The sequence below is a fragment of the Bifidobacterium catulorum genome (assembly GCF_003129925.1).
Taxonomy (GTDB): Bacteria; Actinomycetota; Actinomycetes; order Actinomycetales; family Bifidobacteriaceae; genus Galliscardovia; species Galliscardovia catulorum.
The window spans coordinates 1-56,296 of record NZ_QFFN01000014.1; the positions used below are offsets into that span (position 1 = coordinate 1).

Annotated in this window: 50 protein-coding genes, 1 tRNA gene and 1 riboswitch; of the genes, 36 read left to right on the forward strand and 15 right to left on the reverse strand. The window is 63.9% G+C overall.

All coding sequences use genetic code 11. The annotated features are described in order from the left end of the window. Positions 1–100: 100 nt before the first annotated feature. Entirely contained in the window at positions 101–682 is a 582-nt protein-coding gene (locus DF200_RS06030; RefSeq protein ID WP_241520163.1) for a vitamin K epoxide reductase family protein, read from the reverse strand. Positions 683–964: 282 nt separating this feature from the next. On the opposite strand from DF200_RS06030, the gene DF200_RS06035 reads away from it, so the two are divergent. Then, positions 965–1,837 carry a PHP domain-containing protein gene (locus tag DF200_RS06035; protein ID WP_109137389.1) on the forward strand — a complete coding sequence of 291 codons (873 nt, stop codon included), beginning with the start codon at positions 965–967 and terminating at the stop codon, positions 1,835–1,837. 100 nt (positions 1,838–1,937) lie between these two features. Here the strand turns inward: DF200_RS06035 and DF200_RS06040 are convergent, their stop codons facing one another. Beyond that, positions 1,938–2,165, reverse strand: coding sequence for a DUF3107 domain-containing protein (locus DF200_RS06040; protein ID WP_109137390.1), 228 nt, complete (start codon positions 2,163–2,165; stop codon positions 1,938–1,940). A 54-nt stretch (positions 2,166–2,219) separates the two neighbouring features. Next, positions 2,220–3,704 (reverse strand): phosphotransferase, encoded by a 1,485-nt coding sequence (locus tag DF200_RS06045; RefSeq protein WP_146192028.1) that lies wholly within the window; start codon positions 3,702–3,704, stop codon positions 2,220–2,222. 13 nt (positions 3,705–3,717) lie between these two features. Between DF200_RS06045 and DF200_RS06050 the strand changes: the two genes are divergently transcribed. After that, complete coding sequence (locus tag DF200_RS06050) at positions 3,718–5,262, forward strand: ATP-dependent helicase (RefSeq protein WP_109137392.1); 1,545 nt, start codon at positions 3,718–3,720, stop codon at positions 5,260–5,262. 26 nt (positions 5,263–5,288) lie between these two features. Here DF200_RS06050 and DF200_RS06055 read toward each other — a convergent pair whose 3' ends face one another. Beyond that, positions 5,289–6,794 carry a zinc-dependent metalloprotease gene (locus tag DF200_RS06055; protein WP_109137393.1) on the reverse strand — a complete coding sequence of 502 codons (1,506 nt, stop codon included), beginning with the start codon at positions 6,792–6,794 and terminating at the stop codon, positions 5,289–5,291. 106 nt (positions 6,795–6,900) lie between these two features. Here DF200_RS06055 and DF200_RS06060 point away from each other — a divergent pair, with 106 nt between their 5' ends. Next, the gene (locus DF200_RS06060; protein WP_439098319.1) at positions 6,901–7,776 is read left to right on the forward strand and encodes a YlbL family protein; all 876 of its coding nucleotides are present in this window, start codon (positions 6,901–6,903) and stop codon (positions 7,774–7,776) included. A gap of 86 nt (positions 7,777–7,862) precedes the next feature. Beyond that, positions 7,863–8,279, forward strand: coding sequence for a DUF3052 domain-containing protein (locus DF200_RS06065; RefSeq protein ID WP_241520159.1), 417 nt, complete (start codon positions 7,863–7,865; stop codon positions 8,277–8,279). Between the two features lie 135 nt (positions 8,280–8,414). On the opposite strand, the gene DF200_RS06070 is transcribed toward DF200_RS06065, so the two are convergent. Beyond that, positions 8,415–8,488 (reverse strand) — tRNA-Val (locus DF200_RS06070). Between the two features lie 164 nt (positions 8,489–8,652). Here DF200_RS06070 and DF200_RS06075 point away from each other — a divergent pair. From DF200_RS06075 to DF200_RS06115, 10 genes are all read left to right on the forward strand, one after another. Further along, positions 8,653–10,302, forward strand: a complete 1,650-nt coding sequence (locus DF200_RS06075; RefSeq protein WP_109137396.1) for a DivIVA domain-containing protein — start codon at positions 8,653–8,655, stop codon at positions 10,300–10,302. Positions 10,303–10,382: 80 nt separating this feature from the next. Beyond that, positions 10,383–11,579 carry a 1-deoxy-D-xylulose-5-phosphate reductoisomerase gene (dxr, locus tag DF200_RS06080; protein ID WP_109137428.1) on the forward strand — a complete coding sequence of 399 codons (1,197 nt, stop codon included), beginning with the start codon at positions 10,383–10,385 and terminating at the stop codon, positions 11,577–11,579. Between the two features lie 14 nt (positions 11,580–11,593). Further along, positions 11,594–12,814 carry a flavodoxin-dependent (E)-4-hydroxy-3-methylbut-2-enyl-diphosphate synthase gene (gene ispG / locus DF200_RS06085; RefSeq protein WP_109137429.1) on the forward strand — a complete coding sequence of 407 codons (1,221 nt, stop codon included), beginning with the start codon at positions 11,594–11,596 and terminating at the stop codon, positions 12,812–12,814. Positions 12,815–12,935: 121 nt separating this feature from the next. Next, a complete protein-coding gene (locus DF200_RS10680; RefSeq protein WP_146192029.1) occupies positions 12,936–13,172 on the forward strand; it encodes a hypothetical protein in 237 nt (78 codons plus the stop codon). An 822-nt stretch (positions 13,173–13,994) separates the two neighbouring features. After that, the gene (locus tag DF200_RS10685; protein ID WP_146192030.1) at positions 13,995–14,255 is read left to right on the forward strand and encodes a hypothetical protein; all 261 of its coding nucleotides are present in this window, start codon (positions 13,995–13,997) and stop codon (positions 14,253–14,255) included. Between the two features lie 14 nt (positions 14,256–14,269). Beyond that, a complete protein-coding gene (locus DF200_RS10690; RefSeq protein ID WP_146192031.1) occupies positions 14,270–14,884 on the forward strand; it encodes a YbjQ family protein in 615 nt (204 codons plus the stop codon). A gap of 23 nt (positions 14,885–14,907) precedes the next feature. Continuing rightward, on the forward strand, positions 14,908–16,077 hold the full coding sequence (locus DF200_RS06100) for an SPFH domain-containing protein (RefSeq protein ID WP_109137398.1): 1,170 nt from the start codon (positions 14,908–14,910) through the stop codon (positions 16,075–16,077). Positions 16,078–16,110: 33 nt separating this feature from the next. Continuing rightward, positions 16,111–17,841, forward strand: coding sequence for an alpha/beta hydrolase family protein (locus DF200_RS06105; RefSeq protein ID WP_109137399.1), 1,731 nt, complete (start codon positions 16,111–16,113; stop codon positions 17,839–17,841). Positions 17,842–17,884: 43 nt separating this feature from the next. Then, positions 17,885–18,691 (forward strand): DNA repair protein RecO, encoded by an 807-nt coding sequence (recO, locus tag DF200_RS06110; protein ID WP_109137400.1) that lies wholly within the window; start codon positions 17,885–17,887, stop codon positions 18,689–18,691. A gap of 2 nt (positions 18,692–18,693) precedes the next feature. Then, positions 18,694–19,485, forward strand: a complete 792-nt coding sequence (locus DF200_RS06115) for an isoprenyl transferase (RefSeq protein ID WP_109137401.1) — start codon at positions 18,694–18,696, stop codon at positions 19,483–19,485. A 125-nt stretch (positions 19,486–19,610) separates the two neighbouring features. On the opposite strand, the gene DF200_RS06120 is transcribed toward DF200_RS06115, so the two are convergent. From DF200_RS06120 to DF200_RS06130, 3 genes are all read right to left on the reverse strand, one after another. Beyond that, the gene (locus tag DF200_RS06120; RefSeq protein WP_109137402.1) at positions 19,611–20,567 is read right to left on the reverse strand and encodes a YwqG family protein; all 957 of its coding nucleotides are present in this window, start codon (positions 20,565–20,567) and stop codon (positions 19,611–19,613) included. 198 nt (positions 20,568–20,765) lie between these two features. Continuing rightward, entirely contained in the window at positions 20,766–21,755 is a 990-nt protein-coding gene (locus DF200_RS06125) for a CTP synthase (protein ID WP_241520160.1), read from the reverse strand. Positions 21,756–22,010: 255 nt separating this feature from the next. Beyond that, positions 22,011–23,537 carry a hypothetical protein gene (locus tag DF200_RS06130; RefSeq protein WP_109137403.1) on the reverse strand — a complete coding sequence of 509 codons (1,527 nt, stop codon included), beginning with the start codon at positions 23,535–23,537 and terminating at the stop codon, positions 22,011–22,013. A 312-nt stretch (positions 23,538–23,849) separates the two neighbouring features. Here DF200_RS06130 and DF200_RS06135 point away from each other — a divergent pair, with 312 nt between their 5' ends. The 3 genes from DF200_RS06135 (at position 23,850) to DF200_RS06145 (ending at position 25,956) form a co-directional block, all read left to right on the forward strand. Then, on the forward strand, positions 23,850–24,260 hold the full coding sequence (locus DF200_RS06135) for a GntR family transcriptional regulator (protein WP_109137404.1): 411 nt from the start codon (positions 23,850–23,852) through the stop codon (positions 24,258–24,260). Between the two features lie 65 nt (positions 24,261–24,325). Next, complete coding sequence (locus DF200_RS06140; protein WP_109137431.1) at positions 24,326–25,246, forward strand: ABC transporter ATP-binding protein; 921 nt, start codon at positions 24,326–24,328, stop codon at positions 25,244–25,246. Next, complete coding sequence (locus DF200_RS06145) at positions 25,243–25,956, forward strand: ABC-2 transporter permease (protein WP_109137405.1); 714 nt, start codon at positions 25,243–25,245, stop codon at positions 25,954–25,956. The genes DF200_RS06140 and DF200_RS06145 overlap by 4 nt, the downstream gene beginning before the upstream one ends. A gap of 111 nt (positions 25,957–26,067) precedes the next feature. Here the strand turns inward: DF200_RS06145 and DF200_RS06150 are convergent, their stop codons facing one another. The 5 genes from DF200_RS06150 to thiM all read right to left on the reverse strand — a co-directional run bounded on the left by DF200_RS06150 (position 26,068) and on the right by thiM (position 32,604). After that, on the reverse strand, positions 26,068–27,642 hold the full coding sequence (locus DF200_RS06150) for a glycoside hydrolase family 32 protein (RefSeq protein WP_109137406.1): 1,575 nt from the start codon (positions 27,640–27,642) through the stop codon (positions 26,068–26,070). 125 nt (positions 27,643–27,767) lie between these two features. After that, complete coding sequence (locus DF200_RS06155) at positions 27,768–29,111, reverse strand: MFS transporter (protein ID WP_109137407.1); 1,344 nt, start codon at positions 29,109–29,111, stop codon at positions 27,768–27,770. 424 nt (positions 29,112–29,535) lie between these two features. Then, complete coding sequence (locus DF200_RS06160; protein WP_109137408.1) at positions 29,536–30,582, reverse strand: LacI family DNA-binding transcriptional regulator; 1,047 nt, start codon at positions 30,580–30,582, stop codon at positions 29,536–29,538. A gap of 40 nt (positions 30,583–30,622) precedes the next feature. After that, positions 30,623–31,720: an MTH1187 family thiamine-binding protein gene (locus tag DF200_RS06165; protein WP_109137409.1), complete on the reverse strand. Its 1,098-nt coding sequence runs from the start codon at positions 31,718–31,720 to the stop codon at positions 30,623–30,625. Further along, positions 31,717–32,604 (reverse strand): hydroxyethylthiazole kinase, encoded by an 888-nt coding sequence (gene thiM, locus DF200_RS06170; RefSeq protein WP_109137432.1) that lies wholly within the window; start codon positions 32,602–32,604, stop codon positions 31,717–31,719. Before thiM ends, DF200_RS06165 begins: the two co-directional genes overlap by 4 nt. Next, a riboswitch (TPP riboswitch) is annotated at positions 32,596–32,707 on the reverse strand. Its footprint overlaps the gene before it by 9 nt. Positions 32,708–32,842: 135 nt before the next feature. On the opposite strand from thiM, the gene DF200_RS06175 reads away from it, so the two are divergent. From DF200_RS06175 to DF200_RS06210, 8 genes are all read left to right on the forward strand, one after another. After that, positions 32,843–34,318, forward strand: a complete 1,476-nt coding sequence (locus DF200_RS06175; protein ID WP_109137410.1) for a glycine--tRNA ligase — start codon at positions 32,843–32,845, stop codon at positions 34,316–34,318. Between the two features lie 125 nt (positions 34,319–34,443). Further along, complete coding sequence (gene dusB, locus DF200_RS06180) at positions 34,444–35,604, forward strand: tRNA dihydrouridine synthase DusB (RefSeq protein WP_109137411.1); 1,161 nt, start codon at positions 34,444–34,446, stop codon at positions 35,602–35,604. A gap of 98 nt (positions 35,605–35,702) precedes the next feature. Beyond that, positions 35,703–36,938, forward strand: coding sequence for a cell division protein FtsZ (ftsZ, locus tag DF200_RS06185; protein ID WP_109137412.1), 1,236 nt, complete (start codon positions 35,703–35,705; stop codon positions 36,936–36,938). A 19-nt stretch (positions 36,939–36,957) separates the two neighbouring features. Next, positions 36,958–37,428 carry a cell division protein SepF gene (locus DF200_RS06190; protein ID WP_109137413.1) on the forward strand — a complete coding sequence of 157 codons (471 nt, stop codon included), beginning with the start codon at positions 36,958–36,960 and terminating at the stop codon, positions 37,426–37,428. A 72-nt stretch (positions 37,429–37,500) separates the two neighbouring features. Then, on the forward strand, positions 37,501–37,785 hold the full coding sequence (locus DF200_RS06195; RefSeq protein ID WP_109137414.1) for a YggT family protein: 285 nt from the start codon (positions 37,501–37,503) through the stop codon (positions 37,783–37,785). 124 nt (positions 37,786–37,909) lie between these two features. Beyond that, on the forward strand, positions 37,910–39,202 hold the full coding sequence (locus DF200_RS06200; RefSeq protein ID WP_109137415.1) for a DivIVA domain-containing protein: 1,293 nt from the start codon (positions 37,910–37,912) through the stop codon (positions 39,200–39,202). 16 nt (positions 39,203–39,218) lie between these two features. After that, the gene (locus DF200_RS06205) at positions 39,219–39,758 is read left to right on the forward strand and encodes a signal peptidase II (protein WP_109137416.1); all 540 of its coding nucleotides are present in this window, start codon (positions 39,219–39,221) and stop codon (positions 39,756–39,758) included. Continuing rightward, entirely contained in the window at positions 39,758–40,690 is a 933-nt protein-coding gene (locus tag DF200_RS06210) for an RluA family pseudouridine synthase (protein ID WP_109137417.1), read from the forward strand. The genes DF200_RS06205 and DF200_RS06210 overlap by 1 nt, the downstream gene beginning before the upstream one ends. A 75-nt stretch (positions 40,691–40,765) precedes the next feature. On the opposite strand, the gene DF200_RS06215 is transcribed toward DF200_RS06210, so the two are convergent. Further along, positions 40,766–41,191, reverse strand: coding sequence for a hypothetical protein (locus DF200_RS06215; RefSeq protein ID WP_109137418.1), 426 nt, complete (start codon positions 41,189–41,191; stop codon positions 40,766–40,768). A 147-nt stretch (positions 41,192–41,338) separates the two neighbouring features. Here DF200_RS06215 and dnaE point away from each other — a divergent pair, with 147 nt between their 5' ends. The 10 genes from dnaE (at position 41,339) to priA (ending at position 53,067) form a co-directional block, all read left to right on the forward strand. Beyond that, a complete protein-coding gene (gene dnaE / locus DF200_RS06220; RefSeq protein WP_170112488.1) occupies positions 41,339–44,917 on the forward strand; it encodes a DNA polymerase III subunit alpha in 3,579 nt (1,192 codons plus the stop codon). Between the two features lie 96 nt (positions 44,918–45,013). Then, positions 45,014–45,844: an AzlC family ABC transporter permease gene (locus DF200_RS06225; RefSeq protein WP_241520161.1), complete on the forward strand. Its 831-nt coding sequence runs from the start codon at positions 45,014–45,016 to the stop codon at positions 45,842–45,844. Next, a complete protein-coding gene (locus DF200_RS06230; protein WP_109137420.1) occupies positions 45,841–46,176 on the forward strand; it encodes a branched-chain amino acid transporter permease in 336 nt (111 codons plus the stop codon). The genes DF200_RS06225 and DF200_RS06230 overlap by 4 nt, the downstream gene beginning before the upstream one ends. Positions 46,177–46,373: 197 nt before the next feature. Beyond that, positions 46,374–47,678 (forward strand): SAM-dependent methyltransferase, encoded by a 1,305-nt coding sequence (locus tag DF200_RS06235; protein ID WP_109137421.1) that lies wholly within the window; start codon positions 46,374–46,376, stop codon positions 47,676–47,678. A gap of 123 nt (positions 47,679–47,801) precedes the next feature. Continuing rightward, on the forward strand, positions 47,802–49,196 hold the full coding sequence (hisD, locus tag DF200_RS06240) for a histidinol dehydrogenase (RefSeq protein ID WP_170112489.1): 1,395 nt from the start codon (positions 47,802–47,804) through the stop codon (positions 49,194–49,196). Next, on the forward strand, positions 49,193–50,365 hold the full coding sequence (locus DF200_RS06245) for a histidinol-phosphate transaminase (protein ID WP_109137423.1): 1,173 nt from the start codon (positions 49,193–49,195) through the stop codon (positions 50,363–50,365). Before hisD ends, DF200_RS06245 begins: the two co-directional genes overlap by 4 nt. A 15-nt stretch (positions 50,366–50,380) precedes the next feature. Then, the gene (hisB, locus tag DF200_RS06250) at positions 50,381–50,983 is read left to right on the forward strand and encodes an imidazoleglycerol-phosphate dehydratase HisB (RefSeq protein ID WP_109137424.1); all 603 of its coding nucleotides are present in this window, start codon (positions 50,381–50,383) and stop codon (positions 50,981–50,983) included. Then, positions 50,980–51,600, forward strand: coding sequence for a hypothetical protein (locus DF200_RS06255; protein ID WP_109137425.1), 621 nt, complete (start codon positions 50,980–50,982; stop codon positions 51,598–51,600). The genes hisB and DF200_RS06255 overlap by 4 nt, the downstream gene beginning before the upstream one ends. Positions 51,601–51,666: 66 nt before the next feature. After that, a complete protein-coding gene (hisH, locus tag DF200_RS06260; RefSeq protein WP_109137426.1) occupies positions 51,667–52,308 on the forward strand; it encodes an imidazole glycerol phosphate synthase subunit HisH in 642 nt (213 codons plus the stop codon). Between the two features lie 21 nt (positions 52,309–52,329). Continuing rightward, complete coding sequence (gene priA / locus DF200_RS06265) at positions 52,330–53,067, forward strand: bifunctional 1-(5-phosphoribosyl)-5-((5-phosphoribosylamino)methylideneamino)imidazole-4-carboxamide isomerase/phosphoribosylanthranilate isomerase PriA (protein ID WP_241520162.1); 738 nt, start codon at positions 52,330–52,332, stop codon at positions 53,065–53,067. On the opposite strand, the gene DF200_RS06270 is transcribed toward priA, so the two are convergent. Continuing rightward, positions 53,036–54,490 (reverse strand): DUF2252 domain-containing protein, encoded by a 1,455-nt coding sequence (locus tag DF200_RS06270; RefSeq protein WP_193903134.1) that lies wholly within the window; start codon positions 54,488–54,490, stop codon positions 53,036–53,038. The genes priA and DF200_RS06270 overlap by 32 nt on opposite strands. Before the next feature lie 184 nt (positions 54,491–54,674). Here DF200_RS06270 and glnA point away from each other — a divergent pair, with 184 nt between their 5' ends. Further along, on the forward strand, positions 54,675–56,012 hold the full coding sequence (gene glnA / locus DF200_RS06275) for a type I glutamate--ammonia ligase (RefSeq protein ID WP_109137427.1): 1,338 nt from the start codon (positions 54,675–54,677) through the stop codon (positions 56,010–56,012). Positions 56,013–56,296: the final 284 nt, after the last annotated feature.

Here is a 56,296-nt window from a genome sequence, read left to right on the forward strand (position 1 = left end):
CCCCCGGGCGGGGGGGCCCCCCCGGGCGGGGGGCCGGGGCCGGGGCCCGGGAGGGCACGCCGTCGGCCGGAACCGGTGTCCGGCCGGCAATCGTCCGTGCCTACAGCAGCGACGCGCCCTCGTTGAGCATGATGATGGTAACGAGGGCGAGCACCCATACGACGTCGATCATCAGGTCGATGTTGAGACGATAATAGGTGTCCAGCCCGCGGCGCAGGCCTCCGAAACGGCCGTCGTGACGCGGCAGGCCCTGCACCTGCACGCTCGCGTGCGTCAACGCCATGAACTGGATGGTCGTGGCGAACATCAGCACCAGGCACCATGGGCACAGCGCATGGATGACGAACACCGACTGCGTGAACAGCCAATAGGCGTAGGCGAGCGCCGCAAGACCCCCCAGCCAGGTGCATGCGGCGAACCAGCGGGGCACGCGCACGCGGGCGAGTCCGATGACGGCCACGGTGATGAACACCGCCTCGGCGGCGATGCCGAAGAACGCGTTCGGATAGCTCAGGTCCCCGATGTGTATGATCTCCGCCTGCCAGCTTTGCGCCACCGTGGAGCAGGAGACCACGGAGTTGACGTCGCAGTCGAGCTTGACGTCGGGATTCCGCGCCAGATGCAGCGTTTCGGCGGAGAGCACGAACGACACCATCAGCGCCACCGCCGAGGCCGCCAGCATGACGAGGTATGTCCATGCGGCGCCGTGCCGCCATCCGCGCGGCGCGTCCCCGCGGCCTGCGGTCTTGGTCGCGTCAGCGTCGTATGAGGCCACGTTGTCGAAATCGTCGTTGTCGAAATCGTTGTCGAAATTGCCGTTGGCATTGCCGTGTCGGTTGGCGTTGTCGTGTCGGTCCACCATCGTCCCCCCGATGTCCATCGTTTTCCCGCCGTGCCATGACGCGGACTGCGTCATCGTCACATCCGGCGTGTACTTATGACGGCAACAGCTTACGATAGTGATATGACTGCACGAAACGAACACACCATCGGATGGGACCTGCATTGCCACAGCGCATACTCCGACGGCACCGAATCGCCGGAGGGGCTGGTTCTTGAGGCGTGCCGGCGGGGCCTGTCCGGCGTGGGCATCACCGACCATGACACGTGGGCGGGATGGGGCGAGGCCGAGGAGGCCAGTCGGCGCCATGGCATGCCGCTGATGCGCGGCACCGAGATCACGGCGGACATGGACGGCATCTGCGTGCACATGCTCGGACTGCTGTATTCGCCGGACGACGACGTTCTGCGCGACCTGTTCGAGACCACGCGGATCAACCGCACGAAACGCATGAAGAAGATGGTGGAGAACCTGTCCGCCGATTTCCCCATCACCTGGGATGATGTGATCGCGCAGGTGAAGGAGGGGGAGTCGACGACCATCGGCAGGCCGCATATCGCCGACGCCATGGTGGCGCTGGGGTTCTTCCCGGACCGTTCCGCCGCATTCGCCGGCACCATCAACAAGAACGGCCCGTATTATGTGCCGATAGTCTCGCCGGACGCCCGTACGGTGGTCAGGGCGGTCAAGCATGCGGGCGGCGTCGCCATCGTCGCGCATCCGGCGGCGACGTCGCGCAACAACCACATCCTCACCGATGAGCATATCGCCGATCTCGCACAGGCCGGACTGGACGGCCTGGAGGTGTTCCACAGGGATAATTCCCCCGAACAGAGGAAGCGTCTTCTCGGACTGGCGGAGGACCTGCATCTGCTGACGACGGGAGGCTCCGACTGGCATGGCGCGGGCAAGCCGAACGTGATGGGGGAGCACGTCACCGACGACGCCACCGTCGAGGAGATCGTGCGTCGCGGCGCGATCGGGATCATACGGTAGCGATACCGCGGACGGCGATGCCGTCGAGCAACGGAAAACGGCTTCCCGCCGCATGGGAGGGAAGCCGTTATGCATGTCGCCGTACGGGACGGGCGATGACCTAGCCGAGGGCGCCGAAACCGACCGGATGCGAAGTCTCGGAGCCGACGATGGCATATCCGATGGCCTTGCCCGGGATGACGATGCGGCGGCCCTTGACGTCGGTCAGGTCCACCACCGTCCCCTGGCCCACGGCCTCGCTGATGGCGGCGCTGACTTCGTCCGCGGACTTGTCGGTGGCGAAGCTCACCGGGCGTGTGACGTTCTGAATGCCGATTTCGACGTCCATGGTTCCTCCTTGGCCGTTTGGCCGGTTGCTGGTTATCAACACTATCACCGGATTCTAGCGATTGCCGGCGGATTCGGGCGGAACGTCCGCAGGCTCTTCGCTGTCGGCGTCAACGTCGTCCGGCGAGCGTCCGGCGTCGTCGCCGGCCGTGTCCGCGTCCGAGTCGACCAGCGACACATAGCCGGTCGGATGGTCGCCCACATGGTTGTCGTCGGTCATGGGGGAGGGCGTGACGTTGCCGTCGTCGTCGAAATCCGCCTCGGTCAGCCTCGGCATGGCGATGGTACGCGTGCCGTCGGTCTTCACGTCGGCCGGCGTCACCACGTCGGTCTTGGACTCCGGCGCCTGCGGGTGCGCATCGGTCGGCTCGTCCAATACGGGACGTTGGCGCTTGGTCTTCGGCGGGAACGACGTCTGTGTGGCGTCGCGTGCGGGGGCGTCGTCTCGTGGGGAGGACGGCGGTTCGACGTTCCGGTCCTTGTTCCGGTCCTTGTTCCGGTCGGCGGGGGAGTCGTTCTCCAGCAGGGTCCCCACGGTGATCGTGGACGGATGGCGGCCGGGCTGCTCCGCGCCGTCTCGCGTCGTGAGCCTTGAGGCCCGTACGGAAAGCTGATGGGCGAGCCGTTCCACCTGCGCCTTGAATTCGATGATCTTGTCGTTGTCGGCGCGGTCGAGCGCGCGGATGAAGTCGCCCACCTGCTCCATCTGCAGCCACAGGCTGGCGCGCAGCATGATGAGGTCGTCCAGACGGGAGCCGATCAGCCGCGCGTAGGCGGACAGCACGTTGTTGCGGCGTTTGGAGTCGAGCCTGTCGAATATCCACGCCAGGTCGCGCGCCGGATCGTTGACCTGCATGTTGCTCCAATGGTAGATGGCGTTGAGGCCGGTGCTGGAGAACAGCATGTCCCCGTCGTCGAACCCGCCATGCACGGGGCAGGTGTGGAACGACCACAGTCCCTCGGTGGCCACGATGCGGTCCCAGCTCGACGTGATCTCGTCGGGGACGTGGCCCGCCTCCTTCAGCCGGGCTATCCACGAGACCAGCTGGTTGCGGATCTGCATGGACGAGAACGATGGGTACCGCTCCTTCTCCAGGAACGCCGGGCGCAGACGGTGGATGGCGCCGATGGCGGTGCCCACGGAGACGCACTGGCTTTCCGTCAGCTGGTCGAGCGGCGTGGCGAAGCCGTCGTTGTGCACGGAGACGAGCACGGCGGTGGATCCGGTGGGGCCGTTGGCATGTTCCCCGGACTGGAACGCGACGGTGCGCTCCAGTGCGAATCCCAGTCCAGCTGGCTCCTTGGCGCGCAGCAGCGCTGCCGATGAGTTCGCGCGGGTCAGCAGCCGCTTCCTTCCCGCGGCCGTGTCGGATACGCTGACGTCGAACTCCCTTCCCGCGGTGTCGGTGACCACGGCGGTGTCGATGCCGTCGTCCCCGGAAAGCGGGTATTGCTCGGATTCGCGCGTGCTGGCCACGGAGAGATTCGGCATGGCGGCGGACGCAAGGGCCGCCAGGGTAAATACTGAACGTTCACTCACGTGTTCCACTCTAATGCAAGTCGGGTCCCGAATCGTTCAGGAAACCTGCGAGAATGGGTGTGTGAATGCAAAAGGCGAGGAAATTCTCCAAGGGCTCGACGAGGCGCAGACCAGGGCCGCCCGGGCGGTCGACGGGCCAGTGCGCATCATGGCCGGTGCCGGGGCCGGCAAGACCCGAACCATCACCCGGCGCATAGCCTACGCCTGCGCCACCGGGGCATGGAATCCCATGGGCAGCCTGGCCGTCACCTTCTCGGTGAAGGCCGCCGCCGAGATGCGCTCCAGGCTGGCCGCGCTCGGTGTGCCGCAGGTGAAGGCGGCCACATTCCACTCCGCAGCGCTCAAACAGCTGCGGCGCGTATGGCCCGAGCTGAGCGAGGCGTACTTCCCGGGCATCATCGAGGACCCGCGGCAGTCCGTCTCCGCCGCCTATACGCGGGTGACGGGCAATGCGGACGCCGATCCGATGGCCATCCGCGCGCTGTCGGCGGAGATCAACTGGACGAAGGTGTCGCTCATCGCCCCCGAGGACTACGAACGCGTATGCGCCGCCACGCACCGCATCCCGCCGGCGGAGCTGGACGCCGGCCGCATGGCGGACGTCATCATGGCGTACGAGCAGGCGAAGACGGGCCGCAACCGCATCGACTTCAACGACATCCTGCTCATGGCCTGCCATGTGCTCGAACACTTCGAGGAGCAGGCCGCGTCGATCCGCTCCCGTGTACGTTGGGTCACCGTCGACGAATACCAGGACGTGTCCCCGCTGCAGCACCGGCTGCTGCGGCTGTGGATGGGGGACCGCGACTCCCTGTGCGTCGTGGGGGACCCGGCGCAGACCATCTATTCGTTCGCCGGCGCCACCAGCCATTATCTGCTGGGCTTCGCCGACGAGTTCCGTTCGCTGAACGCCGACGTCAGGCTGGAGACCGACTACCGTTCCACGCCGCAGATCGTGCGGTACGCCAACCGCGTGCTCTCCGCCGCGCCATGCGCCGGCGACTATCTCGATCTTCGTTCGGGACGCGAGTCCGGCCGGAGGATGATGTGCTCCTCCTACGACACCGACGAGAAGGAGGCGCAGGGGGTGGCACGGAAGATCGCTTCACTGGTGGCCCGTGGCGTCGATCCCGACGACATCGCCGTGCTCATGCGCATCAACGCGCAGGGGGCGATGGTGCGCGCGGCGCTGTCGCGATTGCGGATCCGCTCGCGCATACGTTCCGAATACGGTCAGAGCGGGGCTGCGCTCATCGACTCGTCCGCCGCGGCGGCGCGGGCGGCGGCCGCGGACCTCGCAGCCGGCCCCGCCGGGGCCGTCAGCATCTCCACCATCCATGCTGCCAAGGGTCTGGAATGGCGGCATGTGTTCATCATCGGGTGTTCGGAGGGGCTGATGCCGTTCGGATCGCCCGCACCCGGGGACCTTCTGGAGGAGGAGCGTCGGCTCATGTATGTGGCCGTCACGCGGGGAGAGGATACCGTGGACCTCTCCTTCGCCACGGCCAAGGACGGCGCGAGTATGCAGCGGCGCACGCCCAGCCGGTTCCTCGGATAGAGCGGGACGGGGCGCACCGGTCGGCGTCAGCCGTTGCCGTTGCCGTCGGTACCGTTGCCGCCGTCGTTGCCGGATTCGGAGCCGTCGTCGCCCGCGCTCCCGTCCCCGTTCTCGTCCAGCAGTTTGCTGAGCTCCGCGTCCCAGTCCACCGAGGTGGCGGGGCGGCCTTCATCGGCGGCCGTGGAATCCGGCGCGTCGCCTGTCCCGTCCGGCTTCTGGTCGGCGAACGTCGGCAGCAGGTCGGGATGCCCCCATCGGCCGTCACGTCCCTCGGCGCCTTCGGCCGCCGTGACGGCCTCCCACAGCCCCGCGGCCTCGCGCAGGCGCTTCGGCCGGAGCCTGAGGCCGAGGAGCGATTCGAACGTCAGCTCCGCCGGGCCGCCGACTGCGCGCTCGCGGCGCATCATCTCGCGCAGCTGCTCGATGTGCGGCAGATGCGCCATGCCGGCGCGCCACACCACGCAGTCGACCCAGCCCTCGACCAGCGCGAGCAGCGTTTCGAGGCTGCCGAGCGCCTCCTTCTGCTCGGGGGAATCCCCGATGCCCACCTTCGACAGGTTCACCGCGCCGGCGATGGATTCCGGGTTCATGGCCTCGGCCTCGCGCAGCTGCTCCTCCATGGCGTCGAGATCGATGGAGATGCCTCGCGCGTACTTGCCGATCAGCGCCTCGAACCGCGGCATCAGCCACGGCACGGAGGCGTAGAGCCGGGCGTGCGACACCTCGTGCAGGGCGAGGAAGCCCATCACCTCGGACCGGTCGATCTCCAACTCCTTGGCGTAGGCGTCGATGTTCTCGGGGATCAGCGCGCCGGCCGGGTTCTTCAGCAGTGCGATGCCCTGGTCGAAGCTGCCATGCACCTCGCTGGAGAGGTTGCCCGCCGCGTTGCCCAGCTGCATGGCGAACGAGGTGTTGCCCAGCAGCTTCATCAGCGTGGACGGGTTCTTGAGGTCGTCGGGGATCGGAATCGGCACGGGGCCGGCGAAGATGCCGGACACCTCGCCGTCGAGCGCGCCGCCGAGACGCTCCGAGAACACCGAGGCGAGCGCGTCGTTCATCGATTCCGCGACCGGCGCGGCGAACGAGGCCCACGAGGGCAGCGTTCGCTCCACCCATTCGGCGCGGGTGAGCACGTCGGCCTGCCCCTTGACCGGATCGAACTCGGTCACGGTGTCGAGCCACAGGTTGGCCTCGCTCAGCGACTGGCGTGCGGCGGCGCCGTCCTCGGCGCTGACCATCGAGGCGGAGCCGGCCTCCCTCGTCTTGTTCAGGGCGATGGACTGGGCGAGTCTGACGTTGATCGGCCCCTCCTCCATCGTGCGGTGCACGTCGCCGGCGGTGTTCAGCCCGCCCGCCGTCAGCGCCTCCGCCAGAGAACGGACCTCCGAAGGCCTGGGCAGCCCTTCGACCCCCTGGCTCATGATCTGCTCGCGAATCGATTCGGGCAGCGCGGAAAACTGCTTCCACGCCATCTCCCCCTGAACCGGGCCGAAGGAGTCGATAAGCCACTGATGCAGTTCGTTGTCTTCCATACCTTCACCATCTGTTGCCGACGCACGGGCGCCGCTACGGTTGTTATCGTTGACTCCAATAATAAAAGAAGTCCTTTCCATCCATACTATGAGGGGTATGCCCATCATGCATCTCAAACGCGTCAAGTTCGCCGTCAGCGCCATGCCGTCGCGGGTCATACGGTATTTCCGCGTCCGAGGCCTCCGATACAGCCTGGGCCTCGTCGGCGCCGTGCTGTGCGTGGTCATGCTGTGCATGCCCAGCGGATACGTCACCGAGGGGCCCGGCCCCACCCGGGACGTGCTCGGCACGGTGGACGTCGGTGACTCCGGTGACTCCGGCGACGCCAGGCCGATGATCGTGGTCAAGGGCGCGAAGACCCATGACGACACCGGCCGTCTGCTGCTGACCACGGTGAACAGCTACGGCATCGACTGGCCTCCGACCAACGCGGAGGCGCTGCTGGCCTGGGCGAACCCCCATGCCGGCGTGCTGCCGCGCGAGGCGGTGATCCCGCCGGGGCAGAGCGGCGAGGACTACACGCGCACGGCGAAGAAGGAGATGACCGGCGCGCAGGACGCCGCGTCCACGCAGGCGCTGAGGTTCCTCGCATCCCGGGGGATGGACACGTCCGGCGTGACGGTGTCGATGAACGTCGACGAGATCGGCGGGCCGTCGGCCGGCATGATGTATGCGCTGGGCGCCATCGACAAGCTCACCGAGGCGGATGAGACCGGCGGCAGGACCATAGCCGGCACCGGCACCATCGACAAGGACGGCAAGGTGGGCGCCATCGGCGGCATCCGCCTCAAGATGATCGGCGCCCGGCGCGACGGCGCCACATGGTTCCTCGCCCCCAAGGACAACTGCGGCGAGGTCGTAGGCCATGTGCCCGACGGATTGCGCGACGTGAGCGTATCGAACCTGTCGGAAGCGTACGATGCATTGGTCGCCATCGGCCAGGGCAGGGGGGACTCCCTGCCGCATTGCGCCGCCGAATAGCGGGCCGATGAGGCGGAACGACCACTATTCGCACATTCGTGGTTTCGATGCCGTTGTTGTTCCGCAAGTGTTGCTATGCTGAATCCGTGGTTGAAACTACTAGGCATACGGCTGACGTTTTTGGGTTCCATTCCGGCGATATCATCCAGGAGTGGCTATGGGACGACGACGTGGATGATTCCATCCGCGAGGGCATCGAGACCATCACCGGCGAGGACCTCGTCGACGAGGATTATGATTCCGACGTCGACGGCGTGATCCTGTGGTGGCGTGATGGCGACGACGAGGATGCGTTGTCGGACACGATCATGGATGCCGCCACCGTGCTGAACGAGGGGAGCCCGTTCTGGGTGGTCACCCCGAAGCCTGGACGCAAGGGCGCCGCCGGCGCCACGACCATCGAGAACGCGGCGAAGACGTCCGGCATGAACGCCGCGACCCCGCAGACGGTGAACGCCGACTGGAACGCGGTGCGTCTGCGCGCGTTCGGAAAAGGAAGATGATGATGCGGGGCCGGTGATGGCCCCTTCCATTCATGAATCGTCGATTAGGGCAGAAAAACGACGGTTTTCGGCCGGTATCGGCACATTCGTGAATTGAACAAGGCCGTTGGATCGTTTCCAACGGCCTTTCTATCGTGGGTGATAAGGGACTCGAACCCCTGACATCCACCGTGTAAAGGTGGCGCTCTAACCAACTGAGCTAATCACCCGCAATCGTCTAGGATAACGCATACCACCCGGTATGTGCTTCCGCGTGTCGTGTCTTTTGCCGGTTTTTTCGTGTCCGTCCGGTTCCGATACGATATTTGACCGCGCAATCACGTAAGGTGGCTGTAGTCGAAAGAAATCCATCGCAGCCGAGGAGGTCGGTTTTATGGCGCATCAGCGTGAGACAGGGCGCAACGGTGCTTCGATTGCCAAGGCGGGAAAACGCAAGTGGGGCTATGACGTCAGTCAGGTCGACTCCTTCCTCGAACGAGCCCACACCCTGTACGAGGACGCCGAACCGAAGATGACCCAGGAGGACATCCAGAACGTCTCGTTCGCCTTGGAGAAGAACGGATATGTGATTTCGCAGGTCGACGCCGCGCTCAACCGGCTGGAGAAGGCCGTGGTCGACAAGCAGACCCAATGGGACGTGGCCTCGTTCGGCCGCGTGGCATGGCGCGCGACCACCGAGCAGCTCGCCCACAGCCTGTATCCGCGATCGGAGCGTCCCGAGAAGGACCGGTTCTCCCCGGGGGAGGAGAAGAAGCCGTCGTATGACCGCAGGCAGGTCGACCGTCTGGTGACGCAGATCGTGGGCAAGATCCGTCGCGAGCTCGGCGAATCCGATCAGGACGCGGACGCCGCCGCAGACGCCGAACTGACGTCGATGCGCGTCTCCAACATCATCTTCACCCAACGCACCGGACGGCACGGATACAGCGAACGGCAGGTGGACGCCTATCTCAACCGCGCGGTGCAGGTGCTGTCGCGCCTCGAATCGTTCGCGCGCCTTGAAGGGTCGCTGTCCAGCGTGGAGGAGGGGGACGTGAAGCCGTCCCGGTCAGCCGTGCAGTCCACGCCCGCTCCGCTGAGCCAACGCCCCACTGAGATGCTGTTCAACGCCGTGCCCCAGCCGAAGAACGAGGCCAAGACCGAGGCGCTGGAAGGATACGGATACGCTCCGGGTAAAGAGGACACGTCGAAGACGGGCGCCGGAAACGGGAAGGAAACCCCGTCATTCCACGATCTGCGCAAGGCGGAGAACGAGATATTCAACGCCGGCGGCGACGGACTGCCCTTCGCCCAATCGCCGGCTGCGGCGGTCAGCGGATCGCTGGCGGGCCTGGTGAACGCGACCACCGCCGGAAACAGCCATCCCGAACCGGCTGCTGACAAGCCGGCCACTGACAAGCTGGCCACTGACAAACCGGTTGCCGATATCGGGCAGAAGCCCCGGCGCTCGCGGCCTGCGACGACGCCGGAACCATCCCCGTTGGAGGAGACCGCCGCATACACGCCGGACGACCTGCCGGCACCCCCGTCTCCGGACGCCGGATCCTCCCACCGGTTCGACTTCGCGGCCCCGGCCACGCCGAAGACGGAATCCCCGGCCCCCGCCCCGGAACTTTCGACGCAGGAGCCCTCGCCGGCACTTGGGGCGACGGAGGCGTACTCCTTCGACTTCGACGCGTTCGACAACGGCGGCGAAAGCAATGGCAACGGCGTCGCCATCGACAAGGCGGACGGACCGGATGCGCCGGCGTCCGCTTCATCGCCGTACCTGGCCTCGTCCTACGAGTCGTCGTACGCCCCCACGTATTCCGCCCCCGCGCCGGGTGAGGCCGGCTCCGCGAAACCCGCCGAATCCCAGAAATCGGACGGTGGCACGGACCATGACGGCCGGACATCGACGGCCGAAGCCGACGACTACCTGTCGTCGCTGCTCGACACCAGCTCCATACCGGCCGTGGACTTCCACATCCCCAGTCTGACGTTCCCCACGAGCAACATCGAGAACGACGAGAAGAAATCCTGAACGACGGATACCCCGATCCAGAAGAAACAGGTGAACATCAAGTGAGTCAATCACCGAACGACAACCCCACGGACGCCTATCTGGACGACGTCTCCTGGCATCGTAGCGTCATCGTGCTCGGATCCACCGGATCCATAGGCACCCAGGGGCTCGACGTCATCGCACGGCACCCCGACCGGTTCGAGGTCACGGCGCTCGCCGCGGGAGGCTCGCATATCGCCCTCCTCGCCGAACAGGCCGCCAGGTTCCACGCCCGCCATGTGGCCGTGTTCCGCGAGTCCGCGGCCGACGAACTGCGTGACGCGCTCGCCGCGCTCGGCGTCTCCGACATCGACGTGGCCGCAGGTCCGCAGGCCGTCATCGACGTCGCGTCGCTCGGCGCGGACGTCGTACTCAACGGCATCACCGGCTCCATCGGCCTCGAACCCTCCATCGCCGCGCTCAGGGCGGGCTCCCAGCTCGCGCTCGCCAACAAGGAGTCCGTGGTGGCCGGAGGGCATCTGCTCTTCGACTCGCAGGTGCGCGCAGGGCAGATCAACCCCGTGGACTCCGAGCATTCGGCCATCTGGCAGTCGCTCAGGTCCGGCACCCACAACGAGGTCGAACGGCTCGTCGTCACCGCGTCGGGCGGCCCGTTCCGCGGCCGCACACGCGCCGAACTGACCCACGTGACGCCGCGGGAGGCGCTCCACCATCCCACATGGAACATGGGGCCCGTCGTCACCATCAACTCCTCGACCCTCATGAACAAGGGGCTGGAGGTCATCGAGGCCAGCCGCCTGTTCGACATCCCGCCGCAGCGCATCGCCGTCACCGTGCATCCGCAGTCGATCGTCCACTCCATGGTCGAGTTCCGTGACGGCGCCACCATTTGCCAGGCCTCGCCGCCCGACATGCGCCTGCCCATCGCCCTGGGGCTCTCCGCACCGGACCGGCTGCCGAACATCGCCCGGCCATGCGACTGGACCACCGCCACGCAGTGGACGTTCGAACCGCTTGACGACGAGGCGTTCCCCGCAGTCGAACTCGCGCGCCATTGCCTCGCCGCATCCGAAAAACACACGGCCGTGCTCAACGCCGCCAACGAGCAGGCCGTGCACGCGTTCCTCGACGGCCGGCTGCCGTATCTGGGCATCACCGACACCGTGCGCGAGACGCTCGACGAGCTCGACGCCGAACTGCGCGGCGCGCCCCTGTTCGAATCCGTGGAGGAAATGAGCCGACTCGAACAAACTGCGCGCCGGCTGGCCGACGATTTGATAGACAGGCAATCGTGACTGATTCCAACACCATGATCCCGACCGCATCCGACGCCTCTTTCCGCAAGACGGGAGCGCCCTCCATCGGGGAATCCCCGCTGCATGCGCGGCGCAGGTCCCGTCGCATCATGGTCGGGCCCGTACCGGTCGGCGGAGGCGCGCCCGTCAGCGTGCAGTCGATGACCAACACGCTCACCGCGGACGTGCCGGCCACGCTCCAGCAGATCGCCGAGCTGACCGCGGCCGGCTGCGACATCGTGCGCGTGGCCGTGCCCAGCCAGGACGACGCCGACGCCCTGCCCGAGATTTGCCGCAAGTCGCCGATCCCCGTCATCGCCGACATCCATTTCCAGTCGAAGTATGTGTTCCAGGCCATCGACGCCGGATGCGCGGCCGTGCGCGTGAACCCCGGCAATATCCGCAAGTTCGACCAGGTCGGTCCCGACATCTGCAAGGCCGCCACCGACGCCGGCATCAGCCTGCGCATCGGCGTCAACGCCGGCTCCCTCGACAAGACGCTATACGCCAAGTACGGCGGACCCACGCCCGAGGCGCTCGTCGCCTCCGCGCTCAAGGAGGCCCACATGTTCGAGGATGTGGGCTTCCATGACTTCAAGATCTCGGTCAAGCACCATGACGTCGTCACCATGGTGCAGACCTACCGTCTGCTCGCCTCCAAGGGCGACTGGCCGCTGCATCTGGGCGTCACCGAGGCCGGTCCGCAATGGCAGGGCACCATCAAGTCGTGCCTCGCGTTCGGCGCGCTGCTGGCCGAAGGCATCGGCGACACGATCCGCGTGTCCCTGTCCGCGCCGCCGGTCGAGGAGGTGAAGGTCGGCTGCAAGCTGCTCGAATACCTGGGGTTGCGCGCACGGAAGTTCGACATCATCTCCTGCCCGAGCTGCGGCCGCGCGCAGGTGGACGTCATCCAGCTCGCCAACGCGGTGACCGACGGTCTCAAAGGCATCACCGCCCCCATCCGCGTGGCCGTCATGGGCTGCATCGTCAACGGCCCGGGCGAGGCCAGGGAGGCCGACCTCGGCGTCGCCTCCGGCAACGGCAAGGGACAGATCTTCATCAAGGGCAAGGTCATCAAGACGGTTCCCGAGGACCAGATCGTCGATACCCTGCTCGGCGAGGCGCACGCGATCGCCGAACGCATGAAGGATGAGGCCGAGGCGAACGGCACCACGCTCGACGCCGCCCCCGTCGTCATCCCCATCACCCCCGACATCAGACGCCACACCTCCTGACGGGAGGCGATTGGAGTTGGGGCATTGTCTATTCGCAGGGCAATCGACAATGTCGTCAATCGTTGAGAAGCGCATACAATGGCTGTATCGTTCCATCCAGGGAGATTGAACGGAGGTCGTTATGTCTACTATGACATTGAGCATTCCCGATGTGGATACGGCGAGATATGTGGATGCCGTGGATGCCGCGCACGCTGCGGGTATTGACTTCGATGAATATCTGCGCCATGCGATTAATATGTTTGCTCGGCGCGATGATATCCGAGGTCGTATGCCTCATGCGCTGTCGACCGATAGAGTATTGCGCACTGACGCTGATTTCGATGCGTTTGAACATGAAATGCTGGGCGATGATTGACATCGTGTATTTCGATTTGGCGCGATTCGATCTCAAAAGACTCAGCAGATACCGTCGTGATTTTGCAGCTGAGGTATTGCGTATCGTCCGCGAGGAGCTACGTGTCGATGGATGCGTCTCCGTTGCCTATGATCCATAGGTATTGGGCGATCCGGACGGGCATTACTCCGGTTATATGGAACTCCATGCGTTCGATGATGTGCTTGTATTGTATTATCCACCGTCCCCGACGGATTTGTCAGGATTCAGCGGGTCTGTACACATACCGAACTGCATGCCGGTGCCTTCAGGACGGAGTGGCCGCGTTCCTGGTGCACGCCTCGTTGCTATGATATCCGCTGATGAGTGATCGGCCGTCAGATGTGTCTCATCGGCGTATGACCGGCATCGGCAAGAAAGATACGATACCGCGGGCTTTTGTCCTCAATGAATGAGAGTGAATGACTTCGCAAGAGTCACAGCGTTTTTTTCTGGAATTCCCGTGTGCAATAGATATGCCCATGACCTCACCGCAGCTCCTATTAAATGCGAAGGAGAATATGGCGCAAACATCAGATTACTTCACTTCTGAATTTGTGAAAAAGAAGATTAGATAAGCGAGATAGTTTAGTTATCGAATTCAGCTTTGCATTAAGAACAAAAGCCAAGCGAGAATCTAATTCCACTGCATTCTATCAGCAGATGTGCTCTGTGGGTGATATCATGTAATTCACTGATTCAGCGAAGGTATGCACGATGCAGTGTGATATAGCAAGGCAGGGGGGAGACCACTATGTTTGATGAATCTAGGATTGCGGCATCCTTGTCTCCAAGGAGAAGGTGATGTTAGACCAGATTGTTTGTTCGCATTGTGGCAGCAGTGAGTTTATTGACAGAGGAGATATGCAAATATGTGCATATTGCAGGTCTCTCTTTAGAAGAAAAGCTCCGTATAACGAAGAATCAGGTGCAACTATAGATGTTATGGAAGATGTGAAGCTTCTTCTGGAGAAATGTCGAAAAGACCCGAGTCGTGCATCGAGATATGCAGGGCTGGTGCTTGACATCGATCCCACAAATCAAGATGCTTTGCAATATCTCTAAGGAAGGGATGCGTTATGAAAGTAGCGCGTATTGCTTCATCGAATAACTTCGATGAAGTTGAATTCATTCAATTTCTTAAAGAAAACCAGTATCCGGTGAAATCAACTATTTTGGGAAGTGATTTGGAAGATTCAGCCGTTAATGGTGCGATTACCGCCTACAAAGCTAGGCTATCCGAAATTGAGTTGAAAAAAGAACAAGATAGACGGAAAGAAGAAGAAAAACGCGCCGAAATACGAAAAGAAGAAGGGGCGCGAAGAGCTGCGATGTCGCAGATTCTTATCACTTCGGGATTCAATTTTGACGGTTATTCTATTAAGAAATATTCTGGATATATATCCGGCGATGACGTATTACAGATAGATCGAGGTCGAGAAGGAATTTTTTCTAATCCCACCGCTGTTGGTCCTGCCATGAGTAAAGCGCTTGTTAGTCTACGTCGTAATGCTCTTGCTGAGCTTAAGGAAGCTGCTCTCGACTTAGGCTGTAATGCTGTTATCGGTGTTGATTTCGATTACATGACTTTGGCTCCAGAGACAGTGAACATGAATGGAGGAACTCTATATCTTCCGTATGTGTTTTGTGTCACTGCTAATGGTAACGCTGTTGTGATAGAAAAAAAGGCATAGACAACAATCATCAGGGGGGAGTTATGGGTTTCGTCAAGGCGTTTTCAGGCGCTTCCGGAGGGACTCTTGCTGATCAATGGATTGATTTTTATACGATTCCAGATGGGTTGCCCGCGACTGTTGGCGTGTGTAAGGCGACACAAAGTGCGAATAGTATTTCGAGAAGTTCTAATCGATCTGCAAGTGACTGCTTGATAACGAATGGTTCTCGCATTGTTGTTCCAGAAGGCTATGCTCTTGTGACTTTCGAAGACGGCAAGGTTACAGGCTTCATTTCAGAGCCTGGAGGTTACACATGGCATTCAGATAACATTAATTCAAAGAGCATCTTTGCAGGAGACTCCTTACGAGACGCAATCATAACGCAAACTATCAAACGTTTTGCATTCGGGGGTACGCCGGGTTCTTCCCAGATTGCTGTATATGTTAATCAGAAAGAGATTCCCAATCTTCGTTTTGGCACACCAAATGAAATATACTGGGACGATGCTTTTCTCAATACACAAGTTGGAGCATCAGTGCGCGGCGTATATACGTTAAAGATTATTAATCCTGTTCTCTTTCTTAAACAGTTCGTCCCTGCTGATTATTATTCGTTCAACAGCTACTTAAAAGTGTTTGATTTGTCTGATTTTGAGAATGATTCAGCGACACAGCTATTTAAAGAAGTAGTTGCCTCTCTCGCACCAGCATTTAGCGCATTCGCGAGGAAAAATGGTGGATCGGTTAGGATGTCCGATTTGCAATCAGATTCAGCGAAGTTTGCCGATACTTTTTCGCAGGCAATTGAGAATAACTATTCTTGGGGTGCCGGCCGAGGAATTAACCTTGTCAAGGCTTCTATTACGGCTATTGATTATGATTCGAAAACGAAGGAGCTTATTGAGACGGTACAACGCGCAGATGCGCTTATAGGAGCACGGGGGGTTTCGAATCTTCAGGCGTCATTTGCTGAGGGGGTTCAGTCTGCAGGATCTAATCCAGATAGCGGCGCATTGGGAATTGCTTTCATGAATATGGCTATGGGTGGCATTGGCGGCATGACGGTCGGTGCAAAAGCCACTACTGAGGCGCATAAGGAAGAGAATACTGATCCATACGAAAAACTTGAACGACTTAAAGAACTGATGGATAAAGGTGTTATTAGCCAAGAAGAGTTTGATTCAGTCAAACGGAAGACTCTCGGCCTTTGAATAGAGTAGACCCCAGGGGCGGCGGCGTATAGAATGTCCTGCGTGTTCGAACGCCGCAAACCCCAGGATCCCACGGAATGGACGTGGTCGAAGAAGATGCTCGTGAGCATCCCCATCTTCATCATTCTGATGGGCATACTCACGTCGGTCTCGCACATCACCACCGTGGAATGGAAGAACGAGCCGACCGACCGCAGCGTCGAGACGCTGGCGGCAAGCACGGCCGTCACCTTCCGCAACACCACCGGCGGGACGTTGCCCAAACGGGGCGACCATGACGTCCAGACGCGAAGCGAGTGGATCGACCTCGTCCGCCCGTCGACGGGCGAACGGCAGCGGGCGCACGTGCTCATCCGCTCGCCGAAGACCACGGCCGCCGAACACAGTCTGCCCGCCGTCGTGTTCATGCACGGTGCCGGATACGGCACCGCCGACAACTCCTTCGGCGACGTGGCCGAGGACCTGAGCTCCGCAGGATTCGTCACCGCCACCGTCGACAAGCCGGTATGGTCCACGAACGACATCACCCGCGACTATCCGGCCTCGGCCCACGCATACGGGCAGGTCGTGGACTATCTGCGTTCGCTGCCCTCCGTGAATCCGGACAAAGTCGGCATCTACGCCACGTCGGAAAGCACATGGATATCGCCGTATCTCGTACGCGACGACGGGAACATCGCCTTCCAGATACTGCTCTCGCCCATGGTGTACAGCCCACGCCACGCCCTGGGGTTCTTCGTGGCGCAGGACTTCGCCATCGTGGGCGCCAACCCCGGATACCAGTCCATCGTCCGCCGCGTGTTCAGCGCCGACATGGCCAGATTCGGCCTCGGCAACCTCGACTTCGACCCGCTTGTGGCCCAGGGCTACGCCATACCCACCTTCGTGGCCTACGGATCCAAGGACGTTATGACCGCACAGGTCGACGGCATCGGGGAGATCGAGAACATGGCGAGACGGACCGACAACTGGGACGTCACCGTACGCAACTATCCGGTCGCCAACCATGTGATGAGGCTCGGCGACGAGGCCGAGGAGGGCACGCCGCTCGTCGACCGCTACGAGGACGACATGGTCGACTGGGCGGTCGGCCGGGCGCATGGTCTTGAGGAGACGTCGCCGCCGATCGCCGGCGCCACCATCTACCAGTCCATCGCCGTGCCCACCAACCTGTACGCCCACGGCAAACTCACCATATACGGTGCCGTCATCCATGTGACGGCCGCCGTCATGCTGGTCGTGGCGGCCCTGCTCAACATCGTCGCGCTGATACGCAAGATAGGGCATCTCATACGGCGGAAAGGCCCGCTGCTCGGCTACGTGCGCGGATACCAGCGGGTGCTCATCGCCATATCCACCACCACCATGGCGTCATTGCTTCTGTTCATGGCCGGCGTCGGACAGACCATCTGGCGCATGGTCGGACTCATATGGGGCGGCGCGCCCGAAGCCCCGGGCATGATCTACTGGAGCTGGTATGCGATCCAGGGGGCCTGCGCCATCGTGGTATGGGCATGGTCTCGCGTGTTCTGCGAAATACTGCACACCATGTCCATCAAAGGACTGCTGCGCACCCCGGAGGAATGGCGCGCCGACTTCAAGGTGCGCAGACTCACCGGGCGTCCAGTGCTGCGCATCCGCGACTGGCATCCCGGGCCGGTCATAGCCTCCACGCGGTTCGGCGTCGTCATGTTCGTCGTCACCACGCTCACCATGTTCTGCATACTGCTCGTCCTGGCGTTCTGGGGCCTGTTCATCTACTGACGACGACGGCCGGCCTGGAACGACCGGCGGCGAAAGGAACGCGATGCCACTCTACAAGGACGAGGGACTGGTGCTCCGCACCGTCAAACTCGGCGAGGCCGACCGCATCATCACCATCCTCACCCGCGACCACGGCAAGATCCGCGCCGTGGCCAAAGGCGTGCGACGATTGAAATCCCGGTTCGGCGCCAGACTCGAACCCTTCATGCGGGCCGACCTGCTTATCGCCACCGGACGATCCCTGGACGTCGTCTCCCAAGCCTCGTCGAAAGGCATGTACGCCGACCGCATCATCACCGACTACGATTCCTACATCAACGCCGGCATGGTCGTCGAGACCGCCGACCGGCTGTTCTCCGCCCTCGACGAGCCATCGCCACGCCAATACCTTCTCGCCGTCGGCGCCATCTCCGCACTGGCCCGGCATCTGCACGCCCCCGGAGACATCGGCGAATCCTACATGCTGCGCGCCCTCGCGCTCGCCGGATGGCGTCCTCGTCTCGACGCCTGCGTCGTCTGCGGCGAGACGGAGGGCCTGTGCGCGTTCTCCGTGCCGGGCGGCGGCGCGATGTGCGGCAAGGACCGTACGCCCGAGGCAAGACGCGTGACGGCCTCGCAGCTCGCGAGGCTTCGGGCGCTGCTCGCGGGGGATTGGGACGCATTGAATGCGGCGGTCCGGGCGCGCGGCGAGGCCGGCGGCGACGTCGCGGCGGCGGACGTCGGAGTGGTGGACGTCCGCATGTCGGCCGGCGGCGAGTCCCATGCCGCGGCGGTCCATGCCATAGTTGAAGAATGGGCGGAGTATTATCTTGAGCGCCCGATTCGTTCCGCACACTTGCTAGATTCATAACCATGGCTTTTGAACACGTCGATTACACGTCGCTCGACATTCCCGCGGCGCCCTTCTCCGACCCATCGATCATCCCTGATTTCCCCAAGGGCAAGGTGCCCCGCCATGTGGGCGTCATCATGGACGGCAACGGACGCTGGGCGCAGCAGCGCGGACTCGTGCGCACCAACGGGCATCAGGCCGCCGAACCCGTGGTGTTCGACACCATCGCCGGCGCCATCGAGGCGGGCGTGCGTTATCTGAGCCTGTATACGTTCTCCACCGAAAACTGGAAGCGTTCGCCCTCCGAGGTGCGGTTCCTCATGGGATTCAGCCGCGAGATCATCCACCGCCGCGTGGCGCAGATGGATGAGTGGGGGGTGCGCGTGCGCTGGTCCGGGCGCCGTCCCCGGTTGTGGAAATCCGTGATCGACGAGCTTGAGACCGCGATGGAGCGTACGAAGAACAACAAGGTCATCGACGTGGTGTTCTGTATCAACTACGGCGGGCGCGCCGAGATCGCCGACGCCTGCGCCGCCATCGCGAAGGAGGTGCGCGACGGTCGCATCTCCGGCGACCGTGTCACCGAGAAGATGATCGCCCAGCACCTGTACAACCCCGACATCCCCGATTGCGATCTGGTGATTCGCACGTCGGGCGAGCAGCGTACGAGCAACTTCCTGCCGTGGGAGGCCGCCTATGCGGAGCTTGACTTCGTGCCCGAGCTGTTCCCCGACTGCGGGCGCGAGGTCCTGTGGCGTTCCATCGACCACTACATCCACCGCGATCGACGGTTTGGGGGAGTGAAACGCTAGCAAGCGTTTCACTGCCGCGCCGCAATTGTATCGAGCGGCGTGGCGGATAGGGCGCGGCCGTGGGGCCGTCCGTTGTTGCTGGAGTGAAACGCTGACGGCGTTTCACTGCCGCGCCGCGCGGTGGTTCAGTAGCAGTCCCACGTGTAGGCGACGCTTGAGAAGTCGAGTCGGCGCAGCCGTTCCGGCTCGATGAAGAAGTTCATCACTCCGGTGTCTCCGAACATGAGTCGTCCGTCATCGAGCGAATCCAGTTGGAGCAGCGGGGTGGTGAACCGCTCCAGACCGGAGCCGTCTTCCCGAGGATCGTCCTGGGTGAACATGCCGTAGCCTCCGATCCGTTGACCGGCACCGCCCAGCATGTCGTCGAGCGCGTCGCGAATCTCCGCATCATGCGTCTGGAAGAAGTCGCGGTCGCGCTCGTTCAATGCGCCCAGACAACGCTGCAGCAAGGCTTCGAAACGGAAGTCGGAAGTCGGCATCGCCTGCATGGACGGTTTCGGTTCCAGCCGGAACTCGACGTCGGGGTCATGCAATGGCAGGTCGGTGTCGTCCTTCCATTCGGGGCGGACGATCCGTCCCCGCCGTACGTCGTCGGGAACGGGAATGTATCGTATGCGCCATGAGCGCTGCAGGGTCAGGTGGTCCCAGTCCATGCCGAACAGGGAGTCGTCGCCGGCGATGAAGAACTGCAGCAGCCCATCCTGGGGGAAGTCCTGCAGGCGGGGGAGTTGGGAGAAGTTCAGCTGGGCGAGGAGGAACAGCGGCTCGCCGGTCTCCTTGTTCCTGGGCGTGCTCATGGCTGGTGGCACATAGAACGCGCCGCCGATCTTGGTGTCGGTGATGGAGGGCGTGTCATGCGTGGGGAGGAGTTCGATGGACGGCCGCTGCGTCTCGTCGCGGACCATCGATGCGATCATCTGCGCCAGATAGTCGGTCAGCTGGGGGATGCGCTGCGTATCGGAATAGGCTTCGTCCCGTTGGATTCCCGTGATGTTCTCCGCTATGGGGTTGGGGGTGTTGCGGACGATGTCCCGCTCGTCCTTCGAGGCTTTCCCTCCGAACAGCTTGTCCAGGAATCCCATGGCGCTCTCCTTACCGCATGACGATGCGCTTCGCTACGACCGCGCTACGACATAGCCTAATCGCCGGCCGGTGCCTTCACTGGGTGCAATGGTGAAGAAGACGTGTTCATTGGCACCGGTATCGCGGGTTTCCTCGCGCAACTTGTCGCCGGAGGGGGCCTTTTGCGACGATTCGCGCGAGGAAACCTCGGATTCCGCCTAATTGGCGTAGGGGAATGGCGGGGAGGGGATGCCGGGTTGGCGTGCCAGCCCGTGCGAGGAGAGTATGCGTGCGATCCTGCCGGGGTAATCCCAATCCGCATAGTAGAAGCGCGTAGTGCTTGAGCCTTGGCGTTCCAGGCAGCGTTGCCGGTCCCGCTCCTCGTCGACGACGTCACGGATGGCTCTGCCGGACGTCATGGTCGGGTCCACGTATTTGCGCACGCCGTCGAATTCGCCGATGAGTTTCGACCCGTCCTCCCTTTGCCATAGGTAGTCGACGCGATGCACCCGTCCTCGTCGCTCCAGACAGGGGAATTCGACCTGGATGTCGTCCGTCGGGTATCCGATGGTGGCGAATACGCCGCGGCCTTCGGATTCGCCGCCGTTCTCGCTGCGCCCGTCCGCGAGATCGAACATCGCCTCTATACGCTTCCGGTCCCGTACATATGGCAGGGAACATGGATAGTTCCGCAACACCAGCGGATCGACCTTGCCCAGGCGCAATGCCGAATCCATCGGAGCAAGCGCATACCGCGCCGGCAGTCTCGCCACGCAGTCGTAAAGGGTGCGCATCAGTCCCGTCACCTGGATCCCGTCGAGTGTCTCCACATCGGGATGGGTGATCGCATACCGTATGAGCCGCGTGGAGGGCCGGATGCGCGTCGGACGGTCCGAGACGATGCAGATCGGTCCGCACAATCGGTACGAGCAGTCCAGCCCATGCATGACTGCGGCGGTGGGCCCGCAGAATACCCAATCCGGATGCATTGCGGAGAGCGAGCGCACGACATGCCGCACCTGCTCGTGACGGTCGAGGCGTTTCCAATAGTCGGCGCGCGCATACAATCCGCGATATGGACGCACCACTGCGCCGGATCTGACGCGTCGCGCAATCGCGCTGACGTCCGTGCCGGTGCGTGGCCGGGCGCAACGCCGCGCCAGCTGTGCGGCGTCGAAGAGCAGGTTCAGTGCATGATGGTCGTCCATGGGAAAAGTCTACCCGCCGCCATGCTCCGTACGTTCCGTTCGGGCCTCCGAACCGCGCATGTCGGTGCTGATTCGCCTCGCCGAAATCGTCGGTATCGCGGGTTTCCTCGCGCAACTTGTCGCCGGAGGGGGCTGTTTGCGACGATTCGCGCGAGGAAACCACGGATTCCGCCTAATTGGCGTAGGGAAAGCGAAGGCCCGGCTCCGTGGAATGCGGAACCGGGCCCCGGGATTCGGGAATCGGACGGATGCCGATCAGTCGTTCAGGGAGCGACGACGCAGCATCAGCGCACCGCCCACACCCAGCAGGGCAAGCGCGGCGACGACGCCTGCGGCGACGTTCGTGCCGGTCTTGGCCAGAGCGTTGGACTTGGGCGCGTTGGCGTTGTTGCCGGTGGTCGGGGTGGTGGTCTTGCCGGCGTTGACGGCGGGCTTCTTGTCGTTCGTCTCGCCGTTCGGCTTCTGGCCGTTGTTGCCGTTGTTGTTGTTCTGCTCCAGCACGACCTTGTCGAGCGTGGTGAACACGTAGGTGACGGTGGCACCGGATTCACGGCCGGTGTAGGTCACGGTCTGCGTGTCGAAGTCGTCGTAGGAGCGCACGGCCTTGCCGTTCTTGTAGACGGCGAACTTGGCGCCGCCCTGGTCGGTGCCGTTGGCGGCGGTGTAGTGGAACAGCTTCTCGGCGTCCTGCGCGCTGTAGCCGGGGACGGAGTTGTGCAGTCCCTTGAGCTGGGCGTCGGTCAGCTTCGTGTAGACGGTCGTCGTGGCGGCCCATCCGTCGAAGCCCTTGCTGGTGTCCTGCTGCTCGGGGAAGGTCCAGTACGAGGTCTCAAGGTAGGTGCGTTCGGCGGCGCTGAAGCCGGAGAGCACGTCCTTCGGCTGGGTCGGCTGCTCGGGTTCGGTGGCGGTGACGGTGACGGTGAGCTTGGCGGAGACGCCTTCGGCGGCGGTGCCCTTCTTGCCGGTCAGCGTGACGGTGGCCTTGCCGGCCTTCACGGCCTTGACCCGCACGTCGGTGGCGGGGTTGGCGCCCATGTCCACGAACTCGAGGACCTTGTCGGTCTGTTCGATGGCCCAGTCGAAGTCGGCCTTGTCCACGTTCTCGAGCTTGGCGCTCAGGCCGAGCTCCTCATTGACCTTCAGTGTGGTCGTATTGTTGGTGAAGCCGTTGCCGTCCTTACCGACGATGGCGGCCGACTTGGCCGCGGGCTCGGTGGGCGTGGTGGCCGTCAGGTGGATGGTGCCGCCCTTTTCGTTGCCGAGGACGGTCAGGTAGGCGCCGGCCTTGAGATCCACGGTCTTGGATTCCACGCTGGTGCCGGACTGGTTGCCCTTGACGGTCAGGGAGAAGGAGGAGTACTTGCCGGCGTTGGGGTCGGAGGTGAAGATGCCGTCCGCGGTGCGCGATCCGGGGTACATGCCCACCTGAGCGGTCTTCAGCTGGTCGCCGGTGGCGGTGTACGTCACGTTGTATTCGCCGGGCTTGACGCCGACGTACTTGGTCTCAGTGGTGTGCTTGTCCTTGGTGGTGGTGCCGTTGTTCAGCACGGCCGTCGGGACGTCCTTGTCGCTGTTCACCGCGACGATGCCGAGGGAGCTGCTCTTGAGGCCGTCGTTATGCGTCGGCAGTCCCGACAGTGCGAAATCGTACGTCTGGTATGTCGGTTCGGCGGCGGATGCGGCGGTCGTGCCGGCGAATCCGGCCATGCCGACGGTCAGGGCCGCGGCGAGCAGTCCGGCGGCCGCCCTGGCGATCCGGCTGGTCTTCGTCCATGTTGTCATTGTGACGAACTTCCTTGTCTCTAGGGATAATGCGATCGTGCGGCGTTTCGTAAAACAGCACCGATACAACCCCACGAATACCTCCATGATAATCCTTAACGGGGGCTTGGGAAATACTTGGATAAAACTACGTAATTGCTGAATTGTGCCGTTATCCGGGGATATAACGATTTACGGGGGGTGGTTCATCGACGCCCCGCAATCAAGTTCAACTGTTATGGTTTCGTGTTGCACAGTCGGAAAAACTGTTGTACTGTTCTATATGACAGCACAACAGTACTGGTGCGGTCCAAAAACAGAAAGGGGCAGGGAATGAGGCTGATCATCTCTTCCGTGTCCGGCGAACCCATCTACGAGCAGATCAAGACGCAGATCCGCTCGGCGGTGCTCTCCGGCGAACTCGAAGCGGGCGAGGCGTTGCCCTCGCTGCGCAAGCTCGCCAAGGAGCTCCGCGTCTCCGTGCTCACCGTCACCAGGGCGTACAACGAACTGGCGGGCGAGGGCATCGTGCGCAACGTCCAGGGCAAAGGCACCTTCGTCATGCCGAAGGGCAATGACGTCATGAGGGACCGGCTGTCCGAACGGGTGCGGGGATGCCTCGCCGAAGCGGCGAAGGCGGCGAAGGCGGCGGACATCCCGGCCGCCGAACTGCACGCCATGCTCGACGAGGCATACCGCGGCGATCCGCGGAGTGGGAAAGCCCGGAAAAACAACGACATATGACCTCCGCTACGTACTTTTTTGCGGAAATGCATACGGAAGTCATGATGACAGGGGAAAGGCAGACCATGGCGCTCGACACGATCGCCGACGCCACGCCGCTCGCACTCAGCGTGAACGGCGTCGGCAAACGGTACGACACCGGCTTCCGGCTCGACGACATCACGTTCGACCTGCCCGCCGGATACATCATGGGTCTCATCGGACCCAACGGCGCGGGCAAGTCCACGCTCATCAGACTGATCCTCAACATGGTACGGCGCGACGCCGGCTCCATCGAGGTGTTCGGGCTCGACAACATCAAGGACGAGGAACGCGTCAAGGAACAGCTCGGCGTCGTCTTCGACTCCAGCTATTTCGTCGACGTGTGGACCGTCAACAAGGTGGAGCATGCCGTGCGCGGACTGTATTCCACATGGAATCACCGGTTGTTCGGCGATTATCTGCGTCGTTTCGGGCTCGACCGGCGCAAGAAGGTCAAGGAGCTCTCGCGCGGCATGCTGATGAAGCTCATGCTCGCCGTGGCCCTCAGCCACGACGCCCGGCTGCTCATCCTCGACGAGCCGACCAGCGGCCTCGACGTGCTCGCCCGTGACGAGCTCATGGACATCCTCCACGAATACATCGAGGACGGCGAACACACCGTGCTGTTCAGCACGCACATCACATCCGACCTGGAGAACGCCGCCGACTTCATCACCTACATTACCCGCGGGCGGCTGTACTTCACAGGCCCGAAGGACGAGTTCCTCGACGCGTTCCGCGTGGTCAAGGGCGGGCTCGGCGACCTTGACGAGTCGCTGCGGGAACGTGCCGTTGGCATCCACCGGTATGAAACGGGATTCGATGCGTTGCAGCGGGTGGAGGATATCCGCGACCTGCGCGGGGCAAGGCAGTCTCGGCTGCTGGTGGAGCCGGCCAGCATCGACGAGATCATCCGGCTGACGAACGTGAAGGACGGCGACAAAGGAAAGGGGAACACGCGATGAACTCGGTGATCAGATCCATGCGCGTGGACTGGGCGCGCATGACCAGCGCAGGGTACGGCATGATCGCCGGCTACGTGTTGTCGATGCCGATACTGATGGCGGTGCTGACGCTCGTCTTGAGCGGCGACGATACCGTTGCGGTGATCCTCTGGCTGTACAAGTACCTTGCCGGCCTGAACCTGATGATGTACGTGAGCTTCATGACCTTCCCCTCCGTGTATCAGGATATGGGCAACAATGCGGATATGAACGGGCTGATGCCGGTGTCCCGTCGCAATCAGGTGCTGGGACGGTACGCGTATCTGCTGCTCTTCGGCGTGGTGTTCGTGGTGACCACGGCCCTCACGTATCCGCTGGCCTTCGCCGTCGCCGGTCGGCTGGGGTCCATGGGCGCCCTGCCGTGGGGGATGCTGGCCGCACTGCTGTTCGCATACGTGGTGCTCGCCGCCATCGTGCTTACGCTCGTCTATCGATTCAAGTCGCAGACGCTCCTGTACGTCGTGGTCTTCGCCGGTTCCGGACTGGTGCTGTGCGGATTCGTCCTTGCGGCGCGGTTTTCCGAGCAGGTACAGATGGTCATGGGGTGGCTCGGCTCCCACGTGTTCTCGTCGGTCTGGATCACCGGCGTGCTGGGCGTGGTCATCGCCGCGGTCGTGCTTGCGGGTTCGTATCTGCTGTCGGTGAGACTGTACGAGCGCAAGGAGATGTAGGTTCGTTCCATATGAACGGCCGGTGAGTTCCCATAGTGGGTTCTCACCGGCCGTTTCGTTCCCTTGACTGTTCCTTCTAATCCGTGTTCCTTCTAATCCGTGGAATGCGGACTATTCCAGTCCGATGGACCTCAGATGATGCGTGGTCAGGGCGGTGACGTTGAGATCGCCGGATTCGGCGGCGAGTCTGATCGCGCGCGGGCCTTCGGCCGCATAGCTGTAGGAGCTGAGCACCTGATGGCCGTCGTTCACGTAGACCTCCACGGAGCCGCGGTCCACGAACACGCGCAGCTTGAGTTCATCGGCCTCCAGCTCGGCACGGTCGAGCGGCGCCATGCGGTAGCCGCGGTCGCCGTATTTGTTGGCCTGACGGTCCACGACCACGCCGCCGAGCTGGTCGTCGTAGGCGATGTACGTGTAGGAGCCGTCCTCGGTGGCGTGCACCTTCAGTCCCGCACGCTCGGCGGTGGTGTGCCTCAGATCGATGGTCATCTCGATCTCGACGGCTTCGGCGTCGTCCATCACCGTGCGTTCGGTGCCGGACTTGACCTCAAGGGCGCCGATCTCGTCGGTGTCCTCGCGCAGGCCGGCCATCTCGGCCGCCGGAGCGGTGTGCACGTCGCCGTCGTCGCCGAGGAACACCTCGCGCGGCAGCGTCAGCTGTCCGCACCAGCCGTCTTCCTGCATCGGGATCGGGTCGACGAACGGGCTGAGCCAGCCGTACATGATCTGCCGGCCGTCGGTGTTGTCGGCGGTGTCGCCGGGCACGGTGTTGAACGACTGCGGCGCATAGAAGTTGTGTCCGCAGTCCCACAGGCGGAAGTCGGTCTCGGGCTTGAACTCGCCGCCAGGCTCCCACGTGCCGATCATGTATCCGGCGTTGTTGGCGTTGCGGTTCATGAAGCCGCTCGGCTTCGAGCCCATGGCGGAGAAGCCGATGACCCACTTCTCGTTGCCGTCCTTGTCGGTTACGGGGAAGAAGTCGGGGCATTCGAGCATGAACACGTCCGGGTCCGGGTGCTCGAAGAGCACGGTCCTGAACGTCCATTCGACCATGTCCTCGGAGGTGTAAAGCCACATCTGGCCGCGCTTCTCGGCGGAGGAGACGCCGAAGGTCATGTACCACACGCCGTTGGTCTTCCACACCTTCGGGTCGCGGAAGTGGGAGTTCACCTTCTCGCGGGGGCAGTCGACGACGACGCCCTTCTTCTCGACCGTGTTGAGGGTGTCGTCGGTCGGTTCGGCGAGCATCTGCACCTGCCATTCGCCGTCGGAGCCGTCCACGCCGTTGGCCCAGCGGTGGCCGGTGTAGTAGAAGCGCGCGTGGCCGTCGTCGTCGATCACGGCGGAGCCGGAGAACACGCCGTCCTTCTCCTCCTCAAGGCTGGGGGCGAAGGTGATGGGTTCGCGGCGCCACGTGACCATGTCGTCGCTGGAGACATGGCCCCAGTGGCAGGAGCCCCATCGGGTGCCGTACGGATGCAGCTGGTAGTAGACGTGCCAGCGGCCCTTGTGGAAGCACAGGCCGTTGGGGTCGTTGATCCAACCGCCGTCGGACGCGATGTGGAATTTCGGGTACCAGCGGTCGTTGCGCGAGGCCGCCAGCTTGGCGACTCCGGCCTCGGCCTTGGCGAGTTCCTCGCCGTGGTCCTTGATGGGGGAGTAGGTGGGTGTGAAGTCACTCATCGTCGAATGGTCCTTTCTTGTTTGCGGGTTGGGTTTGCGCTCTGCTATGGAAGTGGGCTCCCCTCAGTCCGCTACGCGGACAGCTCCCCTCAAGGAGGGGAGCCGAGGGTATGCCGCGGGAGGGCTTACTTGGCCTCGGAGGCCTTGGCCGCTTCCATCTCACGAAGTTGCCTGTCGGTGTAGAACGGGTCGCCGCCGACCTCCTGGTCGTCGCGCTTGATGACGAAGATGCCGTAGATCAGCGCCGCGAGCACGATTGCGGAGATGACCCAGAAGGTCACGCGGGAGCCCATGTCGTTGTTCGGCATGATGGCCGACATCTTGTCGTGGAAGGCGCCCAGTGGCGTGGAGAAGATGACCTGGCCGACCTGCGAGGCGATCTGGAATCCCACCATGTACAGCGTGGCGGAGAGCTTGGTGTCGAAGTGCAGGGTGAAGTAGCGGAACGCCGGCAGGCAGAACAGCGGAACCTCGATGGAGTGGAACAGCTTGACGATGGACACGGTGACCGGGTCGTGGAACACGCCGCACAGGCCGATGCGCAGGAACATCACGGTGGCGCCGAGCAGCAGGGCGTTGCGCACGCCGACCTTCCTCATGATGATCGGCACGACGCCCATCATGGCGGATTCGAGGAACACCTGGAAGCCGTTGAGTGTGCCGTAGGTGGCGTTGCCGATGGCCTCGGTGGGGAAGAGGTTGGCGTAGTAGGTGGGGAACATCTGCTGGTCGAACACGGTGTAGAAGGTGTTGGTCAGCAGCATGAAGACGATGAGCACCCACAGGGTTGGCATCTTGAGCACCGCCACCATCTCCTTGAAGGAGGGGTTGGTGGGCTCGGCGTTCGGGTCGGATTCCTTCTTCAGTTCGTCCTTCTGCTCGCTCGGCACCCAGAAGGCGTAGACGAGCAGCATGCACACGCCGAAGGCGGAGCCGACCCAGAAGTTGATGAGCGGGTTGATGTTGAACAGGAAGCCTGCACACAGCGCGACGATGGCGTAGCCGAAGGAGCCCCAGGCACGGGACTGGCCGTATTCGAAGCCGAACTTACGGGAATAGCGTTCGGTGACGGCCTCGAACAGCGAGCAGCCGGACATGAAGCCCGCGGAGAGCACGATGGATCCGAGGAACGAGCCGATGTAGCGGGTGGTGCCGCCGGCGAGGATCATCGGCGCGTAGACGAACTGCACGAACGGGCCGACGAGCGCGGCGACGAGGGAGACGAAGATCACCAGCTTGCGCTTGATGCCGAGCTGGTCCTGGATGGCGCCATACACGAACATGATGACGAGTGTGGCCAGCGAGTTGATGGAGTAGATGGTGCCGACCTCGGCGTTGGTGAGCCCCACGCCGGAGATGAGCCAGCGCTGGAAGAACGACCACCAGATGCCCCAGGAGCAGAAGAACAGAAAGATGCCGAAGGAGCTTTGCAGGTATGAGGGGTTCCGCCAGACCTTGTTGCTTGCCATGTCGATTCCTTTTCTCTCATGGTGTTTCCGACTTGGATCTTGGATTCGCAGCTTTGCGGTTGTGGTTCATTCGCGACCACGCCTGCCGGGGCTTCGTGGCGTTCTGATTGCATCTATTGATTGCGTCTATTGGTTGTGTCGACTGATTGCATCGACTGGCTGCGTCGATTGGCTGTGCCGAATCATATCGCCATGCCCCGTTGCCGTGGTCTTGGTTAACGATATTAACAATGGAATGACATTTCGTCAAACGATTGACGTCATGATTGACAACACCATGGCGGGAAGGTTGGTATTCGTGGGAAAACGACGGTGGAAAAGCGGGTATCGCCGGCGTGTCGCCGGGGGTGGGGTGAGTCGCCCCGTCAGATGTGAAGACAGGTGCGGTCCCTCGCCGGGGCCGCACCCGGATGTCCGCCGTGGACTATCGACGGACCGATTCCTTGTCGATCAGCGTGCAGTGGATGCGTGCCGCATTGCCGTCCAACGGCGGGATGGGGGAGCGGGTCTCGGGCAGCGGCAACCCGCCGAGGGAACGATGCTCGATGAGGGAGACGAGCTTGAGCGTGCTCCAATATCCCATCTCATAGTGCGGCAGGTCCACGGTGGTCAGCCGTGGGGCGAGCGTCTCCGCGAAGATCCGGTGGTTGTCCACGCCCACGACGCTGACGTCGCGGGCGACGACGAGGCCACGCCGTGCCGCGGCCTCGTAGACGTACCATGCGCGTGCGTCGTTGAAGCAGAAGAACCCGTCGGGATGTCTCTCGTCGAACAGCCTTTCGACGACGTCGAGCGCGGGCTGGTTGAAGGTCGTGCCGACCTCAAGGCCGGGGTCGAAGCGGCGCCCGGCCTCCTGCAGCGCCCGGCGGTACCCGGCGCGCCGTCCGGTATCGGCGGCGTAGGTCCGGTCGTTGGCGCCGATGTAGGCGATGCTCCGGCAGCCGGCGCGGATGAGATGGCGTGTGGCGTCGTATCCGATGGACTCCTCGTCGGGGACTATGGACGGTGCGCGCCCGTCCGCGTCGCTGCCATCCAGCAGCACCGTGGGAAGCGGCTTCACCCCCTCGGGCAGCGTCGTGCGCTGGTTGAACATGCGGGCGTAGATGAAGCCGTCCACCCCGTATTGCCTGAGCGTGCTGATCTCATGGTCCTCAAGTTCGGCGTCGCCGTTCGTGTTGACGGTCAGCAGCATGTACCCCAACGAGCGGGCGGCGTCCTGGGCCCCCAGGATCAGACGCCCGGCATACGGCGTGGTTGCGATCTCGTCGCTGACGAAGCCGAGGATGCGCGTCTTGCTGGTCCGCAGGCTCCGCGCGAGCGGATTCGGCTTATATCCCAGAGTCTCCGCCGTTTTTCGCACTTTTTTGGCCACGGTGGGTTTCACTCGCCCGACGTCCCTGTTGTTCAATACCAACGACACCGTCGAGATTGATACCCCCGTGCGTTCGGCGATCTCCTTCATCGTTGTCATAGGCACTACGTTAACGCTTTTCGCGCTGACCGCCCCATGTTTATCGCTTTTGCCTCAGGATTTCGTTCACCAGATCGACCTTTCCCTTCATCTGATGGTCGAATCCCGGACGCATGTCCATCTGCAGGCTCACCTGGGTCCGGTACCCGTGGTCATAGAGCACGAAGGCCGCGCGTTTGACCATGGCGAGCACGGCGTCGTAATCCCCCTCGATGTCGGTGCTCATGGCATGGGTGCTGTTGTCGAGACCGGAATCGCGGATGACGTCGATGACCTGCGCCACGTATTCGCTGAGCTCCTCGCCCACGCCGGTCGGCCAGATGGTCAGTTGGGCGAGCGTGTTGACATAGCGTTCGGCCGGGTTGTCCTCCCCGCGCGGCGTCGCCTGGGGGCGTGGCGCGTGCCCGTGACGTCCTTCCCCGCGCACGGACCTCCACGCCTCCACGAGCCGTTCCGTGGCGAGGCGCGGGTCGTCGGCTCCGGCGATGGCGGAGACCACGAACCATCCCGCCGCCTTCGTGCGGGCCAGCGGGGCGATGTCGGCGAGCTTCACGCCTCCGCCGACCACCACCGGATAGGCGCTGACCTCGCACAGGCGGGCGATCGCCGCGATGGATCCGGCGTCGTCGTCCGCCTTCTCGATGAGCGTGGCCTCGGGCTTGGTCCCGGTCGGATGGACGGCGCCTGCGCCGATGTAGTCCACCACGCCCGCGGGGAGCCCGTCGATGATGTCGAACAGCTCCGTGGTGTTGGCGGAAAGCCCGACGATGGCGTCGGGTCCGAGCAGCCGACGGCATGATTCGGCGGGCACATCGGTCTGGCCCACATGCACGCCGTCCACCTTGATGCCGAGCCCCCGGGCGGCGAGCACCGCGTCGAGCCGGTCGTCGATGAGCAGAGGCACCGTGTCGGACTTGCCCGCCTCGGCTATGACGTCGGCGATGTCCCTTGCCATGTCGATGATCTCTCCGGCGTCGGCGTGCTTGGCGCGCAGCTGGACGATGGTGGCGCCGCCGTCGAGCGCCTGACGGACCACCTCGGTCACCGGACGGCCGTTCGTGTCGTCGGGGCCGAGCACCAGATATGCGGAAAGGTCGAAGGAGTCGCGCATGGAGGCGTAGGGGAAACGGAAGGTCATGACATGTCCTTTTCCATATAGATAGGGGACTGGGCGATCTCGTCCGCCGTGGTGTTCCACAGGGCGTCGAGGAAGGCGGTCTGGAACGAGCCGGGGCCGTTCGCCTCACGTTCGGCGCTGTCGGCGGCGCGGTTGTAGTGCAGCGCGGCGGAAACGGCCGCGGTCAACGGGTCCGTCACGCAGGCGTAGGTGGCGGTGACGCCGCCGAGGGAGCATCCCGCGCCGGTGATCTTGGTCATCCACCTGCTTCCCCCCGGAAGGCGGTAGTCGGCATCGCCGTCGGTCACCAGGTCCACCGCCCCGGACACCGAGACCACGCCGCCCGTGAACCGGGCCAGCGCGTGGGCCGCGGGGATGGCCTCGTCCACCTCGTCGCTGGCCTCCACGCCGGCCCTGCTGCGCGAGTCCGCGCCGTCGAGCCCCCAGATGCCGGCGAGGGCGATGGCCTCGGATGCGTTGCATCGGATGATGTCCGGGGGGGTGGCGGCGAAGGCGCGCAGGATGGCGCCGCGCAGTTCTCCCGCACCGGCGCCCACGGGGTCGAGGACCCAGGGCAGGCCGTGTTCGGCGGCGTCGCGCGCCGCGGCGGGGTATTCGGTGCGGAAAGGCTCCAGCAGGGTGCCCATGTTGATGTAGGTGGCCTTGGATGCGCCGTGGTCGAGCGCTGCGGCCTCCTCGCCGCTGTAGTGCATGGCGGCGGTGCCCCCGACGGCCAGCTGGGCGTTGGCGACGAGATTGATGGTGACGAAGTTGGTGAGCGACTGCGCCAGCGGCGTGGTGCGTCGCACGGCGTTCACCGCCGCGGCGACCGAGACGCGCAGCGGGGCGGCGATGCCGAGGTTGCGACGGGCCGCCGGGGCCGCGGATTGTGTTGCCGAAGTCATCGAATGCCTCCCTACGATGGTGTTAGCCAACAGGTTCCAAGGGTCAGGCCGCGGCCTTCTCAACCTTGCGGCTCGGGCCGCGTCGGTTCCCCTGGCATGATGGTTCCATAACGTATGCGGCGGCTAGGACAGTGGCGGCGTGCGCGGCCTCCGTCGCGGCGCGCGGTGTGTCAGTGCTGGGCGGTAGAGTCGTTGCCGACTATTTCGACATCGTTGACCCCTATATAGAAGGTGGATTGTGGCTGAATCGAAACTTGATGCGGTGGTGTCCCTGGCGAAGCGTCGCGGGTTCGTGTTCCCGGCCGGCGAGATTTACGGCGGCACGCGTTCCGCATGGGACTACGGTCCGCTTGGCGTTGCCTTGAAGGACAACATCAAGCGCGAATGGTGGCGCTCCATGGTCGTCACCCGCGGCGACGTCGTGGGCGTCGACACCTCCATCATCCTGCCTTCCGAGGTGTGGGTGGCTTCCGGCCACGTGTCCGTGTTCAACGACCCGCTCGTCGAATGCCTGAACTGCCACAAGCGCAACCGCGCCGACAAGCTTGAGGAGAGCTATGCGGAGAAGCATGGCGACACCCTTCCGGAGAACGGCATGGCGGACATCGTCTGCCCGAACTGCGGCACCCGCGGCAAGTGGACCGAGCCGCGCGACTTCAACATGATGCTGCGCACGCACCTCGGGCCGGTGGAGGACGAGAACAGCCTGCACTATCTGCGCCCGGAGACCGCGCAGGGCATCTTCGTGGACTTCAAGAACGTGATGACCTCCTCGCGCTCCAAGCCGCCGTTCGGCATCGCGAACATCGGCAAGAGCTTCCGCAACGAGATCACGCCCGGCAACTTCATCTTCCGCACCCGCGAGTTCGAGCAGATGGAGATGGAGTTCTTCGTGCAGCCCGGCACCGACGAGGACTGGCACCAGTACTGGATCGACGCCCGCACCCAGTGGTATCTGGACCTCGGCGTCAAGCCGGAGAACCTGCGCCACTACGAGCATCCGAAGGAGAAGCTCGCCCACTACTCCAAGCGCACGGTGGACATCGAATACAAGTTCGGCTTCCAGGGTTCCGACTGGGGCGAGCTTGAGGGCGTGGCCAACCGCACCGACTTCGACCTGTCCGCCCACGCGAAGCACTCGGGCGAGGACTTGAGCTACTTCAATCAGGCCACCGGCGAGAAGTACGTGCCGTACGTCATCGAACCCGCCGCGGGCCTGACCCGTTCCCTCATGTGCTTCCTCGTGGACGCCTACGACGTGGACGAGGCCCCGAACACCAAGGGCGGCGTGGACAAGCGCACCGTCCTGCGCCTCGACCCGCGTCTCGCCCCGGTCAAGGCGGCCGTGCTGCCGCTGAGCAAGAAGCCCGAGCTGAAGTCCGTGGCCGAGGATCTGGCCGCCGACCTGCGCCAGCACGAGTGGATGATCGACTACGACGAGTCCGGCGCCATCGGCCGCCGCTACCGCCGTCAGGACGAGATCGGCACCCCGCTGTGCGTCACCGTCGACTTCGATACGCTTGAGGACCACGCCGTGACCATCCGCGACCGCGACACCATGAATCAGGAGCGCGTCTCGCTGGACAAGGTCGCCGAGTACGTGGACGCCCGCATCGGCGAGCACCGCACCCGCGTGCCGATGAAGCCCGTCGCCATGGGCGGCGAGGCATGGCCGGACTCCGTGAAGATCAACGAGGCCGGCGGCCTGTACTGATCCCACACGCGTTACACCGGTTCCCCGGCGTGGCCGGACCACAAGGGTGGCGTTCCCTGCGAGACGCCACCCTTTAGTCGTCTGCCCGCCGGTCGTGACATCCAAGCGTCAGGAAGTGGAGGAATATGGAAGAGAACAGCTCCCTGCCCCCGGTCGATCTCGGCCCCATCCATGTGAAGACCCCGGTCGTGCTCTCCCCGATGGCGGGCGTGACCAACTGGCCGTTCCGCGTGCTGTGCGAGGAATACGGACCGGAGGGGCTGTACGTGGCCGAGATGATCACGGCGCGGGCGCTGGTGGCCCGCAACCCCAAGGCGCTGCGCCTCTGCCGTTTCGCGCCGGGCGAGCGGATCCGGTCGTTGCAGCTGTATGGCGTGAGCCCCGCCATCGTGGAGATGGCCGCGCGCATCGTCGTGGACGAGGGCATGGCCGACCATGTGGACCTGAACTTCGGATGCCCCGTGCCCAAGGTGACCCGTCGCGGCGGTGGTTCCGCCCTGCCATGGAAGAGCGGACTGTTCCGCGACATCATCCACCGGGTGGTGAAGGTCTGCTCCGAGGCGGACATCCCGGTCACCGCCAAGATCCGTGTTGGCATCGACCACGACCATGAGACGTTCCTCGACGCCGGCCGCATCGCCCAGGACGAGGGATGCGCGGCGGTGACGCTGCACGCCCGGACCACCGCCGAATACTATGGCGGCCACTCGGATTGGAGCCGCATCGCCGAACTGGTGGGGGAGCTGGACATCCCCGTCTTCGGCAACGGCGACATCTGGAGCGCGGACGACGCTTTGGCGATGGTGCGCCGGACCGGTTGCGCGGGCGTGGCCATCGGCCGCGGATGCCAGGGCCGTCCGTGGCTGTTCGCCGACCTCAGGAACGCCTTCGCCGGGTCGGACGAGCGCATGGAGCCCACGCTCGGCGAGGTGGGGCGAGTCATCATGAGACATGCCGAACTGCTCACCGAGTTCTACGACGGCGACGAGACGATGGCCGTCCACGACCTGCGCAAGCATGTGGCCTGGTACCTCAAGGGGTTCCCGGTGGGGGGCGGCGTGCGCAAGGCGTTCATGGAATGTGAAGACTTGGCGGATGTCCGCCGTCGGATCGACTCCCTCGACCCGGACATCCCCTATCCCCGGGCCGTCGAGGACAAGCCTCGGGGCCGTGTGCGCTACGCGAAGAAGGTGCACCTCCCTTACGGTTGGCTCGACTCCCGGGATCTGACCGACGATCAGCGACGCACGGTGATTAGCGCCGATCCGTTGGATGCCTCATACTGAGTCATATAGAGAAAACCCGTACACGCTATACAATATTCACGATTGAACGGTAATACTGCGATAGAGTTAGGCATAACCGTGAGTGACAGGAGCATACAGTGAGCGACATTGCCGAAGCTGACAACTTCAACAATAAGACCCTCATCAAGGTCGTTGGTGTGGGCGGAGCCGGCGGCAACGCGGTGAACCGAATGATCGCCGAGGGACTGCAGAACGTCCAGTTCGTCGCCATCAACACAGATGCCACCGATCTGCTGCGCTCGGATGCCGATGTCAAGATCTCCCTTTCCGACAACACCAACCGAGGCCTCGGCGCGGGCGCCGACCCGGAGAAGGGCGCCAAGGCGGCCCAGGACCACCAGTCCGACATCGAGGAGGCCCTCAAGGGGGCGGACATGGTGTTCGTCACCTGCGGCGAAGGCGGCGGCACCGGCACCGGCGCAAGCCCGCTGGTGGCCCGTTGCGCCCGCCAGCTCGGCGCGCTCACCGTGGCCGTGGTCACCCGTCCGTTCAGCTTCGAAGGTCCCCGTCGCTCCTCCTCCGCGGACACCGGCATCCAGAACCTGAGCAAGGAGGTCGACGCGCTGATCGTCATTCCGAACGACCGCCTGCTCGACCTGTCCGACCGCTCCATCAGCATCATCGACGCGTTCAAGACCGCCGATTCCGCACTGCTGGCCGGCGTTCAGGGCATCACCGACCTCATCACCATGGTCAACCCGTACATCCACGTCGACTTCGCCGACGTCACCTCCGTGCTGAAGGATTCCGGCACCGCGCTGTTCGGCATCGGATCCGCACGGGGCGAGGACCGCGCCAACCAGGCCGCGGAGATCGCCATCAGCTCCCCGTTGCTCGAATCGAGCATCGAGGGCGCCCACGGCGTGTTGCTCAACATCGCCGGCCCCATGAACCTCTCCCTGCAGGAGGCCAACGAAGCCGCCGAACTCGTACGAGAGGCCGTCCACCCCGAGGCGCAGATCATCTGGGGCCTCGCCCTCGACGACGCCTACGGCGACGAGGTGCGCGTCACGGTGATCGCCGCCGGCTTCGACGCGAAGAAGGACGTCAAGAGCTCCTACCGGCCCGTGGAGCGCAACGCGACGCACGAGCGCACCGAGGTAGCCATGCCCGAGGTCCCCGAGCTGCGTCTCGAAGACATGAACACCCGTCCCGCCGCGGCGCCCGAGCAGCAGCCGACTGCACCGGCGCCCCAGCAGGCGGCGCCGCAGGCCGCCCCCGACCGCACCAACGAGCAGCCGGTCGTCAATCCCCACACGACGTTCCCGGATTCCGGCTTCGACGATCTTGACATCCCCGATTTCCTGCGCTGACATTTTCTGAAGGAGAACTATGGCCGGTTTCATGAAGAAGACGATGTCGTATCTCGGCATGGCCGATGTCGACGTCGATGACGACATCATGCAGGAGGAGCCCGACGCCGCACCGTCGTCGTTCGACTCCGACTCCACCGTGACGCCGGCCTCCCCGGTGACGGCGAGCCCGGCGTCACCGTCACGTTCCCGCCAGACCCCGTTCAAGGCCCAGCTCAACCGTATCACCACGATCCATCCCAAGACCTACGAGGAGGCGCAGCTGGTCGGTCGCGCCATCCGGGACGGCGTGCCCGTGGTGCTGAACCTCACCGGCGTGGAGGAGAGCGTGGCGTATCGCATCGTGGACTTCTCCGCGGGTGTCGTCTTCGGCGTGCGCGGATCCATCGAACGCGTGACCCCCCGCGTGTTCCTGCTCAGCCCGGCCCAGGTCAACATCAAGGTGGAGGACACGTCGGCGGACTCGAACGCCGACATCTTCGGCGACTGACGGGCGCGTGCGGACCCAAGACACCGTTCGACGCGGGGCGAACGTGGCCGTGGGCATTGATACGGTTGCACTATGAATTTGATTGTTATTCTTCGTCTGATTATCGACTGGCTCATCAACGCCTATATCTTCGTGCTCTTCGTACGAATGATCCTCGACTGGGTCAATGTGCTCGCGCCACGATGGTACCCGCGCGGCGTCGTGGCGTCGCTGATCGACATCGTCTATCAGCTGACCGAGCCCCCGCTCCGGTGGCTGCGGCGATACATCAAACCGCTGCCGCTCGGCGCGATATACCTTGACGTGAGCTTCATCGTCCTGTATTTTGCCTTGGTGGTGCTGCAGATCATCATCTGACGCCCAGGACACACGTCGCAATTGGCATGGGTATCCCCATCCCGTCGGGGACGGCGTGCTAGCATAGTTTCGAGTACGTAATTTCATGAGCTCCTACGAGCTGAGAGTGAGGTTGGGATCTGCAATGGCCCTGTTGACACCGAATGATATTCGTAACCACATTTTCCAGACGGTTCGCTTCAAGGAAGGCTACGACATCGATGAGGTCGATGACTTCCTTGACGAGGTCACCGAAACGGTAGAGGCACTCGGCAGCCAGGCCGCGCAGTCGGGTTCCACCCAGTCCCTCGGTCCGGATGTGGCGGCGCTGAACGAGAAGATCTCGCAGCTGACCAACGAGAACGGCAAGCTGCAGAACGAGCTCGCACAGGCCAAGGCGGCACCGCAGCAGACCTCCTCCGCGGATGCCGAACAGGTGCAGGCGCTCATCAGCCAGAACGGCCAGCTCAAGTCCCAGGTCGACCAGCTCAACGCCCAGATCGACCAGCTCACCGCCCAGTCCGCCAAGAGCGACGGCATGTCCGCGCAGTTCGAGGCCGAGCGTCGCCGCTCCTCCGAACTCGCCAACCAGCTGCAGGCGGCCAAGCAGCAGATCGCCATGCTGCAGCAGTCCCAGAACTCCTCCAACGGTCAGGCAGCCCAGGCAAACAACCAGATCGCCACGCTCACTCGCGAACTCGAAGCCGCCAAGACCCGCGAATCCCAGCTTCGCGAACAGCTCTCCAAGGTGGAGCCCTCCACCGAGACCGGTAGCCTGCGCAAGATCGCCGGCGCCGGCGCCGGCGCCACCACCGAGCCGGAGCGCGCCACCGCGATGCTCGCCCTCGCCATGCAGTTGCACGACCAGTACGTGGACAAGGGTAAGGCCCAGCGCGACCAGCTCATCTCCGAAGGTCAGGCCAAGCACGAGGACGTCATCCAGAAGGCCGACGCCTACAGCAAGCGCATCCACCAGGACGCCGACTCCTACTCACAGCGCGTCCATTCCGAGGCCGACGCCTACAGCAAGAAGACCCGTAACGAGGCCGACGAATATTCGGTGAAGACCCGCAACCAGGCCGACCAATACTCCAAGAAGAACCACGAGGACTCCGAGGCCTACAGCAAGCAGGTGCGCAGCGAGGCCGACGCCTACAGCGTCCAGACCCGCCAGACCGCCGAGGAGTCCGCGAAGAAGACCCGCAACGTGGCCGACCAGTACGACCGCCGCACTCGCGATGCCGCCGACGACTACGCGCAGCAGGTCAAGGAGAAGCTGTACAACGACTCCAAGGTCATCGAAGGCAACATCGAAGGCCTCAAGCAGTTCGAAGCCGAGTACCGCAGCCGTCTGACCGAGTTCCTCGGCCAGCTCACCACGCAGATCTCGGATACGAACAACTACGCGACCATGCAGGACAACCCGCTGAACAAGTAGTTCTTCGCATCACGGTATGAGTAGCAACAACCCGACAGGACGGCCGCGTGCGTGCGTGGCCGTCTTCGCATGTGTGACCGTCTTCGCATTGGTGCTCGACCGCATCACCAAGATGATGGCATTGGAGTCATTGGATACGCAGCATTCCGTGCCGGTGATTCCGGGACTGCTGTCCCTGAGGCTGCTGCATAATCCCGGCGCATCGCTCGGCATGGGCTCGTCCATGACCTGGGCCATCGCGCTGCTGGCCATCGTCATGTCCGCGGCCATCCTCGTGGCGGGCCTGTATGCCACATCGATGCGATGGTCGGTGTGTCTCGGGCTCGCGCTGGCCGGCGCGATGGGAAACCTCATCGACCGCATCATCTATGCGAAGGGCGTGCTCGACGGCAGCGTCGTGGATTTCCTCGACTATGGGTGGTCCGTCGGCAACGTCGCCGACATCTGGCTGATGGCCGCGGGCATCGGTCTGGTCGTGCTTGTGTTCATGTCCGTGCCGCTGCGGACGCCGCGACGGGAGGACGATGCGGCGCCATCCACGACGGAGGTGCGCTGATGTCGACTATCGTTCCCGCCCCCGATGCCCTGGTGGGCAAGCGGTTCGATGTGGCCGTGGCCAAGATGACCGGCGAGTCGCGCTCGAAATCGAGCGAACTGATATCCTCCGGTCAGGTGCGGCTGCTGCATCGGTCCAGCGACCGGTCCACCACACTGCTTGCCGGGGACATGGTGGAATTCGACATCGTCGACCGCGAACCCGAACCCGAACCGGTGAGCATGGACATGGCCATTGTCTACGAGGACGACGACATCGTCGTCGTGGACAAGCCCGTCGGCGTGGCCGCGCACGCCTCGGTCGGATGGAGCGGCCCCACCGTGCTCGGCAGTCTGCTGCAGCGCGGCGTGCACATCACCGACTATGGGGCACCCGGACGGCAGGGCATCGTCAGCCGTCTCGACGTGGGCACCAGCGGGCTCATGCTGGTGTGCAAGTCCGAGCTGGCGTACAAGGAGATGCGGAGGCAGTTCTCCGAACATGAGGTGGTCAAGACCTACCACGCCATCGCCCAGGGCGATTTGGCCCAGGACAAGGCCACGATCGAGGCGCCCATAGGACGGGCCAAGGTCTCCGACTTCCGGTTCACCGTCACCCCCGCGGGCAAGCCCGCCGTCACCCACTGGGACGTGCTCGAACGGTTCGGCGAAGCAACGCTGGCCAAAATCAACCTGGAGACCGGACGCACGCACCAGATCCGCGTGCACTTCTCGTCCATCGGCCACCCGCTGGTCGGAGACCACATGTACGGGGCAAACCCCCGGCTGGCGGAGCGGCTCGGTCTGGAACGCCAATGGCTGCACGCCATGGCACTGGATTTCCGGCATCCGCGCACCCGCGTCTGGACGCATGTGGAATCCCGCTATCCCGCCGACCTCCAGCATGCGCTTGACGTCCTCCGTGAGCGCAGGGAGGCACGAAGCGAGGCATAGCGTCGTGGGCTCCGGTCGTCGTGGGCTCCGGTCCCGCCGGTCCCACGCCTGTTCCGGCACGGGACGCGGCCGGCGTCACATCGCGTTCAGCTGTGCCCAAATCGCATATGCGAGCGGCGGCAGAGCCACCAGCATGGACACGACCGCCATCCACATCCCGCGGCATGTCCTTCCGGTCCGGGCATCGGGACGCAGGCACTGCACCATCCCAACTGCCCCGGCGACGAAAGCGACCGCCGCACACGGCAGGGCGAGCATTCCCATCCCGACCGCGGCGAGCAGGACCAGGGCGTCCTCCGCCCGGTATTCGCCGCGTCCCAGATACCAATACGCGACCGCTGCCGCGCACAGCAGCAGGCAGCAGACCACGGCGAACGCCAAGGACACGATTGCGGCCGTGGAAAACGGGCGGGACGGGGCCGCGCGCGGTGGATCGTCCCGCACCATGGAACCGGCGCGGAGGGCTGCAGGAGGCTCGGGGGTGGGGTTCTGTGGTCTCATACGTCAATCATCCCCGGTGGCGTCGGGCGAACGCAAGCCGTGGAAGGAATGTTGACGGATGTGGAACACGCCCGGAACCACGCCGTTCCCGCGTCGCCGGCCGATGACACGGAAACCGGGTTGCACGGGTACGGTATGGTGGGACCTATGGCTGAACCGGCAAAGAACTTCGTGCACCTGCACAACCACACGCATTACTCCCTGCTCGACGGCGCGTCGAAGATCCCGAACCTCGTCGAACGGGTCAAGGAGCTCGGCATGCCGGCCGTCGCCATCACCGACCATGGCAACATGCATGGCGCCTACGAGATGTGGAGCACCGCGGTGCAGGCCGGCATCAAACCGATCATCGGCATCGAGGCCTACGTGACGCCGGAGACCGCCCGGCAGGACAAGTCCCGCGTGCACTGGGGCACCGAGGAGCAGCGCAAGGCCGGCGACGACGTCTCCGGCGGCGGCCTCATCACCCACCTGACGATGTGGGCCGAGAACGACGAAGGCCTCGTCAACCTCACCAAGGCCAGCTCCGTGGCCAACCTCGAAGGCCGCGTGATGCGCTACCCGCGAATGGACAAGGAGGTGCTCTCCACCTATTCCAAAGGCGTCATCGCCTCCTCGGGATGCCCCTCGGGCATCATCCAGACGCGTCTTCGCCTCGGCCAGTTCGACGATGCGCTGCGCGTGGCGGGGGAGATGCAGGACATCTTCGGCAGGGACGGTTTCTACATCGAACTCATGGACCACGGTCTTCGCATCGAACGCGAGGTGACCAAGGGCCTGCTCGCCATCGCCGACAAACTCGGCGCCCCGCTCCTCGCGACCAACGACTCCCACTACGTCAAGGCCGAGGACGCCGGCGCCCAGGACGCCATGCTGTGCATCAACTCCGGATCGCGGCTCGACGACCCCGACCGCTTCAAGTTCGACGGCACCGGCTACTACATCAAATCCGCCGAGGAGATGCGCGACCTGTTCAAGGAGTTCCCCGAGGCCTGCGACAACACCCTGGAGATCGCCGAACGATGCAACGTCATGTTCGACGACCACGAGGACGGCGCGTTCATGCCCCGCTTCGACTGCCCCGAAGGATGGGACGAGACCTCGCTGTTCCTCAAGAAGGTGGAGGAGGGACTGGAGAAGCGCTACGAGGGCGACGTGCCCGAACACGTGTCCAGACAGGCCGACTACGAGTGCGGCGTCATCTGCCAGATGCAGTTCCCCGGATACTTCCTCGTCGTCGCCGACTACATCAACTGGGCCAAGGAGCACGGCGTGATGGTCGGCCCCGGACGAGGCTCGGCCGCAGGCGCCATGGTCGCCTACGCCATGGGCATCACCGAACTCGACCCCCTCGAACACGGCCTGATCTTCGAAAGGTTCCTCAACCCCGAACGCGTGTCGCTGCCCGATATCGACGTGGACTTCGACCCCGAGGGACGAATGAAGGTGCTTGAATACGTGGCCGACAAATACGGTCACGACAAGGTCGCCCAATGCGTGATCTACGGCACCATCAAAACCAAGCAGGCCCTCAAGGACTCCGCGCGCATCATGGGATACGAGTTCTCCATGGGCGAGCGCGTCACCAAGGCGCTGCCCCCCGCGGAGACCGGCGGCAAGGACATCAAGCTGCACGACATCTTCGACCCGAAGGCCAAACGCTACGCCGAGGCGCGCGAATACCGGGAGCTGTACGACAGCGACCCCGACGTCAAACGCATCACCGAGGAGGCCATGGGCATCGAGGGGCTGATTCGCCAGACCGGCGTGCACGCATGCGCCACGATCATGGGCAGCGAGCCGATCACCGACACGTCGCCGCTGCTGGAACGCACCGACGGCACCGTGACCACCACGTTCGAATACCATACATGCGAGACGCTGGGACTCGTGAAGATGGACTTCCTCGGCCTGTCCAACCTCACGGTCATCCGAGACACGCTCAAGAACATCGAACACAACGGCAAGGGCGTCATCGACTACACGAAGATCCCCCTGGACGACAAGCCCACGTACGACCTGCTGTCGCGCGGCGACACGCTCGGCGTCTTCCAGCTCGATTCCGACGGCATGCGCTCGCTGCTGAAGACCCTCAAGCCCGACAACTTCAACGACATCTCCGCACTCATCGCCCTGTACCGTCCGGGCCCCATGAGCATGGACTCGCACACCAACTACGCCAAACGCAAGAACGGCCTGCAGAAGATCGTGCCCATCCATCCCGAACTGGAGAAGCCGCTCAAACAGGTGCTCGACGAGACCTACGGCCTCATCATCTACCAGGAGCAGGTGCAGTCCGCCGCGCGAATCCTCGCCGGATACTCCCTGGGCAAGGCAGACGTGCTGCGAAGGGCCATGGGCAAGAAGAAGCCCGAGGTGCTGGCCAAGGAGAAGATCCCGTTCTTCGCCGGCATGAAGGAGCACGGCTACTCCGAGGAGTCCGCGGAGGCAGTGTGGGAGATCCTCGTGCCGTTCTCCGGCTACGCGTTCAACAAGGCCCACTCCGCCGCATACGGGCTCATCTCCTATTGGACCGCCTACCTCAAGACCCATTACCCCACCGAGTTCATGGCCGCCCTGCTGCAGGGGGCCGCCACCAACAAGGACAAGACCGCCCTGTACCTCGGCGAGGCTCGGCGCATGGGCATCCAGGTGCTCTCCCCGGACGTCAACGAATCCGTGTACGAATACTCCGCCGTCGGCGACGTCGTGCGATTCGGCCTCGGCGCCATCCGCAACGTGGGGGAGAAGGCCGTGAACGACATCATCGCCGAACGGAACGGCGCGCACGGCAAGTTCGTCAACTTCATGGACTACATCAAACGCGTGCCCCTCACCGCGCTCAACCGCAGGCTCGTCGAATCGCTCATCAAGGCCGGCGCCTTCGACTCCATCGACCCGAACCGCCGCGCCCTCTACGAGATCCACGAGGACGCCATCGACCAGATCGTGCCGATCAAACGCAAGGAGGCGGAAGGCCAGTTCGACCTGTTCGCCGGACTCGGCGACGACGAGGGCGGCGGCGACGCCGGCGACCCGCTCGGCGACGCCGACGTGCAGGTGCCCGACATCGAGGAATGGCCCAAGAAGGAGAAGCTCAACTTCGAACGCGAGATGCTCGGCCTGTACGTCTCCGACCACCCGCTCTCCGGCATGAGCTCCGTGCTCGCCGGACTGCGTGACATGTCCATCGCCCAGCTCATCAACCGGGCGCCCACCATGCCCGACCGCGAACAGGTGGCGCTCGCCGGCCTCATCACCAACGTGGACCGCCGCGTCTCGAAGAAGGGCAATCCCTGGGCGATCGTGACCATCGAGGATCTGGAAAGCTCCATACAATGCATGTTCTTCGGCAAGGCATACGAGTCCGCCTCGCCGAACCTGGCATTGGACAAGATCGTGCGCATCCGCGGCGTCGCCGACGTGCGCGACGAGACCGTATCGTTCCGCGCCTCCGACATGGAGGAGGCGGTCCTGGAGGCCGAGGACGAACGCTCGCTGGTCATCATGCTGCCCGAGGGCGCCGTCGACCAGCCGCATATGGAACGGCTGGCCGCGATCCTCCGGCAGCATCCCGGCTACAGCGAGGTCAGGCTGGCGGTGACGCACGACAAGGGCGACGTCACGCTACTCACCTTCGGCGACAACTTCCGCGTCAAACGCGATACGTCGCTGTTCGGTGAGATCAAGACGGTCTTCGGACCAGCCTGCCTCGCCGCCGCATAGGCCGATAGGTCGATGGGCCGCTCCCGCCGCCGGCGGTTGTCCCCAGTGGGGACCATCATGAATCGGGTTGCCCACGGAGAATCATGGAGGAGGGCGGTGCGCGTGCGTTCGGCGTCGGAACCGGGAGTCAGGTCCAGGGCGTTCAGGGCCGCGTTCCCGCTCACCCTGCCCATCGCGGCGGGCTTCCTGTTCCTCGGCTGCTCATACGGTCTGCTCATGCATGCCAAGGGGTTCGCGTTCCTCTACCCGGTGTGCATGGCGTATTTCATCTTTGCCGGTTCGATGGAGTTCGTCACCGTGAACCTGCTGCTCGGCGCGTTCAATCCGGTCGCCGCGTTCATGCTGGCGCTGATGGTCAACGCCCGTCACCTGTTCTACGGCCTGTCCATGCTCGGCAGATACAGGGACATGGGGTGGAAGAAGCCGTACCTGATCTTCGCGATGTGCGACGAGAGCTTCGCCATCAATTCGAGCGCCCGGATCCCCGACGACGTGGACCGGGGATGGTTCATGCTTTTCGTGAATCTGCTCAACCGCTGGTATTGGATCTTCGGCACGGCGCTCGGATGGCTCGTCGGAGGGCTGCTTCCGGTAAGCACCAAAGGCATCGAATTCGTGCTCACCGCGTTGTTCCTCGTCATCTTCCTCGACCAGTGGATGGGGGTGCCCGGGGGTCTGCGTTCCCATCTGCCCGCGGTGATCGGCGTGCTCGCCTCGGCCTCGTGTCTCGCGGCGTTCGGAGCGGACGGCTTCATGATCCCGTCCATGGTCGCCATGCTCGTGCTGTTCGTGGTGCTGCGCCCATGGATGGACGACCTCAAGTCGGACGGCGGGACGGACGGCGACGTGAGGGGCGTGGCCATGAAGGACGGGGTCGCATCGGATGCGGACCGCCACGACAGGCATGATATGGAGGTGACGGCATGACCATGACCGTATGGCAGAGCGTGGTCATCATCGCCGTGGTGGCGCTGGGCACGATGATCACCCGGTTCCTGCCGTTCATCGTGTTCCCGGAGACGAAGCGGCCGCCCCGGTTCATCGACTATCTGGGCCGTGTGCTGCCGTTCGCCATGACCGGTCTGCTGGTCGTGTATTCGTTGAAGGACACGTCGCCGATGACGGGGAGCCACGGAATCCCCGAGCTCATCGCCATGGCTGCGATCGTCGCACTGCATGCGTGGAAGAGGAACATGCTGCTGTCCATCGCGGGAGGGACCATCCTCTACATGGCGCTCGTCCAGACGGTGTTCGCGTAGCGGCCCATCGACGCCGCGCCGGTCGGGGACGCTGCGACGGTCCGGGGGCATGTGTCGGGTATCGTTCGCCGTCCGCCGAAAAATCACGACGACGTTCCGCAAAACGTCGCAGTCGGACGATGTCCGCCCCAAGGACGACTACACTACTCAATGGATTTTCCATTCCATGAATCGTCGTTAGGAAAAGGGGCGAGGTTATGAGCAGCGGAAAGAACATGAAGGTCGGCGAGATGATCGGCATCTTCCTCGGGGAGGATGCGCCGGTGAGGATCGACGCGTTCGACGGGTCGTCGTTCGGCCCGGCGGACGCCGACCTGAGAATCACGATCACCAGTCCGAAGATGATGTACCAGCTGGTGCGCAACCCGAACGAGATCGGCGTGGCCCGGTCGTACATCCTCGGATACTTCGACATCGAGGGCATCGACTACGCGGACCCGTATCCGCAGCTGCGTCGTCTTGTGGCGCTGTCCCCGTACGTGCGCAAGCCCTCGCCGGCGGAACTCGCCCGACTCGCCGCCGCGGTGCTCAGCCACGGCATCCACAAGGTGGAGGTCCCCGAGTCCGAGGGGCCGTCGAAGTTCGACCGCATCCGCCATGGCCTGATCCCACACACCGAGAAGGCTGATTCCGAGACCGTGAGCTTCCACTACGACCTGTCCAACGAATTCTATTCGCGGTTCCTCGGGCCGTCCATGACCTATACGTGCGCCGTGTTCGACACCCCGGAGACCGGGCTTGACGAGGCGCAGCAGCGCAAGCTCGACCTCGTGCTCGACAAGCTCGACCTCAAGCCCGGGCAGCGGCTGCTCGACATCGGCTGCGGCTGGGGCTCCATGGTCATCGCGGCCGCCCGCCGCGGGATCAAGGCGCTGGGAGTCTCCCTCTCCCGCGAGCAGATCGAATACGGCAGGGAGTGGATTCGCCGCGAAGGCCTTGAGGACCTCGCCGAACTGCGCGTGATGGACTACCGCGAAGTGCCCGAGCGCGACTTCGACGGCGTATGCTCCATCGGCATGATGGAGCATGTGGGCGCCAAGAACTACCAGCACTACTTCGACGAGATGTACAAGCTCGTCAAGCCCATGGGCCGTCTGCTCAACCACCAGATCACCATCAGCCACAACAAGCCCGACGGCCGCCCCGGCACCGACGAGTTCCTTGACAGGTACATCTTCCCCGACGGGGACCTCGCCTCGCCGGGCTTCATCGAATCCCGCATCCACGACGCCGGGTTCAACGTGGTGCATCAGGAGAACCTTCGCCAGCACTACGCCCTCACCCTGCACAACTGGAACCGCAACCTCAAGGCCAACTGGGACGCGGAGGTGGCCGAGGTGGGCTTCGAACGCGCCAAGGTGTACGGCCTGTATCTGGCCGCATGCGCGCTGAACTTCGAGCTCGACGGCATCCAGGTGCACCAGTTCCTCGCCGTCAAGCCCGACCGCGAGGGCCATCCCATGGGCGACTGGTATCCGCTGCGTCCATGGTGGAGGGGCTGATTCTCGCCGAACTCGACACCGTCCGTGCCTTTCATGGGCCGGACGGCGTTTTCGTCTCCGAAGTATGAGACACGGTGCATAATACGGTCGTTTTCGTCATTGGCGGTTCTTACCATCGTTAGCATGGCAGAGAACATTATGCGAATCATTGACCTTCGAGGCAGGAGCCTCAGCCGAGCCGAACTGCTGGCCGCGATGCCGCGCGCCGCAATGGGGACCTCCGAGGCCACCGACCTCGTGCGCCCCATCCTCGACGATGTGCGGGAACGCGGGGCCGCCGCCCTGCGCGACTTCGAGGAGAAGTTCGACCATGTGCGTCCCGAGAACCTGCGTGTGCCCAAGGAGGCCATCAGGGACGCCCTGAAGACGCTCGACCCCGAGGTCCGCGCCGCCATCGAGGAGTCCGTGCGCCGTGCCCGCGCCGTCGCCGCCAACCAGGTGCCGAAGGACTTCCACACCGACCTCGCCCCCGGGGCCCGCGTGGCCGAACGCTGGATCCCCATCCAGCGCGTGGGCCTCTATGTGCCCGGCGGCAAGGCCGTGTACCCGAGCTCGGTGATCATGAACGCCGTACCGGCCCAGGCCGCGGGCGTCGAATCGCTCGCCATCGCCACCCCGCCGGCGCATGACGGCTCCGGTCTGCCGAACAGGACCATCCTCGCCACCTGCGCCATCCTCGGCGTGGACGAGGTGTACGCCGTCGGCGGCGCACAGGCCATCGCCATGTTCGCATACGGTGCCAAGGGCTCCGAACCGCAGGACGGCGAGGTGCTGTGCGATCCGGTCGACAAGATCACCGGACCGGGCAACATCTTCGTGGCCACCGCCAAGTCCCTCGTCTCCGCGTTCGTGGGCATCGACGCCGTCGCCGGCCCCACCGAGATCGGCATCATCGCCGACAAGGACGCCGATCCGAGCCTTCTCGCCGCCGACCTCATCGGCCAGGCCGAGCACGACGAGCTCGCCGGCTCCGTGCTGTTCACCGATTCGCCGGAGCTCGCCGACAAGGTGCAGGAGAACCTCGACTACCGTGTGCCGCGCACCGAGCACGCCGAACGCGTCCACACGTCCCTGTCCGGCACCCAGTCCGCCATCGTGCTCACCGACGGACTCGACCAGTCCATCGACGCCGCCAACGCCTACGCCGCCGAACACCTTGAGATCCAGACCAAGGACGCCGATGCGGTCGTCAAGCGCATCAAGAACGCCGGCGCCATCTTCCGTGGACCGTATTCGCCTGTGCCGCTCGGCGACTACATGTCCGGCTCCAACCACGTGCTGCCCACCGGCGGCACCGCCCGCTTCGCCGCCGGCCTCGGCGTGCACACGTTCATGAAGCCCGTCGAGGTCATCGAATACGACGAGGAGGGACTCAAGGCCCTGGCCGCGCGCATCAACGCCTTCGCCGTCTCCGAGGACCTGCCCGCCCACGGCGAATGCGTGCTGTCCCGCTTCGTGAAGGACCCGTACGACAAGGCCACCCTGCGCGAGCAGGAGAAGGAAGCCGGCCTGCGATGAGCACCACGACCAGCAACGCCATCCCCGCGAGCCTGCCGCTGCGCAACGACCTCAGGGGAGAGGAGCCGTACGGCGCCCCCCAGCTCGACGTGCCCGTCTGCCTGAACGTCAACGAGAACCCGTATCCGCCGGCGCCGGACGTGGTGGACACCATCGCCGAGCGCGTGCGCGAGATCGCCCCCACGCTCAACCGCTACCCTGACCGCGAGCACATCGCCCTGCGCAAGGCGTTCGGCGACTATCTCGCCAAGGAATCCGGCTTCCGCCCGGCCGTGGAACAGCTGTGGGCCGCCAATGGCTCCAACGAGATCATGCTGCAGCTCTTCCAGGCGTTCGGCGGCCCCGGCCGCAAGGCGCTGAGCTTCGCTCCCACCTACTCCATGTACCCGGAGTATGCGCGCGACACGTTCACCGAATGGGTAACCGTGCCGCGCAACGACGACTTCACCATCGACACGGACGTCGCCGTCGAGGCGATCAGGACCATACGGCCCTCCATCGTGCTCGTCACCAGTCCCAACAACCCCACCGGCACCCCGCTGCCGACGGACCAGACCAAGGCCCTGCTCGCCGCATGCGAACAGGCCGGCGTCGACGGAGCGGCCGAGGGTGTGCATCCGATCCTCGTGGTGGACGAGGCCTATGTGGAGTTCCGCACGCCCGGCGTGCCCTCCGCCGTCAGCCTGATCGACGACCACCCGAACCTGGCCGTCAGCCGCACCATGAGCAAGGCGTTCGCCTACGCCGGCGCCCGCGTCGGCTACATCGCCGCCGACAAGGGCATCATCGACTCCATGCGCATCGTGCGCATGCCGTACCATCTGAGCGCCGTCACCCAGGCCGCCGCCCTCGCCGCACTCGAACACACCGACGAACAGCTCGGCACCGTCGCGCATCTGCGCGAGACCCGCGAGGCGACCGCCGAATGGCTCTCCTCGCTCACGTACAAAGGCCGCAACATCACCGTGGCACACTCGGAATCGAACTTCGTGTACTTCGGCACGTTCGACGACCGCGACCTCATCTTCAACGAGCTGCTCAAACGCGGCGTGCTCATCCGCGACGTCGGCCCCGAGGGCTGGCTGCGCGTGTGCATGGGCACCGACGAGGAGATGGCCGCGTTCCGCAGGGCGTTCCTCGAAGTGCTCGACTTGGCCCAGAAGGCCTGAAAGGAGTTGCCCATCATGGCAAGAACAGCCACGATCAAGCGTGAGACCAGTGAATCCTGCATCGAACTGTCGCTGAACCTCGACGGCACGGGAAAGACGAACATCGACACCTCCGTGCCCTTCTACAACCATATGATGACGGCGCTCGGCAAGCATTCGCTTATCGACCTCGACATCAAGGCGCATGGCGACACCGACATCGACGTGCACCACACCGTCGAGGACACGGCCATCGTCTTCGGCGAGGCGCTGAAGCAGGCCCTCGGCGACAAACGCGGCATCCGCCGCTTCGCCGACGCCACCGTGCCGCTCGACGAAGCCCTGGCCAAGGCCGTCATCGACATCTCCGGCAGGCCCTACGCCGTCTGCACGGGCGAGCCCGAAGGATTCCAGTACGCCATGATCGGCGGCCACTTCACCGGCTCCATGGTCCGTCACGTCATGGAATCCATCGCCCTGCACGCCGGCCTGTGCCTGCACCTGCAGCTCATCGCCGGACGGGACCCGCATCACATCGCCGAAGCCGAATTCAAGGCCGTGGCGCGTGCGCTGCGCTTCGCCGTCGAACCCGACCCGCGCATCCAGGGACTCATCCCCAGCACGAAGGGATCGCTATGAGCGACCAGACCCCCAACACCCCGAACAACACCGACCGGGACCCCGACTCCTTCAGCGAGGACGAGATCAACGCCGCACTCGCCGGATTCGAGGACGAGCTCAACGGCGTGGACTCCTTCGACGCCGAACTCCAGGGACTGCTCGGCAACAAGGCCAAGGCCGCGGTGCTCATCACCCAGTTGAGCGCCGCCGACCTGCTCGCCGCGTTCTGCCAGCTTTCCGACATCTCCGCCCAATGCGTGGCGGCCAAGACCGGAGCGGTCGCCGTGCTGCGCAACGTGGACGGCGACGGCCCCGAAGCCGCCGCCCGCGACCTCACCACCGTGATCTCGGGCCTGTCTGTCGTCCTGGCCGTGAACCGAGCGGACAAGCTTGAGGCCACCCTGTGGGTGAACGGCAAGCCCGGCACGCAGTTCGCGCCGCCCGTGCTGTTCATGTCCACCCCGGAATTCGTGGAGGACCTGCTCATCGGCGCCATCGACATCGACGGCCTCCAGCGGCAGGACCTCACCATCGTGGACTCCGGGACCATGGAACGCGCCGAGGCGCTGAACGTGATAGCCCAGCACACGAAATTCGGACGCGGCGGCTCCACCAAGGGGTCGAGCGTCGACTGAACACGACCGCGACCGCGAATCCCGGCGGACACAGGCCGACGAACGGTCCGAACAGAAAGGCAAGCCATGACATCTGTAGTGGTATTCGACTACGGTTTCGGCAACGTGCGCTCCATGGTGCGCGCGCTGGCCAACCTTGACGTCGACGTGACGCTGACCAGCGACTACCGTCAGTCCATGGACGCGGACGGGCTGGTCGTGCCCGGCGTCGGCGCGTTCGCCGCCTGCGTCAAGGGACTGCAGACCGTGGGCGGCGACCGAGTCATCGCCGAACGGCTCAAGGCGGGAAGGCCCGTGCTCGGCGTATGCGTCGGACTCCAGGTGATGTTCTCGCAAGGCGTCGAAGGCGGCACCCCGGCCGATGGCCTCGGATATTTCGGGGGAGTGGTCGAACCGCTCGACGCCGACGTGGTTCCCCATATGGGATGGAACACCGTCGAGGCGGCCGAAGGCTCCCGACTGCTCTCAGGCCTGGAACACGAGCGTTTCTACTTCGTGCACTCCTACGCCGTAAGCCACCCGAGCGATGATGGCGCGAACGCCGCTGTGCTCGCCGACGATGACGAACGCATCACCTGGTGCGAATACGGCCGCAGCCGCTTCGTCGCAGCCGTGGAACAGGGACCGCTCAGCGCCACCCAGTTCCATCCCGAAAAATCCGCCGAGGCCGGTGCCCGGCTGCTGCGCAACTGGATCTCCACGTTCTAATCTCCGAAAGGAACAACAACCATGCTCACTCTTCTTCCCGCCGTCGATGTGCGTGACGGCAAGGCCGTCCGTCTGCGTCAGGGCGAATCCGGCTCCGAAACCAACTACGGCAGCCCCCTTGAGGCCGCCCGCACCTGGGTGGAATCCGGAGCCCAGTGGATTCACCTCGTCGACCTCGACGCCGCGTTCGGCACAGGCGACAACCGCGCCCAGCTCAAGGCCATCGTCGGTGAACTCGGCGACAAGGTCAACATCGAGATGAGCGGCGGCGTCCGCGACGATGCCAGCCTCGACGCCGCGCTCGACGCCGGCGCCGCCCGCGTCAACATCGGCACCGCCGCGCTTGAAAACCCCGAATGGACCGCCGCCGTCATCAGGAAGTACGGCGACCGCGTGGCCGTCGGCCTCGACGTGCGCGGCCACACGCTCGCCGCACGCGGCTGGGTCAAGGAAGGTGGCGACCTGTTCGAGACCATGAAATTCCTCGACTCCGTCGGCTGCTCCCGCTACGTCGTCACCGACGTGGCCCGCGACGGCATGATGAGCGGCCCGAACATCGAACTGCTGCGCGAGGTCGCCGAACGCACCGACGCCAAGGTCACCGCATCCGGCGGCATCTCCAGCCTCGCCGACCTGCGCGCCCTCAAAACGCTTGCTGGGCTCGGCGCGGACTCCCCCCTCCCCCGCCCCCCCCGGCCCCGCTTCCTGTATTTCCGCCATCAGTCCATCACTTCGCGCAGGGAAGACGGCCGGACCTGATCGCGTCCATGAACACCGCGTAATCCAGCTCGTTCTGATCCGCATACTGCTTGGCAAACGCGACAATCGCATTGTCGAACGTATCATCATCGCCCATATAGGCGCTGATCGCGATCGCATCACCCGTGCGCGCATGTGCATGCGCCAACGCCCATGCACTCATCCGCGCCGTATTGATGATGCCCTCCTTGCCGGCATGGTCAAGATCGATCGACCCCTTGCCGTTCCACAGCTGACGCACATAGTAATCCTTACGCAGCCCCTCCGGCGTCGTCATGCTCGTCCAGCCAAGCAGCACATCCGACGTCGTCTGGATGACCTTCTGCCCCTGCACCACGCGCTCGCCATGCGTACGGAACCGACTGCGGCCCACGAACCGTTCCAACACCGACTCCTCGGCCTCCTTGATCTGCAGCACCAGGGCGTCGTCCACATCACGGCCGGACAGCAGCATCACCCACACGCGCGTGCCCACACTGCCCACACCCACAACCTTGCGTGCCGCATCATGATACCGATGATACGAATCCAGCACCTGGCGTCGGTCCGCATACAGATTGTCCCTATACCGGCTGAACAGCGTCTCGATGGTCACATCCAACGGGCCCTCATGGTCATAGCCCTTCAATTCGCCGATCGGCACCAGCTCCGGCGGATCAGACCGGAACCGCGGCTCGCCGTCGACCATCTCCCCGAACTTCTGCGCCGCATGGTTGGAATCCTTCGACAGCGCCTTGTTCACGGCCTTGCGCAACGTCTTGCTCGGCATACCGTTGCGCGAATACCCCTGCAACGTCTTCTCCACATCGAGATTCGCATACCATACGTCCAGATTGTCCATCTGCGCGAACTCGTCCATCGACTCATGATACGAACGGATGCACTCCTGCACCGCACGCCGGCCCGTCTCCTTGTCGAACCCGCGGTCGCGCGCGCAGATCTCCACGCTCGTCACCAGACGCTTCACATCCCACTCCCACGGGCCGGGCAGCGTCTCGTCGAAATCATTCACGTCAAACACCAGATGCTGCGTCGGCGACATGAAGATGCCGAAATTCGCAATATGCGCATCGCCCACGCACTGCACCGGAATGCCGCTCACCGCCGTCGTCGCCAGATCCGACGCCATGATCAGCGCCGTACCCCGATAGAACGTGAACGGCGACACGCTCATCCTCGCATACCGCAGCGGAATCAGCTCCTGCACACGAATCGCCGACTGCTCCTCCAACAGCCCGATCTTCTCCAGGCGGTTCGGCGTCGGATGCCACATCGCATGACCGCCCAACGGCGCACGACGGCGCGCGATCGTGCCCATCAGCGCACGATCCTTGGGACTCGTGGCCTCCACCCAATCCAACACCACCGGAGGCGCCTCCACATCATCGGACGCACCTCCGAACGGGGCCGAGAACCGCGTCATTGCGGAAATCCCAATCGCAGTCATGAACGCCAACACTCCTTCACACGAATCAAACCAACACAGACAATCGACCCTAACACCATACCCGCCGCGATACCCGTCGCACCCGCCGCCGCGTCCACGATACGACACGCCTCCCTTCTGTTAACGACATATGAAACAAACTCATGAAACCATGTCCCCTATGGACAGACAGCAGGAGTTTGCTTTGCGCACGGTCGAGGAACGCGACGTGCGCTTTATTCGTTTATGGTTCACCGACGTTCTCGGCACCCTCAAATCCGTGGCCATCGCACCCGCCGAACTCGAAGCCGCCTTCGAAGAAGGCCTCGGCTTCGACGGATCGGCCATCGAAGGCCTCACCCGAGTCTCCGAAGACGACATGATCGTCAAACCCGACCCCTCCACCTTCCAGATACTCCCATGGCGTGGCGGCCCCCAGGGAACCGCCCGCATGTTCTGCGACGTGCTCACCCCCGAAGGCGAGCCCAGCCTCGGCGACCCCCGCCACGTGCTCAAACGCACCCTCGCCAAAGCCAAGGAAAAAGGCTTCACCTTCTACATCCACCCCGAAATCGAGTTCTACCTCTTCGAAATGCAGGACGACTGGTCCAAGTCCCCCAAGCCCGTCGACGAAGGTGGCTACTTCGACCACGTGCCCCGCAGCCCCGGCATGGACTTCCGTCGCGCCACCGTCAACATGCTCGAACAGATGGGCATCTCCGTCGAATACTCGCACCACGAAGGCGGCCCCGGCCAAAACGAGATCGACCTCCGCTACGCGGACGCCCTCACCATGGCCGACAACATCATGACCTTCCGCACCGTCGTCAAGGAGATCTCCCTCGAACGCGGCATCCACGCCAGCTTCATGCCCAAGCCGTTCCCCGACCACCCCGGCTCCGGCATGCACACCCACCTCAGCCTCTTTGAAGGCGACGCCAACGCCTTCTACGAAGCCGGCCAGGAATTCAACATGTCGCTCACCGCGCGCCAATTCGCCGCCGGCATCCTCTACCACGCCGCCGAAATCACCGCCGTCTGCGACCAGTTCGTCAACTCCTACAAGCGCCTCTGGGGCGGCAACGAAGCCCCCAGCTACATCTGCTGGGGCCACAACAACCGCTCCGCCCTCCTCCGCGTGCCCCAGTACAAGCCCGGCAAAGGCAACTCCGCACGCATGGAATTCCGCGCCCTCGACCCCGTCACCAACCCCTACCTCGCCTACTCCCTTCTCCTCGCCGCCGGCCTCGACGGCATCGACAAGCAGATGACCCTCGGCGAACCCACCAGTGACGACGTCTGGGAGCTCACCGACGAGGAACGTCAGGCCATGGGCATCGAACCCCTGCCCGACTCCCTCGACACCGCCCTCAAAATCATGGAGAAATCCGACTTCGTCGCCGACGTCCTCGGCGAACACGTCTTCCGCTACTTCCTGCGCAACAAGCGCAAGGAATGGGAGGACTATCGGGGGCAGATTACTCCCTACGAGCTCCAGCACTACCTCCCCAAACTGTAACAATCGTTCTGCGGAGCGTTATCCGGCTATGGGAAACTCGACGTACCTTTGTACGCCTTCGTTTCCCAACGCCGGATACCGCACGCGCAGAACGATTGTCGGGCGTGGTCTGCGGAGCGTCATCGGGCTATGCAAGGCTCGACGTACCTTCGTACGCCTTCGTTTCCCAACGCCGGATACCGCACGCGCAGAACGATTGTCGGGCGGGGTCTGCGGAGCGTCATCGGGCTATGCAAGGCTCGACGTACCTTCGTACGCCTTCGTTTCCCAACGCCGGATACCGC

What these genes read in the sequence shown, in the direction of transcription:
- DF200_RS06120 (WP_109137402.1), bottom strand. Translation starts at nt 20,567, where the DNA reads ATGGGATTCCTGGACAAGCTGTTCGGAGGGAAAGCCTCGAAGGACGAG.
- hisB (WP_109137424.1), top strand. Translation starts at nt 50,381, where the DNA reads ATGGCAAGAACAGCCACGATCAAGCGTGAGACCAGTGAATCCTGCATC.
- dnaE (WP_170112488.1), top strand. Translation starts at nt 41,339, where the DNA reads ATGGCTGAACCGGCAAAGAACTTCGTGCACCTGCACAACCACACGCAT.
- DF200_RS06160 (WP_109137408.1), bottom strand. Translation starts at nt 30,582, where the DNA reads ATGACAACGATGAAGGAGATCGCCGAACGCACGGGGGTATCAATCTCG.
- DF200_RS06195 (WP_109137414.1), top strand. Translation starts at nt 37,501, where the DNA reads ATGAATTTGATTGTTATTCTTCGTCTGATTATCGACTGGCTCATCAAC.
- DF200_RS06255 (WP_109137425.1), top strand. Translation starts at nt 50,980, where the DNA reads ATGAGCGACCAGACCCCCAACACCCCGAACAACACCGACCGGGACCCC.
- hisH (WP_109137426.1), top strand. Translation starts at nt 51,667, where the DNA reads ATGACATCTGTAGTGGTATTCGACTACGGTTTCGGCAACGTGCGCTCC.
- DF200_RS06055 (WP_109137393.1), bottom strand. Translation starts at nt 6,794, where the DNA reads ATGGAAGACAACGAACTGCATCAGTGGCTTATCGACTCCTTCGGCCCG.
- DF200_RS06210 (WP_109137417.1), top strand. Translation starts at nt 39,758, where the DNA reads ATGTCGACTATCGTTCCCGCCCCCGATGCCCTGGTGGGCAAGCGGTTC.
- DF200_RS06035 (WP_109137389.1), top strand. Translation starts at nt 965, where the DNA reads ATGACTGCACGAAACGAACACACCATCGGATGGGACCTGCATTGCCAC.
- DF200_RS06125 (WP_241520160.1), bottom strand. Translation starts at nt 21,755, where the DNA reads ATGGACGACCATCATGCACTGAACCTGCTCTTCGACGCCGCACAGCTG.
- hisD (WP_170112489.1), top strand. Translation starts at nt 47,802, where the DNA reads ATGGCAGAGAACATTATGCGAATCATTGACCTTCGAGGCAGGAGCCTC.
- DF200_RS06140 (WP_109137431.1), top strand. Translation starts at nt 24,326, where the DNA reads ATGGCGCTCGACACGATCGCCGACGCCACGCCGCTCGCACTCAGCGTG.
- DF200_RS06270 (WP_193903134.1), bottom strand. Translation starts at nt 54,490, where the DNA reads ATGACGCGGTTCTCGGCCCCGTTCGGAGGTGCGTCCGATGATGTGGAG.
- DF200_RS06215 (WP_109137418.1), bottom strand. Translation starts at nt 41,191, where the DNA reads ATGAGACCACAGAACCCCACCCCCGAGCCTCCTGCAGCCCTCCGCGCC.
- DF200_RS06030 (WP_241520163.1), bottom strand. Translation starts at nt 682, where the DNA reads ATGCTGGCGGCCTCGGCGGTGGCGCTGATGGTGTCGTTCGTGCTCTCC.
- DF200_RS06200 (WP_109137415.1), top strand. Translation starts at nt 37,910, where the DNA reads ATGGCCCTGTTGACACCGAATGATATTCGTAACCACATTTTCCAGACG.
- DF200_RS10690 (WP_146192031.1), top strand. Translation starts at nt 14,270, where the DNA reads ATGAAAGTAGCGCGTATTGCTTCATCGAATAACTTCGATGAAGTTGAA.
- DF200_RS10680 (WP_146192029.1), top strand. Translation starts at nt 12,936, where the DNA reads ATGTCTACTATGACATTGAGCATTCCCGATGTGGATACGGCGAGATAT.
- DF200_RS06155 (WP_109137407.1), bottom strand. Translation starts at nt 29,111, where the DNA reads ATGGCAAGCAACAAGGTCTGGCGGAACCCCTCATACCTGCAAAGCTCC.
- dusB (WP_109137411.1), top strand. Translation starts at nt 34,444, where the DNA reads ATGGAAGAGAACAGCTCCCTGCCCCCGGTCGATCTCGGCCCCATCCAT.
- DF200_RS06050 (WP_109137392.1), top strand. Translation starts at nt 3,718, where the DNA reads ATGCAAGTCGGGTCCCGAATCGTTCAGGAAACCTGCGAGAATGGGTGT.
- DF200_RS06115 (WP_109137401.1), top strand. Translation starts at nt 18,694, where the DNA reads ATGGCTTTTGAACACGTCGATTACACGTCGCTCGACATTCCCGCGGCG.
- DF200_RS06105 (WP_109137399.1), top strand. Translation starts at nt 16,111, where the DNA reads ATGTCCTGCGTGTTCGAACGCCGCAAACCCCAGGATCCCACGGAATGG.
- DF200_RS06150 (WP_109137406.1), bottom strand. Translation starts at nt 27,642, where the DNA reads ATGAGTGACTTCACACCCACCTACTCCCCCATCAAGGACCACGGCGAG.
- thiM (WP_109137432.1), bottom strand. Translation starts at nt 32,604, where the DNA reads ATGACTTCGGCAACACAATCCGCGGCCCCGGCGGCCCGTCGCAACCTC.
- DF200_RS06230 (WP_109137420.1), top strand. Translation starts at nt 45,841, where the DNA reads ATGACCATGACCGTATGGCAGAGCGTGGTCATCATCGCCGTGGTGGCG.
- DF200_RS06040 (WP_109137390.1), bottom strand. Translation starts at nt 2,165, where the DNA reads ATGGACGTCGAAATCGGCATTCAGAACGTCACACGCCCGGTGAGCTTC.
- recO (WP_109137400.1), top strand. Translation starts at nt 17,885, where the DNA reads ATGCCACTCTACAAGGACGAGGGACTGGTGCTCCGCACCGTCAAACTC.
- DF200_RS06145 (WP_109137405.1), top strand. Translation starts at nt 25,243, where the DNA reads ATGAACTCGGTGATCAGATCCATGCGCGTGGACTGGGCGCGCATGACC.
- DF200_RS06205 (WP_109137416.1), top strand. Translation starts at nt 39,219, where the DNA reads ATGAGTAGCAACAACCCGACAGGACGGCCGCGTGCGTGCGTGGCCGTC.
- DF200_RS06130 (WP_109137403.1), bottom strand. Translation starts at nt 23,537, where the DNA reads ATGACAACATGGACGAAGACCAGCCGGATCGCCAGGGCGGCCGCCGGA.
- DF200_RS06190 (WP_109137413.1), top strand. Translation starts at nt 36,958, where the DNA reads ATGGCCGGTTTCATGAAGAAGACGATGTCGTATCTCGGCATGGCCGAT.
- DF200_RS10685 (WP_146192030.1), top strand. Translation starts at nt 13,995, where the DNA reads ATGTTAGACCAGATTGTTTGTTCGCATTGTGGCAGCAGTGAGTTTATT.
- DF200_RS06245 (WP_109137423.1), top strand. Translation starts at nt 49,193, where the DNA reads ATGAGCACCACGACCAGCAACGCCATCCCCGCGAGCCTGCCGCTGCGC.
- glnA (WP_109137427.1), top strand. Translation starts at nt 54,675, where the DNA reads ATGGACAGACAGCAGGAGTTTGCTTTGCGCACGGTCGAGGAACGCGAC.
- DF200_RS06100 (WP_109137398.1), top strand. Translation starts at nt 14,908, where the DNA reads ATGGGTTTCGTCAAGGCGTTTTCAGGCGCTTCCGGAGGGACTCTTGCT.
- DF200_RS06075 (WP_109137396.1), top strand. Translation starts at nt 8,653, where the DNA reads ATGGCGCATCAGCGTGAGACAGGGCGCAACGGTGCTTCGATTGCCAAG.
- DF200_RS06165 (WP_109137409.1), bottom strand. Translation starts at nt 31,720, where the DNA reads ATGACCTTCCGTTTCCCCTACGCCTCCATGCGCGACTCCTTCGACCTT.
- DF200_RS06060 (WP_439098319.1), top strand. Translation starts at nt 6,901, where the DNA reads ATGCATCTCAAACGCGTCAAGTTCGCCGTCAGCGCCATGCCGTCGCGG.
- ispG (WP_109137429.1), top strand. Translation starts at nt 11,594, where the DNA reads ATGATCCCGACCGCATCCGACGCCTCTTTCCGCAAGACGGGAGCGCCC.
- DF200_RS06135 (WP_109137404.1), top strand. Translation starts at nt 23,850, where the DNA reads ATGAGGCTGATCATCTCTTCCGTGTCCGGCGAACCCATCTACGAGCAG.
- DF200_RS06235 (WP_109137421.1), top strand. Translation starts at nt 46,374, where the DNA reads ATGAGCAGCGGAAAGAACATGAAGGTCGGCGAGATGATCGGCATCTTC.
- priA (WP_241520162.1), top strand. Translation starts at nt 52,330, where the DNA reads ATGCTCACTCTTCTTCCCGCCGTCGATGTGCGTGACGGCAAGGCCGTC.